Origin of the sequence: Paraburkholderia sp. SG-MS1 (genome assembly GCF_012275575.1) — a bacterium.
In the GTDB taxonomy this organism is placed as follows: Bacteria; Pseudomonadota; Gammaproteobacteria; order Burkholderiales; family Burkholderiaceae; genus Paraburkholderia.
In genome coordinates this window covers 1-40,869 of record NZ_NPIH01000008.1, presented here as the reverse complement: position 1 = coordinate 40,869, position 40,869 = coordinate 1, and the positions used below count along the sequence as shown (strand labels likewise).

General features: G+C 58.3%; 26 protein-coding genes. 10 read left to right on the top strand and 16 right to left on the bottom strand.

Annotation, left to right across the window (positions count from 1 at the left end):
* The 4 genes from CIC12_RS00970 to CIC12_RS00955 all read right to left on the bottom strand — a co-directional run.
* On the bottom strand, positions 1-4,011 hold a 4,011-nt coding region (locus tag CIC12_RS00970; RefSeq protein ID WP_168661311.1), incomplete at its 3' end, for a type I polyketide synthase.
* On the bottom strand, positions 4,008-5,537 hold the full coding sequence (locus tag CIC12_RS00965; RefSeq protein ID WP_168661309.1) for a sulfatase-like hydrolase/transferase: 1,530 nt from the start codon (positions 5,535-5,537) through the stop codon (positions 4,008-4,010). The genes CIC12_RS00965 and CIC12_RS00970, both read right to left, overlap by 4 nt.
* A gap of 15 nt (positions 5,538-5,552) precedes the next feature.
* Positions 5,553-6,338, bottom strand: a complete 786-nt coding sequence (locus CIC12_RS00960; protein ID WP_168661307.1) for an SDR family NAD(P)-dependent oxidoreductase — start codon at positions 6,336-6,338, stop codon at positions 5,553-5,555.
* Positions 6,331-7,539 carry a capsule biosynthesis protein gene (locus CIC12_RS00955; RefSeq protein WP_168661305.1) on the bottom strand — a complete coding sequence of 403 codons (1,209 nt, stop codon included), beginning with the start codon at positions 7,537-7,539 and terminating at the stop codon, positions 6,331-6,333. Before CIC12_RS00955 ends, CIC12_RS00960 begins: the two co-directional genes overlap by 8 nt.
* A 474-nt stretch (positions 7,540-8,013) precedes the next feature.
* On the opposite strand from CIC12_RS00955, the gene CIC12_RS00950 reads away from it, so the two are divergent.
* The 4 genes from CIC12_RS00950 to CIC12_RS00935 are packed head-to-tail and all read left to right on the top strand — an operon-like array spanning position 8,014 to position 11,936.
* The gene (locus CIC12_RS00950; RefSeq protein ID WP_168661303.1) at positions 8,014-9,165 is read left to right on the top strand and encodes a hypothetical protein; all 1,152 of its coding nucleotides are present in this window, start codon (positions 8,014-8,016) and stop codon (positions 9,163-9,165) included.
* Positions 9,166-9,176: 11 nt separating this feature from the next.
* Positions 9,177-9,968, top strand: a complete 792-nt coding sequence (locus CIC12_RS00945) for an ABC transporter permease (protein ID WP_168661301.1) — start codon at positions 9,177-9,179, stop codon at positions 9,966-9,968.
* Complete coding sequence (locus CIC12_RS00940; RefSeq protein ID WP_168661299.1) at positions 9,965-10,618, top strand: ABC transporter ATP-binding protein; 654 nt, start codon at positions 9,965-9,967, stop codon at positions 10,616-10,618. Before CIC12_RS00945 ends, CIC12_RS00940 begins: the two co-directional genes overlap by 4 nt.
* Before the next feature lie 22 nt (positions 10,619-10,640).
* Positions 10,641-11,936 (top strand): glycosyltransferase family 4 protein, encoded by a 1,296-nt coding sequence (locus CIC12_RS00935; RefSeq protein ID WP_238812280.1) that lies wholly within the window; start codon positions 10,641-10,643, stop codon positions 11,934-11,936.
* A 1-nt stretch (position 11,937) separates the two neighbouring features.
* Here the strand turns inward: CIC12_RS00935 and CIC12_RS00930 are convergent, their stop codons facing one another.
* The 7 genes from CIC12_RS00930 to cysC form a co-directional block, all read right to left on the bottom strand.
* Positions 11,938-13,059, bottom strand: coding sequence for a glycosyltransferase family 4 protein (locus tag CIC12_RS00930; protein ID WP_168661296.1), 1,122 nt, complete (start codon positions 13,057-13,059; stop codon positions 11,938-11,940).
* A gap of 157 nt (positions 13,060-13,216) precedes the next feature.
* Positions 13,217-14,872: a Wzt carbohydrate-binding domain-containing protein gene (locus CIC12_RS00925; protein WP_168661294.1), complete on the bottom strand. Its 1,656-nt coding sequence runs from the start codon at positions 14,870-14,872 to the stop codon at positions 13,217-13,219.
* A 25-nt stretch (positions 14,873-14,897) separates the two neighbouring features.
* Entirely contained in the window at positions 14,898-15,932 is a 1,035-nt protein-coding gene (gene gmd, locus CIC12_RS00920) for a GDP-mannose 4,6-dehydratase (RefSeq protein WP_168661292.1), read from the bottom strand.
* Between the two features lie 222 nt (positions 15,933-16,154).
* Positions 16,155-19,889: a glycosyltransferase gene (locus CIC12_RS00915; RefSeq protein WP_168661290.1), complete on the bottom strand. Its 3,735-nt coding sequence runs from the start codon at positions 19,887-19,889 to the stop codon at positions 16,155-16,157.
* Between the two features lie 26 nt (positions 19,890-19,915).
* Entirely contained in the window at positions 19,916-22,477 is a 2,562-nt protein-coding gene (locus CIC12_RS00910; protein ID WP_168661288.1) for an FkbM family methyltransferase, read from the bottom strand.
* Positions 22,478-22,926: 449 nt separating this feature from the next.
* A complete protein-coding gene (locus CIC12_RS00905; RefSeq protein WP_168661286.1) occupies positions 22,927-24,093 on the bottom strand; it encodes a polysaccharide biosynthesis/export family protein in 1,167 nt (388 codons plus the stop codon).
* A gap of 448 nt (positions 24,094-24,541) precedes the next feature.
* Positions 24,542-25,180: an adenylyl-sulfate kinase gene (gene cysC / locus CIC12_RS00900; protein WP_168661284.1), complete on the bottom strand. Its 639-nt coding sequence runs from the start codon at positions 25,178-25,180 to the stop codon at positions 24,542-24,544.
* 320 nt (positions 25,181-25,500) lie between these two features.
* Here cysC and CIC12_RS00895 point away from each other — a divergent pair, with 320 nt between their 5' ends.
* The 3 genes from CIC12_RS00895 to CIC12_RS00885 all read left to right on the top strand — a co-directional run bounded on the left by CIC12_RS00895 (position 25,501) and on the right by CIC12_RS00885 (position 29,541).
* On the top strand, positions 25,501-26,649 hold the full coding sequence (locus tag CIC12_RS00895; protein ID WP_168661282.1) for a glycosyltransferase: 1,149 nt from the start codon (positions 25,501-25,503) through the stop codon (positions 26,647-26,649).
* The gene (locus tag CIC12_RS00890) at positions 26,650-28,692 is read left to right on the top strand and encodes a capsular polysaccharide export protein, LipB/KpsS family (RefSeq protein ID WP_168661280.1); all 2,043 of its coding nucleotides are present in this window, start codon (positions 26,650-26,652) and stop codon (positions 28,690-28,692) included.
* 384 nt (positions 28,693-29,076) lie between these two features.
* Positions 29,077-29,541, top strand: coding sequence for a hypothetical protein (locus CIC12_RS00885; protein WP_168661278.1), 465 nt, complete (start codon positions 29,077-29,079; stop codon positions 29,539-29,541).
* A 113-nt stretch (positions 29,542-29,654) separates the two neighbouring features.
* Here CIC12_RS00885 and cyoD read toward each other — a convergent pair whose 3' ends face one another.
* The 5 genes from cyoD to CIC12_RS00860 all read right to left on the bottom strand — a co-directional run bounded on the left by cyoD (position 29,655) and on the right by CIC12_RS00860 (position 35,420).
* Entirely contained in the window at positions 29,655-29,996 is a 342-nt protein-coding gene (gene cyoD / locus CIC12_RS00880) for a cytochrome o ubiquinol oxidase subunit IV (RefSeq protein ID WP_042325866.1), read from the bottom strand.
* Positions 29,997-30,614 carry a cytochrome o ubiquinol oxidase subunit III gene (gene cyoC / locus CIC12_RS00875; RefSeq protein ID WP_168661276.1) on the bottom strand — a complete coding sequence of 206 codons (618 nt, stop codon included), beginning with the start codon at positions 30,612-30,614 and terminating at the stop codon, positions 29,997-29,999. It lies immediately after the preceding gene.
* Positions 30,614-32,599 carry a cytochrome o ubiquinol oxidase subunit I gene (cyoB, locus tag CIC12_RS00870; RefSeq protein ID WP_168661274.1) on the bottom strand — a complete coding sequence of 662 codons (1,986 nt, stop codon included), beginning with the start codon at positions 32,597-32,599 and terminating at the stop codon, positions 30,614-30,616. The genes cyoC and cyoB overlap by 1 nt, the downstream gene beginning before the upstream one ends.
* Before the next feature lie 2 nt (positions 32,600-32,601).
* Complete coding sequence (cyoA, locus tag CIC12_RS00865; protein WP_168661272.1) at positions 32,602-33,495, bottom strand: ubiquinol oxidase subunit II; 894 nt, start codon at positions 33,493-33,495, stop codon at positions 32,602-32,604.
* Between the two features lie 368 nt (positions 33,496-33,863).
* Positions 33,864-35,420, bottom strand: a complete 1,557-nt coding sequence (locus CIC12_RS00860) for an NADH-quinone oxidoreductase subunit M (RefSeq protein WP_168661270.1) — start codon at positions 35,418-35,420, stop codon at positions 33,864-33,866.
* A 685-nt stretch (positions 35,421-36,105) separates the two neighbouring features.
* Between CIC12_RS00860 and CIC12_RS00855 the strand changes: the two genes are divergently transcribed.
* The 3 genes from CIC12_RS00855 (at position 36,106) to CIC12_RS00845 (ending at position 40,800) form a co-directional block, all read left to right on the top strand.
* The gene (locus tag CIC12_RS00855; protein WP_238812284.1) at positions 36,106-36,852 is read left to right on the top strand and encodes an ABC transporter ATP-binding protein; all 747 of its coding nucleotides are present in this window, start codon (positions 36,106-36,108) and stop codon (positions 36,850-36,852) included.
* Positions 36,842-39,412: an FtsX-like permease family protein gene (locus CIC12_RS00850; RefSeq protein WP_168661268.1), complete on the top strand. Its 2,571-nt coding sequence runs from the start codon at positions 36,842-36,844 to the stop codon at positions 39,410-39,412. Before CIC12_RS00855 ends, CIC12_RS00850 begins: the two co-directional genes overlap by 11 nt.
* A gap of 230 nt (positions 39,413-39,642) precedes the next feature.
* Positions 39,643-40,800, top strand: a complete 1,158-nt coding sequence (locus CIC12_RS00845; protein WP_238812282.1) for a lipocalin-like domain-containing protein — start codon at positions 39,643-39,645, stop codon at positions 40,798-40,800.
* Positions 40,801-40,869 lie beyond the last annotated feature (69 nt).

The window sequence follows — 40,869 nt, the reverse complement described above, 5'->3', positions numbered from 1 at the left end:
CAGTTCGGCGACGTGCGCGGGTGATTGCGCGAGCAGATCGCGCCATAGTTCGTCGATACCGGGCAAGCTCGCGCAAGCCTCGGCATCACGTACGAGACGCGTGCCTTCGCGACGCGCGAGACCATCTTCGACGACGATCTGCGCTAGCCGCGCGAGCAGCGCCGGATGCGCGCAATCCGGCAGCGACGCCTGTTCGAAAACGTTCAACGCGTCGAGCGCACGCAACGCGTAGGCGCCGGCGAGCACGTCGATGAGCGGCAGCATTTCGGTCAGATGTGACTGTCGGCGCGACTGGCTTTCGTGCGTGGCCAGCGCGGCAACGGCATCGTCGAGCAATGCGGCGGGATCGGGCAGCGAGCGCGCGTCGGCATCGCCCGCGAGCGGCTTCGCTTCGACGACATACGCATAACGTCCGGGCGCCTGCTGACGACGGCCCATCAGATCGACGCGACGGAAGCGGCATGCGCTGAGCCGCGCGACGATTTCACCTTGCGCGTCGGCGAATTCGAACGACGCCACCACCGAATGCGGGCTGCGCCGCTCGATCCGCGCCAACACGTAGCAGACCGCGTCGCCGCGCAAATAATCGATGCGGCCGAGTTGTACCGGCACATAAGCGGCGTGCTCGATCTGCACCTGATCCGGCGACGCGAGCAATGCGAAGAGCGGATGGAAACCGCTGTCCATCAACGCCGGATGCAATGCATACGCATTGGAAGCCGTGCCGGATTGTGCGAGCACCACGGGCATTTCCACTTCCGCGAGCGCGATGTCGGCGTGTGTATCGACGTGCACCGAGCGCACCCATCGGAACGCCGGGCCGTAGTTCAGGCCGATGGCGCTGGTGTTTTCATACAGCATGTCACCCGACATCGGCGGCCGGGCCAGCAGGTCGATCAGTGTCGTCGCCGGCAGCGTGGCTGCGTCGGCCTCCGCGCCCAGTGCGCAGCCGCTTGCAAGCAAACGGCCGGTGACGTTCAGCGACCACGCTTCGTCGGACATACGGTCGCGCGTTTCGATCGTGAAACCCGCGGTGCGCACATCGACAGTAAAGCGGAACAGCTTCGAATGCTGCGGCTGGAACACGACCGGCAAACGGATTTCGAGGTTCTCGAGCGCGCAGCTCGCCGTGCCGAAATGCACGCGCGCGGCGGCCAGCGCCATCTCGACGTAACCCGCTCCAGGGAAGGCGGCGCCGCCGTCCACCACGTGATCCGCCAGCATCGGCAAGCCCGTGGGATCGAGCTGGTTTTCCCACGCGAGCGCATGTTCGCGCAGGCGATAACCGAGCAGCGGATGTTCGCGGCGGCGATTGACCAAGTTGTAGGCCTCGGGAGTCGGGCCGAGCCAATGACGTTCGTGCTGCCACGGATAGGACGGCAGCGGCACGCGCGCGCCGAGCGGTGCAAAGCAGTCGGCATCGACACGCGCGCCGTTCGCGATCATCGCGTAGAGCGCGTAATCCAGCATGTGTGCGCTGTCGTGATGGCGCTTGAGCGTCGGCAGCGAGCGGCCGGCGACACGCGCGTCGTCTAGCGTTTGCGTCACGTAGGTGCGCAAGATCGAATGGGGGCCGATTTCGAGGAACAGACGCACGCCCATTTGCGCGGCCTGCGCCACCGCGTCGCCGAAACGAACCGGCTCGCGGATATTGCGCCACCAGTAGTGCGCGCCGAGTTCGGTGCCCGCGAGCTCCGCGCCCGTGACCGTCGATACGAAGCTGCATACCGCCGCGTTTGGCGCGAGATCCGCGAGACCTGCCAGCACGGCGGGCTCGATCGGGTCCATCTGGCGGCTGTGAAACGCGTAGTCGAGCTCCAGCAGCTGGAAGAAGCGGCCGCTCTCTTTGACCGCGGCTTCGACCGCCTGCAACGCGCCGAGCGGGCCAGCGAGCGTGACCGCTTGCGGGCTGTTCACGCCTGCGATTTCAACCGCGGTGTCCACACCGAGTTGCGCCAGCAGCGCGCGCATCGCGGCGTCGCCGAGACCGGCGGCGGCCATGCGGCCCGTGCCGCGCGTGCTCGCCTGAGCGCGGCTGCGAATCCTGATCACGTGCACGGCCTGCGCCAACGTCAATGCGCCCGACGCCCACGCCGCCGCGACTTCGCCGACGCTGTGACCCAGGCACACGTCATAGCCGACGCCGCGTGCTTCGAGCACACGCACCACGCCGACCTGGATCGCGAACAGCAACGGCTGCGAGTGCTCGGTTGCCGCGAGGCGCTCGGCGCTCACGCCTTCACGCAGCACATCGACCAGCGACGGGCTGCCGTCGGCACACCAGAACGCGTCGAGTTCGTCGAGCGCGGCGCGAAACACCGGCTCCTGTTCGAGCAACAGCTTGCCCATGCCGGCCCACTGCGAGCCGTTGCCGGAGAACACCAGCGCGAGACGCGAGTCGTCGCCGGGGGCGTCGCCTTGGACGAGGGCTGCTTCCGTCTGATCTGGCGTCGGCGCGGCCAGCGCGCCGAGTGCCGCGTGGGCCTCCGCGAGCGTGGACGGCGCGACGATTGCGCGATGCTTGAGCCATTGCCGCCGATGCGCCGCGTTGGCAGCCAGCGCGTTCCACGACGCGCCTTTATCGAGCGCGGACAGATAGCGTGCCGCGAGTTGCGGCAGCGCGGCGGCGGCGCGGGCCGACAGGATGAGTGGCGACAGCGGCGCCGTTGCGCTGTCGGCTTGCGTGAGCGCGGTGCTGCTTGTATCGGCTGCGATCGACGGTGCTTCACGCAGCACGATGTGCGCATTCGTGCCGCCAAAACCGAACGAGTTGACGCCGATCACGAGTGGCTCCACGCCGTTATTTAGCGGCGTCAGACGATCCACGACACGCAACCGGCCGCCGACGAAATCGATCGCCGGATTGGGTGTTTCGAAATGCAACGTCTTCGGCACGGCGCGGTGCTTCAGGCACAGGATCGCCTTCATCAAACCCGCCATGCCCGACGCGGTTTCGAGGTGGCCGACGTTAGTCTTCACCGAACCGATCAGCAACGGCTGGTCGACCGGCCTTCCCGCCGAGGCGACTTCCATCAGCGCGCGCGCTTCGATCGGGTCGCCGACCGCGGTGCCGGTGCCATGCGCCTCGACATAAGCGAGCGAGCGCGGATCGACGCCCGCGCGGTCGTAGACCGTGCGTAGCAGTGCCGCTTGCGTGGCCGCGCCCGGCACGCTGATGCCGCCTTGCGAATAGCCGTCCGAATTGACGCCCGAACCGGCGATCACCGCGTGGATCGTATCGCCGTCGGCCAGCGCGCGCTCCAGCGTCTTCAGCATCACCAGCGCGCCGCCTTCCGAGCGGACATAGCCGTCGCCACTCGCGTCGAACGCGCGGCAACGGCCGCGCGGCGAGAGCATCGACGCCTTCGAAAACGTCACGAAACCGAACGGATGCAGCAGCAGATTGACGCCGCCCGCGAGCGCCATCTCGGCGTCGCCCGATTGAAGAGCCTGACACGCCTGATGCAACGCGACGAGCGACGATGAACAGGCCGTATCGACCGACACGCTCGGCCCGCGAAGATCGAACAGATATGACAAGCGGTTCGATGCGATGCTCAGCGTGTTGCCGGTTGCCGAGTACGGGTCGACTGCGTTCAGGTCGTCGACGAAACGATTGCCGTAGTCAGGGCTCGCCACGCCGATATAGACCGCGCAATTGCTGCCTTCCATATCGCGCGGACGCACACCCGCGTCCTCGAAGGTTTCCCATGCGAGTTCGAGCAGCAAACGCTGCTGCGGATCCATCTGCTGCGCTTCGCGCGGTGAAATGCCGAAGAAGGCCGCGTCGAAGCCGGCGACGTCGTCGAGCACGCCAGCCGAGAACGTATAGCTCTTGCCCGCTTCCCGTTTCGACGGATGCTGATAGAACTCCGTGCCGAAGCGGTCAGCCGGGATCTGGGTTACTGCATCCTTTTCGTCGCGCAGCAACGCCCAAAAGTCTTCGGGTCCCTGGACATGGCCGGGGAAGCGGCAAGCCATCCCCACAATAGCAATCTGTTTGGTCATCATTCTGTTGTTGGGTGCAGCGTACGCGCCGGCGTTCCGCGCGGCGTGGCCGATTCGAGAGTCCGAACGAGGGCGACGCCGAGTTGTTCGGCGCTCAGATCTTTTGGGGTAGCGGGCGCGTCACCGTAGTTGCGCCAGATGAAATAGTCGCTGCGGGCTGGCTTGCAGCCAAGGCCCGCATAAACATGAGACAGCGCCGGAACGTGGTCGCCGTAAAAACACAGCACCGTATCACGGCGGCGCGCGCGCAGCTCGGCGAGCAGTTGGCCGAGCATCGCGTCGGCATTCGCGAGATGCCGCAGATACGCGGTGAGGTCGCGCCAGCGCGGATCGTCGCCGAGCGAATGGAAAGCGGCGCCCTCGCCCGCTTCAACCTGTTCGAGATGCAGCGGGCCGTGATTTTCCATCGTCATCGAAAAGATGAACGCGGGCTTGTCGCGAGGTTCGTCAAGCACCTTGATAATCCAGTCCGCGACTGCCTGATCGGAAACATACGGGCCTGCGCGCGGCGCGTCGGCGAACGCCTTGATATCGACGAAACGGTCGATCTGTAAATGTTTGAACGCCCGTTCGCGGCCGAAGAAATCCGCGTAGTACGGGTGGATCGCCAGCGTTTTGTAGCCGGCGTATTTGAACCATGAGGCGAGCGACCTGCACGCTTGACGCACAAACGCGTACGGATAGAAACGTGCGTAGCCGAGCTGAGTCTGGTCGATGCCCGTCAGCACCGCGAACTCGGTCCGCATCGTGTTGGCGCCCCATGCGGGCACCGTCAACTCGCCGTACTGGACCGACTCCCGGCGCGCGGTGTCGAAGTGAGTCAGGATGGCCGGATCGATCGGTTCTGCTAGACGCCGCGCGTCGAAAAACGATTCGCTCTGGATCAGAATGACGTCGGGAGTGGATTGCGGAGTGCCGCTCGTGAATGGGCCTGCGGCCAATGCTTCGCGCAGTTGGTCCGCGGTGGCGCGACGCATTCCGTTCAGCAGGTAGGCAACGAATACGGCGAAGAAGCCGTGACGCTTCTGGTCGTCGACGGCATTCAGTTTGAGCGGCAGGCGGGCAGCGAATACATATGCCGCGACAAGGCAGGCGCACGCGGTAATCAGAAGCTCGCCCACCGGGCGATGCACGAGCGGCCTCTCAGCCATGAAGCCCGCCACCACCACCACGATACCGACTACGATCGCCACTACCGTCCCGAGGCCGAGGAACGGCAGGTATAGACGTGGGTGCGCGAAAAGCTGGCTGAAGAGACTCAGATCGGTGAAAACGAACGGCTCTTTGAGCGATGCATATTTGGCGTTGCTCACGCCCGCCAGCAGCGCGACCAGCGCGACTGCGACGAACGCGGAAAACTTCACGCGTCCGGTGATCAGCAGCATGCACGCGAATAGAAAACCAATAACGGTAACATGCACCGCAAACGAAACCGGCGAGCGGCGCAACGACGCGCGCGGCGTCGCGATCGCTTCAGGCAGAAGCGCAACGACGGCCGCGGCCGCGAAGCTGATTGCCAACGTTGTCACCGGCGTTGCCTCCACTCAGCGCTTCTCCTGAGGCAGATACGACAGACCGCCGAGAATCGCATCGGCCATCACAGCAGGCAATAGCGGCAAAAGGCGCATGCCGAAGGCGAGCAAGCCGGGGAAAGCGATTTCCGCGCGGCCGGAGTTCAGCTTGCGCTTGATGTGCTGGGCCGCTTTATCCGCGGACCAGAGGAACGGTTTGCCGCCGGGGAACACGTCGCTCATGGCCGTCTTCACGAAACCCGGCAAAACGATTGACATGCGGATGCCTTCCCGCGCCAGGATTGGGCGAACCGAATCGCCGTACGCTTTAATCGCGGATTTGCTTGCACAATAAGCCGGCGAAATCGCCATGCCTCGCAGTGCGGCGAGCGAGCTGACCAACGCGATCTGGCCTTGTCTGCGCGCGCGCATGCGCGAAATGACTGGCAGAACCGCGTGCATTGCGCCGTAGAAATTGGTGTCGACAATCGCCGCAGTGCGCTCGAGTTCTTCCCAGTCGTTCGCGGATGCGAGCGTGCTGGCCGCTCCGGCGTTGGCGATGAGTAGATCGATGGGGTGGGCGTCGTCGAATTGATGCAGCCAGGCTTGCATGGCTTGCGCGTCGCGTACGTCGATCAGGCCGGTTTGTACCTTTGCGCCTTTTGCGCGGCAGGCTTGGGCTGCGGCTTCCAGGCGTTCAGCGTCGCGGCCGATCAGGCCAAGCCCCGTATCTGGCGCTGCGTAGGCCTGCGCGAGCGCGCGACCGAGCCCCGCGCTCGCGCCGGTGATGACGATGTGGCGCGGGGCGTTGTTAGACATGCTCCGCGGCCTCAAGACGTTGCACTGCGCCGGCGACCGCCATCGCGATGCCTGTTTTCGTGTAGAAGTCGCCGTTGATCTGAGTATGGTGGACAACGTAGTCGAGGAACGACTGATACAGGTGCATGTCCGGCTGCTCGGCATGCAGCCAGAAGTCGTCAAGGGAGCCTTGCCAGGTGAGTCCCTCCATGCTGTAAATGGCCGTGCCGAGTGCGATTAGCGGACGGCGATGATGCAATGCCGACAACCCGACCGTGCTGTTCACAACCACCGCGCCCTGCGCGTGGTCGAGCAGCGTGGGCAAATGGCCCGCGTCGATGAAGCGCATGCGGTCGGCGATGCCCAGTTCACGGGCGAGTTGTTCCGAATGACGGCGGTAGTCGATCAGGCCCGTGTCGAGCGGATGGTTCTTGATCACCAGCCAGCTGTCGGCCGGTGCGTGCCGCGCGAATGATGTCAGTACTTTAGCGATTGCCTCCCGCACGCTGTCGAATGGCGAATGAACGACGATCTGCGCATCCGAATTCAGTTGAAGCGGAAATATGTAATAAGCATGACCCGCGTTGAGCAGATCCTGCGTGATCCGATCGGAATCGCGATGATGCTGACGTTGACGCAACGCGCGGGCGGCCAATCCGGAGTATTCGAAGAAGCCGTTTCTCGGACGGTGGCTGCGGTAATGCGGAAAACGCGGCGCAAATAGAGTATTGGCGCTCCGGTAACGGATGTCGTGAAACGCGCGTTCGTAGAGGTTGTAGCCGGTGGGTTGACCGACTGGGCTGGCCGGAGTGGCGTGACGTTGTTCGAGATACCACGCAGGATCGCGCGGCAATTTTGAGCGGCCGTTGACGCCGTGGCTTTCCAGCGTTAGCCAATGTGGACGAACATAACCCTCTTCGAATACGTGGACTCGAAGACCGTGGGCCTGCGCGATCGGATGAATCGGGCGATGAATTTCGCGGCAGTCACCGAACATTATTACGTCGGTAAAATTACCTGCCTTCATCTTATTGACGTACCAATCCGATAGCTCACTGGATTGCAGGGAGAAATTCCACGCATCGCCAATACCGGCGTATGCGAGGTCGCCACCGCAGAAATTAACTCGGCGTACAGCATGATCATGCTCGCGCAACGCAGTGGCAAGTCGGCTAAAGAACGGAGAAGCCGTGCCTTGCAGGGCAAGAAAGGAGCGGTGCATGTGAATACGTCGAAAGCGCCCCAAGCCTCACCGACAGAACGCATAAGACACGCCCTTCCCCCGGAGACTTCGGAATCGTTTGAATAGTGGATGCTGGCCTTAAGCAAGGATGGAAGGATACAACATCACAAGATAAAAAATTAGAAAGATAGAAAAATTTGAGGAAATTTGTTGGAAGGAGACGGTGGCCGATGGCGCCCGGGATATCGAGTGGCTATAATCGACCGCCCAGGCTGTATCGGCTAAGCTGCATGCATTGTTTGACGCACGATAAAAGTTTGGCGCATGACAAAAACGACCTTCAATTTACGCCTGCACTTTCAGTCAAATTTGCCGTAAACGTGCTTGCATTGCTCACAAACGACGCCTGAATGGATTCTGGCCGTGTAAATCGCGGTCGCAGCCTCTCTTCCCTTCGATTTGCCCACCGGGCACTTGGGGAATTGAAAGCACTAATCAAAGTTGGATAAGACGTTGGAAACAGTATCTAGCAACACTGCGCTGCCGCCCTCGGGGAAGAAAAAAGGGCTGATCGAACGGATCAAGGGAGTCAATCGCCTATTCACGCTGACTGTCGTCGTGCCGACGGCCATCGCCGTCGTGTACTTCGGGCTAGTTGCGTCGGACATCTACATCTCCGAGTCGCGGTTCGTCGTGCGAAGCCCCCAACGACAAAGTCAGACGAGCGTGGTCGGCGCACTCTTGCAAGGCACGGGCTTCTCGCGTTCGCAGGACGACACCTATCCCGTGATCGACTACATTGAGTCGCGCGATGCGCTCAAAGAATTAAACCAGAACAATTACATTGCGGACGCATATGGAAATCATGGCGACTTCCTGAGCCACTTTCCGCGAAGCCTGGATGGCAGCTTCGAAGCATTGTGGAAATACTACAGCAAGCAAATCGTAAACGTGGAGCTCGATTCGACTTCCTCAATTACGACGCTGAAGGTTCGTAGCTATACGGCTGAAGACTCGGCCAAAATCAACGAGAAACTGCTTGAGTTAAGCGAGCGACTGATCAACCGGATGAACGCAAGGGCTGCCACAGACACGGTCCAGTTTGCACAAATCCAGGTCGACATCGCCGCGACCAAGGCCAAAGATGCCGCCGCCGCATTGGCAACCTATCGTAACTCATACACCGTTTTCGACCCAGAACGCCAGTCTGCACTTCAGTTGCAGCAGGTCACTGCGCTGCAAACCCAGTTGTTCGCAGCACAGACCGAGTTGATTCAACTACAATCAATCGCTCCGCAAAATCCGCAAATCCCTGTTCTCAGAACTAGCATCTCGACGCTTCAGAAACAGATCGAAACGGCAACTGGCGGGGTGACAGGCGGTAAGAATTCGCTGTCGAACAAAGCGGCTGCCTACGCTCGCCTGCAATTGGACTCGCAGTTCGCAGACAAACAATTGGCTTCGGCAATGAGCGCTCTCGAAAACGCGCGCGCTGAAGCTCAGCGCAAGCAGCTATACCTCGAAAGGCTTGTTCAACCGAACACACCTGACATCGCGATTGAGCCGAAACGACTCAAGTCCATTTTTGAAGTGTTCGCGCTAGGCATGATCGTTTGGGGCGTGTTGAGTCTGCTACTTGCGGGCGTGCGTGAACACCACGACTAGGATCGGAAACTGTGCACCACGACACTCCCTTCCTAAGATCACTGCAAATTCAAACGCGCGTCGTCGGCGCGCTTTTGATGCGCGAGATTCTGACTCGATACGGGCGACATAACGTCGGGTTCTTATGGATCTTTTTTGAGCCGATGATGTTTACGTTGGGGGTCCTCGCGTTATGGACCGCCACAAAAGCAACGCATGGCTCGACTCTTCCGATTACATCATTCGCCGTGACGGGTTACTCATCCGTTCTGCTTTGGCGTAATTGCGCCAACCGTTGCGCCTTGGCGATTCTGCCTAATCAGGCGCTGCTTTATCACCGCAATGTGCGTGTGATCGACTTGTTCATGGCACGGGTACTGTTGGAAATCGCTGGGGCAACGATGTCCTTCGTGTTTTTGACCGTGGTTTTCGTTACTGTCGGACTAATGAAACCTCCGCAGGACATCACACTCGTGATTGCTGCGTGGATTTACCTTGCAATTTTCGGCAGTTCTCTCGGATTTGCTATTGGTGCGCTAAGCGAACGAAGCGAAACCGTTGAACGTGTCTGGCACACTATCGCCTATCTGCTCTTCCCGCTCTCCGGCGCCCTTTTTATGGTCGACTGGCTGCCCGAAAAGTTCCAACCGATCGTCCTACTTCTGCCAATGGTCCACGGCACGGAGATGCTTCGGGGTGGCTACTTCGGTTCATTGGTCAGGCCGCACTACGACATCGGCTACATGATCGCGTGCGACCTCATTTTGATGTTTATCGGTTTATTTCTCGTCAAAGACGCTAGCAAGCGAGTCGAACCGGAATGATCGAGCTCCAGAAAGTTTGCAAGGAATATCAAACCCGTCAAGGCCGGCGCAGGGTGTTGGATGAAGTCAATCTACGAGTCAACTCCGGCGAAAAAATCGGTATCCTTGGGCGTAACGGCGCCGGTAAATCGACAATGATCCGCATGATCAGCGGCGCAGAATTACCGACCTCAGGAAAGATCCGCCGCAACATGAGCGTGTCGTGGCCGCTCGCTTTCGGCGGCGCGTTCCAGGGCAGCCTGACCGGCATGGATAATCTTCGCTTTATTTGCCGCGTGTACGGTGCTGACGCAAAAGCCGCCGAACCTTTTGTTCAGGAGTTTTCCGAGCTCGGCTATTACCTGCGTGAACCGGTTAAAACTTATTCAGCCGGGATGCGTGCACGTTTGGCTTTTGCCATCTCGATGGCGATCGAATTCGACTGCTTCCTGATTGATGAAATTGTAGCGGTTGGTGACAGTCGTTTTCACGCCAAATGCCACCATGAGCTGTTTGAACGCCGCCGGGACAGGTCGCTGATCATTGTCAGTCACGACCCTGGCTATATCCGAGAACATTGCGACCGCGCCGCAGTGCTGGTCCAAGGCAAGCTGCACACGTTCGATCAGGTCCAGGATGCCTACACGTTCTACCAGGAAAGCGTGAATTGATGGTGCCCACTCTGCAAATCAATTGATCCAGCCAATCAAGACGCTTTGGGCAGGAGCGCTTCAGTTCGCCGCGATCTGGTGGCTGCCCCCACTCATAAAGAGCGCCCGGCGTACGGTCATGCGGGTGCGCCCCGCTGCTGCTCGATGCCCACGCCCCACTCGGCAACTGCTTGTCGATGTTTCGATTATCGCCTCACATGATGCCGGCACTGGTATCCAGCGCGTCGTCCGCTCGTTACTGCTGCAACTTCTGGAAGCTCCTCCGCCCGGGTTTGAAATTCGTCCCGTGCGAGGAACGAGAAACATCCCGTATCGTTACGCCGATCGCTACCTCGCATCGTTGACCTCATCCGCACCGACCGAGGAAGACGAAAGCGTTCAAGTATTCAATGGCGACATTTTCCTCGGACTCGATCTAACCAGCAGAATTGTACCCAGACGCCAATGCGATCTTTTCAAGTGGCGCGCGAAAGGCGTGCGCTGCGCATTCGTCGTGTACGACCTGCTCCCTTTACTGCATCAACACTGGTTTACACCGCGTGCGGCTCGTTCGTTTCGACACTGGCTATCCACGTTGGCCATACACGCCGATGCGCTGCTGTGTATATCGAGCTCCGTGTCCGAGCAGATGCAACACTGCCTGACACAACGCTTCCGCCTGACTGATGAGCGACCTGCCACCGGATGGTTTCACCTGGGTGCCGACCTTCCTATCGCATCCGCCGGCACGGTAACAAATACATTGCTTCGGACCAACCCGCATTCAGACGCTAGCGCGAGCCCCCAACTGGTGCTCATGGTCGGTACCATCGAACCGCGTAAAGGTCACGCGCAAGTGCTCGACGCATTCGAAATATTGTGGCAAAACGGGGCAGAAGACACGCTGATCATTGCCGGGCGACAAGGTTGGCAAGTGGAATCGCTCGTCGAACGCTTGACCCGCCACCCTGAGGCTGGCAAACGTCTGCGTTGGTTTTCCGATACCAGCGATTCACAACTCGCCCAGCTATATTCCGAATTAAATGGGCTTGTGATGGCTTCTGAAGCAGAAGGGTTCGGCCTTCCCCTAGTCGAGGCCGCCCAGTACGGGATGCCATTGTTTGCGCGCGACCTTGCAGTGTTTCGTGAGGTGGCAAGCGAGCACGCGACCTATTTCACCGCGAACAATGGCGAAGACCTTGCCCCTCAATTGGCTCATTGGTTAGAGCAGCTACGCAGCGGCACAGCACCGTTCAGTCACGCCATGAAGTCGTTGACATGGTCGGCAAGCGCCGAACAATTAAAGGTTCTGATCGCGGATCTTGACCGGGCCAACTAACTTAGGCAAAGCGGCGGTATAACTGGAGCGTTTGCTCTGCGCAACGCTTCCAGGTCAATTTCCGAGCAACTTGCAAGCCTTGCGACACTGCAGCCTGACGCCATGCATCGTCGCAAAGAACCTGCTCAATGCCATCGCGCAGCAATTCATGATTGTCGGGCTCTACAAGCCAAGCAGAACCGCGCGCAACCTCTGGCAGCGAAGATGAATTTGAGGTCAAGGTCGGCACACCGCTCGCCATCGCTTCTAGCACTGGAAGGCCGAATCCCTCATAGACCGACGGATAAAGAAATGCTCTAGCGCCTGAGTAAAGCGTAGGCAGAAACGACTCGTCAACAAAACCCATGTATCGAAGCCAGCCTTCCCGCTCACCTTGCGCAATCTGCTCGCGCAATCGGTCGTTCAACCAACCCGCACTGCCCGCCAGAACCAGTGGGAAACGGACGCGCACCGGCGCAGGCAAATCAAGGTAGGCGGCAAGCAGCCGATCGATTCGCTTGCGCGGCTCGAGTGTGGAAACGCACAACGAGTAGCCACCATAAACAAGACCATGCTGGTTAAGCGCAGTTGAAATCTCAGACGCTTCTCGGTGACAGAATTTCGCCTGGACGCCTAAGGCAATCGCAGTGATACGTTCGGGTGACCAACCAAAATAGTCGATAACTTCCCGGCGCGTCGCTTCAGAATCAGTAATTACATGATCAGCTCGCTCTAACGTCGACGAAAAGCCACTTTCGAAGTGTTTAATTCGAGCGACAGGGTGCGTCTCAGGGTACTTGAATACCGAAAGATCGTGCACAGTCACAATTCCGCTTTCCACCGACTGTGGCAAGAAGTAGTTGGGAGAATGGAACAGGTGCCCGCGCATTTCTCGCCGCAGGCGCCATTGCTGCCAGCGTTTCGGCGCGCGAAACACCCGGCGCTTCCGCTTTTTGCCAGGACCTCCTGAGCCTACTGGTTGTAAAAGCTCAGCAGGATCGTCCACCCATCGATCGGCGCAGAAAAAACGCATCGCGTCAAATTCATGCCGCGTATGCTGATAGTGAGTCGCCAACTCCAAGGCGTAACGACCAATGCCGGTGAGCGGAGGAACAAGCGCGTCTACCGCCAAGACTAATTTCATACAGGACTATCCGACATTTGACGCGCTTCTCCAGAGGAGAACACGAAAGAAACACGGGGATCGTATGCCGCGGACGTTACGCATTCGTCCGCGGAACACGGTGAATGCACCGCTGCATCGACATTAAGCGCACCAATACATTTATCTAGTGAGCGAGTCACACGTTTTGCGGTAGCTGATGTGCCTCAGCGAAACCCAATGGTTCAATCTGGATCGCTGAAATCCGTAGATCGCTTTTGCCGGTGACCCACACTCGAATCTCAAGGTCTGTACATGGCGCGTCGAGGGAAATGGGCAGCATGATCAGGGTACCGCTCTCATCGCAGTCGGGAAGTACACTCTCAGCGACCAGACCGTCGCCTTTATTGACTACCACGTCCACACGCGCACCAGCCGTACCCGCAAACCCAACACCTCCGCTAATCGTTATCTGGTAACGCCCCGCGGCTAAAGACGCATAGGGTCCAAAAACCAGACATCCTGCCTGGCAGGTGGAAACAATATCCTCTTCTACTCGCATACCAACCTGCGTAAGAAGTCGACGATCGCTGCCAGTATATGACTGAATATTCGAAGATCTACCGCCTTCTCTATACGCCTGTCCGACGATCGGCGTGAGGCTGATCCCTGACGGAAGATAAGAGTAGCCGGCAAAGGGCTGAGTAACCTGGTGGGAAACTTGAAACTCACACATCGAGTCTCGCCACGCTAGCTCTTCCAGCTTCTCCGGAAACTTCTCGGCAAACGCAAACCCCGCGGTGAACCTGCCGGCAGGCAGTTCAGCGACGACATGGTAGCTTACCCGATACTTGCCAATCAGTAGCGGCTGGTACGTCTCTCCCAACAACGTACTGTTAATACCAAACGCCCATTGCCGATCACCATCGAATATATGAATACCCATCTCGATCTGGCTAACTTCTCGGGAAATGGAGAATTCAACATCGAACGTCATCAACTGGCCATGACGGATCTCCGCGCCCTCGCGAAGCGAAGCCGAAAGAATAGTGAGCGCCGGGGTCGTTACCGAACGCTCCCGCACCGGGTCATACCTTTGCCAGACAGATACAGCGGGTAGTTTCTCTTCCGCTTCCTCATTCCGTGCGACGGAAGAGGCCTTCCACTTCGAAATTTCCGAATAGAACTGTAAGTCCAACTGATTCAATTCAACGATACGATTGCGCAGCGCCGACGTTATCTGCTCGACGGCGGGTCGCTTTTGCGTGACGTTAACGCGGGAGAGGCCCGTTGGCGCGGCCAAGCCAATCAACTTAGCCACGTCTCGCAGAAACAATGGCATGTCTTCATAAATTCCTATCACGTCATACTGCCGGATCGCGGCGAGAGCACGCTCGACCCTCCCATCGCCACAGTTCTCGCTGATTCCACCCATACGGCAAAAATGCTCTACATAGGCATTCGAAATTGAACCGGCGAGAGTGTCAGACAGTTCAATCCCGTCGCTTTCAAGAAAGCGCTTCGCCGCTGGGAACAGCTCGGGGAGCTGCGATTCATCGTGGTTATTCACCAAAAAATATAGCCACGAAACAATCCGATCCACGGGCTCCCGGAGCAGAGTCATGTACTGATAACGCGGGTCCAGACTCTCTCCGTCGCCGAAGTGCACGTGCGCGCTTATGACCGAATATAAGCCGCCATGCTTCCGAATCAGGTCCTGATGGTTCCCGATCAAATTTGGCGTCACGCATCCAGCGCCAAGCGCCTTCACCAACCAGTCATTGATAGCCTGACCTGCAGTTTTTGCCAGATGGTCAAAAATCACACGGCCGGGAAAGACGTTTTTTAAATTCATAAACGCGCAGCACTCTCGCCAATCTTTAGAACGATGAATTCGTCTGGTTACGTCGGATATCTGCAGCCACCATCATCGAGCACAGTTCTTCCAGCGTGGTTTTCGGTTCCCAGCCGAGTTCTCTCTTTGCTTTCTCCGGGTTGCCGATCAACAACTCGACCTCAGCAGGCCGGTAAAACTTCTTGTTCACGCGAACCAGCGTCTTTTTGCTTTCTCGATCGATTGCAATCTCGTTTTCCGCCGTGCCCTCCCAGAGCAGATCAAAGCCGGCTGCCTTTGCCGCCATGCTGACGAAGTCGCGTACAGTTTCAGTGCGGTTTGTCGCCAGCACATATGTATCCGGCTTGTCCGCCTGGAGCATCCGCCACATACCTTCAACGTATTCCTTGGCGAACCCCCAATCGCGCTTGGCGTCCATATTCCCCAGTTCAAGCACATCCAGTTGACCCACGCGAATCTTTGCCATGCTGTCAGTGATCTTTCGGGTGACGAATTCTCGACCACGCAACGGCGACTCGTGATTGAACAGAATCCCGCTACTCGCGAAGATATCGTAGCTTTCACGATAGTTGATCGTCATCCAGTGTGCGTACAACTTGGCGACGCCATACGGGCTACGCGGATAGAAAGGCGTCGATTCGACTTGCGGAATCGCTTGGACTTTTCCGAACATCTCCGACGTACTGGCCTGGTAAAAGCGAATCGACGGATTGACGATTCGAATTGCCTCAAGCAGATTCACTGCACCAACGCCCGTAATCTCAGCAGTCGTAACCGGCTGGTCGAACGACACGCCAACAAAGCTCTGTGCCGCGAGGTTGTAAACCTCATCGGCGCCCGTGCTCTGCAAGAGTCGAATACTCGCGCCCAAATCCGTGAGGTCGTATTCAACAAGGTGCAGGTCAGGATGCTTATCAATACCCAACTCACCAATTCGCCAGAAGTTGACCGAACTCGTCCGACGGTAGGTACCGTATACGACATAGCCTTTCACCAAGAGGAGTTCGGCGAGATAAGCACCATCTTGCCCCGTAATGCCCGTAATAATCGCTTTTTTCATGATTTCTTCACTCTAAGACAAATGTATAACCTGGCGCGAAGATGCTGCCCGAGGATGAGAACACCCGACTACCGGACAGCCGACACCATTAATGACCTTTCCCGAGGTACTCTACATAGGCGCAAAGCCGAACGATATTGAAGCGCATCTAGTACAAGAAAAAGTCAGTTCCCATGCTATATCACATCTCACACTGGCCAAGATGTCCAATGAACCTCAAGGCTACTCTTTAATATCTTCTTCCGACAGGATCACCAATTTCCGAACAGACATTTCGGACTCGCTGGACACCCAAACACGGATTTCCACTTGAGACGGTTCATCCAGGAACACGTCCATTGACGCAAGCTGTGCATCGTCCCTCGCTTCGGAAAGCATCTGCATAGCCAACTGCTTGGCACCCGAATTAATGATCGCCTCCACGAAGGCAGTCGGTGTACCCGCATTCGCGATCTGACCGTAGAGATCCACCCGATATTTACCCGCAGGTAGATCGACGTACGGTCCGTGCAAGAGGAAGCCAGTGGTTCCAGTCGACTTCATCTGTCTTCCGTCGCGCTTTCCGCATTGGGTAAGCAAGCGAGGATGAGAACCCACATAAGACGAAGAATGGCTCTTTCGGCTTACTTTGATCACCTTCTTCCGTGCGCGTTGGACGGTAGTATTTATACCGTTACCTCTCGCCAACACACTTGCATATAGCTTTATCGAGTTGATCGCCGACTTTCTTGAACTGAAGTTACGAATTTGTCTTTCTGCACCAGCGGAAAGTCGATTCCGCAGATCAAGATCGAGAAGCAGACGAGTCACGCACTTCGCCAACGCTGACGGATCCTCTCCCTCAAACAACAACCCACACTCATTGTCCGCAACAACTTCGGGCACAGCGCCGGCATTCGCTGCGATGACTGGTGCTCCGTGAACAAAAGCTTCCAGCGGCACGAGTCCAAACGATTCGTAGCGCGATGGAAAAACAACGCAATAAGCCGCATGAAGCAACTTGTCCCGAGTGGCGTCATCAACTTCGCCAACGAAATGGACTCGTTTAGCGATTCTTTCGGCGAGACCAGATTTAGACGGCGTCGACCAACCCTCTCCATCTTTACCGGCAAGGATTAGATGCGCATCTGGATCCGCGACCAGGAATTCATTTGCAGCGGCAAGGAGAACATCACAGCCCTTCCGCCTCTCAAGTCTGCCGACAAATAGAACAAGCTTTGCGTCCTTCGGGAAAGTCAAGGACTGGCCGTTGATCTGCTTTAACTCTGAGTATTCGCTCCAGACATCAAAGGACGGCCAATACGCAATGCCGCAGTAAGACTTTTCCCAACGGATATCCCGCTTTAAATTATGCTCTGCCTCGATAGTGCGGGCGATGGATTCACTAATTGGCACTACCGCATCAGCATTTTCGATGAGCTTTCTTTCCGATGCCTCGAAGAACCGGCTTTCCTGCTCCGGCATCGACCAACCATTAATTCGGGAGGCCACTGGAAATGGCGTCACCAACCTCAGAACCAAAGGCGGACGCTGCTTACGCGGCAACAGTGATAACGCTAGAGCCTCACTGTCCCAAAGCGCCGAGTCGACGATGTCAATTGGACTTTCAGCATGAATCTTCGAAATTGCATGAAGAGCACTGACCGACCAGTTTGCATTATTGGTAAAGCCTGAAGCGCCAACTGAGTTAGCGACTGCAGCATGGACCGGCTCGTAATGGACCGAAAATCGCCCCTGACGATAGGTCGATTTAAAATCGCCGGGCACCACCACGGTGACGTGATGCCCCATCAAAAGAAGCTCACTTGCCAGATGGTAGTACAACGTACCGATACCACCGCCCGGTACAAAAGGCGGGAACTCCTTGGTAACGATACAGATGTGCAGCGAAGCAATGTCACGACCAACCACAGGATAGCGAGGTGCGCTTGCGTAAACACGGAACGATCCTGGCGCCGCGGCCAATTCGCGAGTCTTGGGGAATGCCTCGGCATCAATCAGACCTTGCCGAGTCCCCTCGTGTATAGCCTTGATAAACTCATCACACTCCGCTCGCGAAAGCTCGCCAACCTTGCAGCCCATTTCGAGCGCAGCAATGCGCTCCTCCTGCATCCGGCGATTCACGTACTCGGTCAACGCCTGCCCGGTCAGGCCGGAGTAGGCTGAGATGAAATACGCCGTATTCTTGCAAATGGAAAACCAGTTGAACTTATATTTTCCCCCACGATTGTCGCTTTTTGCGAATTCGTGACGCAGGTAGAGATCAGGCGCATAGCCCACGATATGACCTTGGACTTGCAGCCTGAAACTGATTTCCGATTCGTCCAGAAAATAGTCGAATTGCTCGTCGAAGCCCCGCACCTTGCGAACAATATCCGCGCGGAAACACGTGTTCGTGCCGAGCATCGAGCGCTCCCAGCCGTCCCTGCCGATGTCCTCCGAGTCGATATTGACTCTGGCGATAGCGAGTCGATTGATCCCGATATCTTCCGCCTGAAACTTAAGCGTTCCCGAATAGTAGGCAGGGCCGCCGATAGCAGCATGAGTCAACGGCCGCTCGTTAAATTCGCGAAGGAGCGTGTCGATCCAGTCATCAAAGGGAATAGCGTCATCGTCAATGAAGGCGATCAGGTCGCCATCAGACAACTCAATCCCCATGTTCCGGGAGATAGAAAGATTTCTTGCCGGATTATTGGCGAATTTGATTCGCCCTTTGTAGTTGTCAATAACGGCTTGGGTGTCGTCCGTCGAAGGACCGTTGATGACGACAACTTCAAAATTCTGGTTGCTCTGACAATTTAGATAGTCGAGACAACGTTCGAGCAGGTCGCTTCGGTTATAGGTGCAGATGACAACCGACACTGTCGAGAAACGGAATCGGTCCGGCAAAACCTGGCGCAGTGCGTCGGCCAGTAACTTGTTGACCGCGTCACTTGAAAAACGCTTTGCGTTGCGCTGCTGCTCAACGATCGCATTCTTATAGTAATCTTCATTGCACAACAGCTGCTCAATCAGGGGCACCATCTCCGCCGGAGAGTCAGCGAGGAGCGGACCTTCACCCAAGGTTTCGCCGACGGCGCTACTACGCAGCGCTACGACCGGAAGACTATAATGAGCCGCCTCGATCAGAGGCACGCCAAAGCCTTCGTGCTCGCTCATCGACACATAGACCGAAGCGCGCGCAAGATATGCTTCCACTTCGGAGTCGGACAACTTTCCCGTCAACACGACAAAATCAGAAAGATCAAGCTTCTTGATAAGCCGCTGCAGCTCCCGATAATACGGATCGGCCGGGTTGTGGTTTCCGACGATATAAAGCCTGCTCGCGCAGCGTTTGTCCTTCGCACGAGCTTTCGCGAATAGTTTGACAAGATTGAGGTGGCCTTTATTGGCCGCAATTCGCCCGAGAAATAGCCATGAGCCGAGTTCCCGATGTGCGTAGCCTCGTTGTACCGTATCGGCAGGCTGCTTTCCCACAATGATTGGCACGAGAGAACAATTCTCGGGATTTGCACCCAGTTCGATCAGTTCTTCGAGGTTATAAGTACTATCGCCCCAGAAATAGTGGAAATCACGGACCACTTCGTGCAACTGCTCCCGCCCTTTCAGGCAGAAGTTATACAAGTCTGTTTCGGGTTGAAAGAAAGTGTGTGGAGTTATGTTGTGGTACACACAGATCTTCGTGCAACGCAAATCCTGGACGTAAGGGAGCATGTGATCCGAATAACCCGCATAATGCAGGATAACAATATCCTCATCAGTCGGATTCAGCTCGCTTAAATCCTGCCGGAAACTGGCAACATCCTGGTGATGCCATTGGGAATATATCGACGTGTCTATCCCCATCTCCTTGAGCATATTACCCAAGGCGATCACCTGATTCGAAACAGCATCACCGTAATCTAGCGCCTCAACCGTCTGAAAAACTCGGCCCCGGAAATTTGTATTAAGCAACATATATATAGATTCTTGAGTATTTAACTTCAGCAACTCTCAGCAAGCTGCTGCGCTTCTTGTGAGTTAGCAAGCGCGAGAGCCAATTGTCCAATCACGTCATCAGGCGTGCCGGCCCTAAGGACAATGGCTTCCGTCAATATTGAATGCGCTTGCGGCCTCACTTCAGCAACAGCCTCCACTTGCGATACGACAGCCGAAGGCAAATGCTGTACCGGCGTTGGAAGACTGGCTCGCATTCCAGCCTCAATCGCCTTTTTAATCTCATCCATACTCCGATCCAGTTGCGAAAAACGCAACTCGGACTGTTGGCCAAGCACGAATATTTGCTGCTCCACTGATCGCAGTCTGTTTTCAAACTGGGTATTACGCTCGACTGATGCAAAGATTCTGACAAAGCTGCCCAATACTGGCAGTTGAGCGAGCTTCTGCCATTTCAATGCTCGACGCAACCCTGGGAGTTGAACACCCATCATGCGAGCTTCCTCGGAGGCACACAGCTGACCGAGAATCTGAATTTTCGGCACCCCAGCGCGAAGTCGGCCCAGATAATAGCTTCCCCCTTCAGAGTCGGGCTTCCGCTTCAGGAGCGTCAGGTATGCAGACTCTACAAATTGGTAATCTTGACATTGCAGCAATGCATTGAAGTTCTCGAATGCGTTTGATCGGAGCAACGGAGTCGTTACGGTGAGGTGGTCGCTTTTCATGCTGAATGCTTCACGATTGGAACTACTCAAGGTGTCAGCCTGCGGACTAGCCTCGGAAAGGCTAGTCGATGCAGAGGATGCAAACTCAACTATCTGCTTGTGCGCCGTCTCACTTTTAGAACCGGCGCCGGAATCGGATGGCTTACCGAACCAATGCGCAACTGCTCGCAACGGAGCCGTGATTCGCCAGGATATTGCATTACGCATGGCAGCTAGTTCAATTTCGAGTGACGCCATGGCATCACGGAGTTGTCGGCTTGCCTCGAGCTCTGCATTCAGTTGCTCATCGAACTGACGCCTGACATTCGCGAAGTTCGAAATACTGTCTTGGATCGATTGCTGCGCAGCTTGCAACTGCTGATTATGCGCCTCGGCCTGCTGAAGATGCTCACGCTGCAGCATCTTCACTTCTTCATTATGGCGGCTGGCCTGCTCCGCCTTATCCAGAGCTGCGTCCTGTTGAAAATGAAGAAGTTGAGCAATCGCTTCCTTCTCACGGTTCAACTGGCGCCGCAGTTCGGTTTCCAATTCCTGTCGAGATTGACTGATTTCGTCAACATGTTCTCGCTCACGCTGAGACTGTCCTTTCTGCAGGCAGTGCAAGTCAGCCTTCACTGCATCCAGGCGATCTGTGAGGGAACTCTCCCGCTCTGCTTGACGGCGCTCCAGCAAACGAACCTGCATCTCATGCTCGCACGCCTGCTCGGTCATCTCTCGCAATGCCTTTTGCTGAGTTGCCAACAGTTGTGCGCCAATCTCTCGCTCACGCATTGCCAGATTTTGCAGCAGATCTTCTACCCGGCTGGCGTGCTCTGCCTTTTCTCCTACTGCCTGCTCGTGCATGGCCAATAGTTGTGCAGCAAACTCCTGCTCACGCTGCGCAAACGTGCGCAACATGGTTTCCACCTGTTGACGGGCCATGCCAGTTTGTTCGTTCAGCACCCTTTCCCGCTTAACCGCTTCTCCGAGCAAAGTCCGAACCTCTCCTTGCTCAGCAAGCAACTGTTGATTGACGGCCTGCTCGCGCTGAATTAGCTTGCGCTCGCTCTCGGCGTGCGATTTCCCTGCCGAAGCGATATTCGCTGTAAGAAGCTCAATCTCGCGAGATGTGGCGGCTTTTACCTGTTCAATCTGCGCAAGTACCGCACTGACTTTCTCGTTGCAACGATCTTCAATACGGTCATGAAAGGTCGCGCTAGCGGTGCCATTAAGTACGAATCGATCGAAAATATTCGGAGGGATCTGGAAAGCCGACTTAAGTTCAGGATGCGAATCCGAAACGTAAAAGCGATTTACCCCATCAAAATAAGTCAGCGAATATCCATAGGAGAGGAGTTGCGCCTCCCATTTTTCGTGCGTTTCGATTCGGGAAAGCGGCAGGATACTTTCAACAACCACGATCCATGGGCGCACAGTTGACGCCCCCCAACCGGACAACACCTGAGCCTCGAGTCCTTCTACGTCTATCTTTAGCCAATGTACCTCGGCGTCCCCGACCATATCAAATACCGATGACAACGGGATGCAAGGCACAGTAATTTCACGCCCTTCGAAGCCTCGATCGCGATGTTGCGCGGCTATCGTAGCGTCGGCAGTTGATATCCCCGTTCCCGGAATTTCAAAGAACTGGAGGACGGCTTGCTCGCTTCCAACAGCTGCCTGAATAACGGTGTCGCCTGGCCGCTGTTGCCTCAGAAGTTCAGCGTAGTGGGGAGTCGGCTCAACGTGAACGCCTCGCCAGCCGTGCTCATGAAATGCGAGGCTTACAGAATCCACGATCGGATCCTGCGCCCCGATATCGATGTATAAACCACGCTCGATACCAGCCAGCGCACGCCACAACATGACATCTTCGAAATTCTGAGCGTACGAAATGATACTCACGTTATAACCTCCGCCTCAGAAATGAACACACTTGTCCGCGTAGCAATTGCAAAAAAATGAGGTGCAACCCTCCGCGACTAATCAGAAAGTCATTCGTATTGCACTGCGCCGGCTGTCCAGGGGAACTGCACTGTCGCTGTGAAATAGGACTGTCGATTGACGGAAATTCCATAAACGGTTAAATGCCATTCGCAATATTGGATAGGGTCGACGGACTTTTAACACCACAAGGGAAAGATGAGATCTGACGGCTCCCCCTGAAGCGAGGACCAAGAGAAATGACTTCTTCAAGGTCGCTGCGACCGGAATGTTACGACCGGCGAATTGAAAGGCCACCACAATACAGACGCGACTACATGCTTGGGATCAACCAGGAAACCATTGCCGAGCCTTAAGCCACGCTTTTGCGGGCGCAACATCGTGCACCCGCAGCACCTCAAACAATGCGCCTACCTAAACGTCTGAACCCCCGTAATAACCGGATACGCGACCGAGAACACCACATTCAGAAACTTCTGCACCTCTGCGATCGGCGCATTCGACACATAGAGCAAATCCTTGTTATCCATCATAAAGCTCTGCGCAACAAAGAATGAGTTCGGGTCACGCAAATTCACCCGATAGACCACCGGTATTTTCCCGTCCGCTGTCGTGCGAACAGGAGATGATGGCCACGGCAAAGCCTTCGCGTCTTCGAGACGGAAAATGAACACGCCTTGTGCATCCGAGCGGGAATCCTGAAGACCGCCCGCACGCGCTAGTGCTTGTGCGAGCGTAATGCCCTGCGCCTCGAAATTGATCTCTTCGTTTTTGCCAGTCGCGCCCAGAGACATAAAACTGAACGGCTGGAAGAGCGCCGTTACAACGTCACCGGCATGCAATGGAACGTTCTGGTGTGGATCTCGAATGACTGTTTCAAGAGGAAGCGAAGCCACCGTGTCGCCACGCGTGACCTGAATTGTTATCTTATCTACAGGTTGTTTGACGCCACCAGCAGCGGCCAACGCATCCAGAAGGCGCTCTCCGCGAGCAGTCAACGGCATCCGGTTGCTGCTTGCCACATCACCTACAACTGTTACGTACGAGGTCGCGTTGCGCGAGAGCTTCACCAGAACTTGCGGATCGTGTGCGATGTTCTTGAGGCGGGCGGTTATATCCCGCTGCAACTCAATCGGCGTACGCCCCGCCGCTTTCAGTTCACCCGCGAACGGCACATTGATGTTGCCGGTCCCATCGATCGTCTGATCAGGCAGCACCGTCACGCGCGCATTGCTAGTGCCCCCCTTCGAATCCAGTTGCGCAGCACCAAACAAGGTAGCCGGGGGCGCCTCCCAAATCGAAACTTCGATTGTGTCGCCCACGCCGAGCTGTTGCTGAAATGAGGTGCCGTTACCCAGCGTGCTGGCAAAGTTACCAATGCTGCGCTCGGCAAAAAGCTTGCGCGCAACATCATCGGTTACATCCACAATCTGGATGCCTTGGGGATTTGCGGGAGCGGCGGCATTGCTCACCTGAGCACTGCTGGGCCCAGAAGTAGGAATACTCGAACAAGCGCCAAGCGAGAGAACGCCCAAGGCAACAGCGCTTAAAACAAGACGACGAGACAGACGCGACATTTATTGCAAGACTCGGTAAGTAATAAGAGTTTGGCGCGAATTGTCTCACGCTGACGGAGACAAATGGCGGCAACTGACAAAAAATCCACGCTTCCAATTGTAGAAATTTGCCTTGAACACAATCATTGTGTGTGCCGCCTCAAGAGAAACGGGCGTTGCTCCTCGTCAATGACAGGTGGTGATTCTGCAAACCTCACAAGATCCAATAGCCGGAAATGCGATCCAGCAAGAAACACTGGTTACTGCAGGCTCGCGCTCCTCGGCAATTCTTACCCAACCAGACTCGCCTTCTGCGAGCACGCTGAAAGCACGTCCTGCAGTCAAAGAAGATACGCAATTAACCACCCAGAAATCAGCATGGATGCCACGAAATACTTACGGCAGCAAACGCTGCCGCACTAGCGCCGCCAACAACGGGCAATGCTCTTTTACCGTTCGTTTTCGGCCTCTACGCGCAGAGTCGAGGTGCAATTTCCTCAGTCGCATCGACCCTCAACGACCCGATCGCCAAAAAAATGCGCTGCAGTGTTTCGCCGGGCTCGAGCTCAGCAGTGTTCAAATACAACTCCGGATCTACCGGCGCCTCGTAAGGCGAATCAATCCCCGTAAACTTCATTAACAAGCCTTCGCGCGCCTTCTTATAAAGCCCTTTCGTATCGCGCGCCTCCACAACCTCAAGGGGCGCATCCACATGGATCTCGAAGAACTGCCCACTCCCGAACAGCGCTCTGGCCGCATCCCGGTCAGTACGGAACGGGGAAATGAACGACGCGATCACGATTAGCCCGGCATCGACCATCAGCCGTGCAACTTCCGCGGCACGTCGGATACTTTCGCGGCGACTTGCATCGGAGAAGTCCAGGTCGTTGTTCAATCCGAGGCGCAAGTTATCACCGTCGAGTAGCACGGTATGCAGACCACAGATATGCAATTCTCTATCGAGCATGCGTGCAAGCGTTGACTTTCCTGCCCCCGACATGCCCGTAAACCAGATGACCAAAGGGCGCTGCGACTTTATCGACGCACGGCTCGACGCCGAAATCAAGGCTGCGCTAGGAACCACAGGGCCGGGATAACTTGTTTCCATCACTCTCAAATTCGTTTAGCAGCAGCCATCTACAACGCATATTCGAGGACACTCGCCTGTTCGACACGGGTGTCAACGAGACTTAAGCATCACGGAAAAATGCAGACCGAACACGCGACTAAAAACCGAAAAACGCAATCACTTCACAAACGCGCAAAGCGCCCACCAAGCAGCGAGCGAAGACAGTATTGTTACAAAACGCAACAACGGATTCTCTCACGCACTCGGGTAAAATGGCGCGCTGTAAAAAAAAAGCCACACTTTCAAGACTGAAAACGTCTGTGCGATAACAGACAAAAAAGAACCGCAACACATCACTTGTGCCAACTCTTTTCCTTGACGTCACACGCCTCCTGACGCGCCTTTACGACGGTCTCCTGCCCACGGGCGTCGATCGCGTCGGCCTCGCCTACATTGAAAAGTACGGCTCAAAAGCGCGCGCGGTACTCAGCGAGCGCGGATTTTCCACCGTTTTAACTGAACAAGATTCGCAGCAAACGTTTGCATGGCTTCTTTCATCAACATGCAATAAAAATGCGATCCGCGCTTTAGTCGTCCGTGCTTGCCTTAATCGACTGCGAGAAACAAGACTCAACGGAGTTCTGTTGCACACAAGTCACAACGGCATGGAATTCGGTCGCTACTACAGCGCAATGGCCAAACGCCAGATTCGCCCTGTATTCATGGTCCACGATTTAATTCCGTTGACTCATGCCGAATATTGCCGCCCCAACGTCGACGCAACGCATCGCCTTCGGATGCACACAGCGCTAAAGCAAGCGAGCGGGCTGATCATGAACTCGCAGGCCACGCTCGACTCGCTAGCCGACGAAGCACGGCGCGCCAATCTTCCGCTGCCGCCGACCGTCGTCGCGCGCCTGGCCTCTGGCGTCACGCCGCGCCCTCTCGCCCCACGTCCGCTTCCTGAACCCTATTTCGTCATGCTCGGCACCATCGAGCCGCGCAAGAACCACTGGTTCATCCTGCATGTATGGCGGCGTCTGGTAGAACAACTGGGAACGGCTGCACCGAAACTCGTGGTAATCGGCCGACGCGGCTGGGAATGCGAAAACGTCATCGACATGCTGGAGCGTTGCGAATCGCTAAAAGGCGTCGTCATCGAAGAAGCACACTGCTCCGACGAGCAACTCCATGCGTATTTACAGCACGCTCAAGCACTGCTGTTTCCGTCGTTCGTCGAAGGCTACGGCATGCCGCTCGCCGAAGCGCTCGCGCTGAAAGTGCCCGTGCTCGCAAGCGATCTCGACGTTTTTCACGAAATCGCCGACGATATTCCCGACTATCTCGATCCGCTTGACGGCCCCGGCTGGCTCGCGCGAATTCAGGCCTACACTCGCGCGGACAGCCCCGAACGCGCCGCTCAAGTGACCCGTATCGAACGGTTTCGTGAACCCACCTGGACGGAGCATTTTGAACACGTCGATGGCTTTCTCGAGACGCTGCGCTAAATGACACAGAACGTTACCGGGCGGCAAGCTCCGACAGGCCTCGCAATCAACCTGCGCAGCATCACACGCGGATCGCGCCTGCTTTGCGGCCTTGCTGGTGGGCGTTCTGAACATCTGTGGATCGATCGCTGGCACGGGCGCATCGCATTGCGCTTCGCGCGCCTGAGCGGCAAGTGCGTCAATGCTGCTTGGCCCGGCCCGGTCTGGTCGCGTGGACCGGCAGGCACGCCATTGCTATCGTGGTTCTCGGTTCCGGTTGCCGATGCTGGTGCGGACGCGTTTGCAACCGCACTCAATTCGGCGCTCATCTCCGCGCAAGAGAACGAGGACAATTCCGGCGCTTCGGCAGAGATCGAGCGCTCGATGCAGCGGTTCGCACAGGGTCGCGCTTCGACGCTACGTCAATCGTCCGCACTTTGCCCGGCTGCATTGCTTGAGCCACGACGCGCGACTCGCGTCATGTTGATCGACGAGCGAGTGCGCTCGCAGGGTATCGGCGCGAGCGCAACACGTCACACGCCGCAAGCCTTCATGCGGATGCTGCAGGCCGCACGTGCAGCCCAGCCACAGGCCGAATTCTGGATCGCCCGATCTGACGACGCCGGCAGCGGGCGCTGGCTCTCAGCATCCATCAACCATGACGCTCTGGCCAACGCGCGTCGCCTCGACAAGCACGAGTCGTTATGCGCGGCCCTGCTTCATGTCGATCACGTCTACACGTTGCGCGCATCGGAAGGCATGCACGCGCTATTGGCGGGCGTGCCTGTGCATGTTTTCGGCACGCCGTATTACGCGGGCTGGGGACTCACGCACGACAACCAGCCCTTCCCCAACCGCACCGCTCGTCCCTCGCTTGCCACGCTATTCGACGTAGTTTTCCTGCGGTTCGCGCGCTATCTGAATCCGGTCACTCACACCCGTGGCACGCTCGACGATCTGCTCGATAGCATCGACTTGCAGTACGCCGTCAGGCAGCGCTTCGCCGATCTGCAAGCCGTGACGGGTATTCGCTTCCAGTGGTGGAAACGCCCTTTTGCGACGCCGTATATCAGCGCAGGCGGCTGCGTGCCCCTGCGTTGGACCCAGCATCCGCAATCAGTACAAGCGGACGAATGCGCAGTATTGTGGGGCGCCCGCAGTTCGGACGGTCTCGCGTCACGTGTGCGCCGCGTCAGAATCGAAGACGGCTTCTTTCATTCAACGGGCCTCGGCTCCGACATGATCGCGCCACGCAGTCAGGTCATCGACCGTCGCGGCCTCTACTTCGACGCGAGCCAACCAAGCGATCTCAGCGTGCTGCTCAACGAAACCGAGTTCAGTCCCGCTGAATTGGCACGCGCGGCGGCGTTGCGCGAGCGGGTCGTCACTCTCGGCGTCACCAAGTACAACCTCGGCCGCCGACGCCCCACGTGGACTGCGCCGGCCGGCAAGCAAGTGGTGCTGGTTCCGGGCCAGGTCGCCGACGACGCCTCCATTCGCCTTGGCACCCGCGCGATCGGAACGGCGGACGCGTTGCTACGTGAAGTGCGCAGGCTGCGACCGGATGCCTTCGTCGTCTACAAGCCGCATCCCGATGTGCTGTCTGGCAATCGCAATGGCCTGGTCGACGCGCAGCAACTTGCAGACGTGGTCGATACGGAAGCGGACTTGCTGTCCCTCGTCGACGCATCGGACGAAGTTCACACGCTGTCGTCGCTGGCAGGTTTTGATGCGTTGTTACGCGGCAAGAACGTCTTTACGTATGGCCTGCCGTTCTACGCAGGCTGGGGACTGACGAATGACGCGCTCGCCCCAGTACCGTGGCGGCATCGCACATTGACGCTGGACATGTTGTGCGCGGGCGCGCTGCTGCGCTATCCGCTCTATTGGGACTGGAAAACGCGCCTCTTCACGACGCCGGAAGCCGTGGTGGAGCAACTCGCACCGCAAGCCGCACGTCCGCTTGAAAAGGTCCGCGGGAATCGGATGCGGCCTCTGTTGAAGGCTTTTCGCTGGAGCCGCAACGCGGTTCGTCACTTGATCTGGCAGTACCGTCAGCCATAAACATCGCTCGACGAGCCTGCGCTTTTGGTCTCATTGACCACCCAATGACACTTCCGCCCCACTTACCCTTATCCATTCGGCCAATCTCAGCATTTAGCCCGAGACTAAATTCGAGATAGCTCCACTCCCTTATAATTACCAAGTCGTCGGGAAACACCCAGCGACCAGGTTTGACAGCCTGACGTTCCAACCGCACACCCGCCCAGGCGGGTCGTGCGTCTATCGCTGCACGTCTATATTTCAATGGGCGGGCTGTGGTGGGGGAGCCGCAAGGCTCGCCGGGATGTTGGAACGCCGGTCTGTCAACCCCGCCATGTGCCCGCTCACCCCTTCCCCCAAGGCCAGTGTCCGGGCGATCCAAAGAAGCAACAGGGAGATCGCACCATGTCCAGGTCCGTCAAAAATCAACCGGCTTCGCGTCCGCCAGTCGATGCACTCCAGTACGAAAAGCTTGCCCTATCCGCGTTCGATTTATGCGACCGGCAGTTGGATCAACTGGACACCTTGATCACACTTGCGTCGTCAATAGTCAGATATCCTGCGATTACCCACGACGAAAGAAAGCGTCGTCATACCTTGCTCGAATTGCTGGTGGACACGGCCGAGCAGTATCAGCTGGAACTCGAATGCGACCGCGAGTTGTTTCAGGTCATTGCACTTGACGCGAAGGGCATGCCTCGCAGCCGCATCACGGCGCAGCAAGCAACGAACTTACTGGCCGAAGCGTCGAAGATAGCAAAAGCGCCTCTCGAAGAAGGAAAGGCTGCGCCCCGCAAAAAGTCATCCGCGAAACGCGCGGTCGAGTTGCCCTCCACTACCGTGCAGCCGCTATCCACCGCGCCGCACTAAACGATCCAATCACGCACCACACAACAAGCATCAGCCAGCAGGAAGCACAAATAAAAAACCCCGCAAGACTTTCATCTTGCGGGGTTTTCTTCAGGCTACAAGCTTTCTACGCCTTACCGCGACATCATATTCATACTGACGTTATGCATGACCCACAACGTCCCGCCAATCACAATAACAGCGGTCAACGCAGTAAAAGCGAACGCCGTCACATTCCAGCGCTGCTCCGACGACGTATTCATGTGCAGGAAAAACACCAGGTGCACGACGATCTGCACGAGCGCGAGGGCCGCGATCGCGAACAGCGCGTTCTGGCCCGTCAACGTCCCCGTCATCACGAGGCCGAACGCCGCGACAGTCAGAATGACCGACAGCACGAAGCCCGTCATGTAGCTGCCGAAGCTGCCGTGGCTCCCACCCGAGTGTGCCGAGTGTGCGTTATGGCTATGGTCCATTTAGATCACGCTCGCAAGATAGACAAAGGTGAAGACGCCGATCCACACGACGTCCAGAAAGTGCCAGAAAAGGCTCAGGCACGTCAGACGGATCATGTCGCGTTCGGTCAAGTCGCGGTGACCCAGCACCTGGATGGCAAGCACCACCATCCAGATCAGGCCGAACGTGACGTGCAGACCGTGCGTGCCGACCAGCGTGAAGAACGACGACAGGAACGCGCTGCGGCTCGGACCCGCGCCTTCGGCGATCAGGTGCGAGAATTCGCGCATTTCCAGCACGAGGAACGCGAGGCCCAGCAGGAACGTCACGCCGAGCCAGAAGAGCAATGCGCCCTTGCGGTTCTTGTGCGCACCCAGCATCGCGAAACCGTACGTGATACTGCTCAGCAGCAGCATCGTCGTTTCCAGCGCCACGCCCGGAATCTCGAACAGATCCTTACCGGTCGGGCCGCCGGCGAACTGGTGGCTCATCACCGCGAACACTGCGAACAGCGACGCGAAGATGATGCAGTCGGTCATCAGGTACAGCCAGAAGCCGAATACCGAATGCGACGGCGGGTGATCGGCGTGATGCGCATCGTGGTGATGCGCGTCTGCCGTAAGCGTGTTGTTTGACATCAATCCACCTCCAACGCGACCGGCGCACCGGCACCGGAGCGTTTCTCTTCAATCGCCGCGACCGTGGCGGCCGGGATGTAAAAGCCTTCGTTCTTCTGCCAGCTGTAGACGATCACAGTAGCGATCGAGCCGACCAGACCAACAATGGCGAGCCACCAGATGTGCCACACAGCGGCAAAACCCAGCACCAGCGAGAACACGGCCACGACCAGACCCGCCGACGTGTTCGACGGCATATGAATGTCGCGATACGCCGGCTTCGGCTGATCCTTGCGCAACTTCATTTCAGCGAATGCATCCAGCTCACGCACGTCCGGAATGATCGCGAAGTTGTACGACGCCGGCGGCGAGCTCGTGGCCCATTCCAGCGTGTGACCGTCCCACGGATCGCCCGTGACGTCGCGGTTTTGCGGCAGGTTGCGATCGCGCAGGCTAACCACCAGCTGCACCACCTGGCAAGCGATACCGATGGCGATCAGAACCGCACCGACCCACGCGAACATCAGCCACGGATGCCAATCCGGATTGTCGTAGTGATTCAGACGACGCGTCATGCCCATGAAGCCCAGCACGTACAGCGGCGTGAACGCAACCCAGAAACCGATCTGCCAGAACCAGAACGATGCCTTGCCCCACGCTTCGTTCAGCTTGAAGCCGAATGCCTTCGGGAACCAGTAGTTGAAACCGGCCAGGTAGCCGAACAGCACGCCACCAATAATCACGTTGTGGAAGTGAGCGATCAGGAACAGGCTGTTGTGCAGCACGAAGTCCGCGCCCGGAATCGCCATCATCACGCCGGTCATACCGCCGATCGTGAAGGTGACCATGAAACCGAGGGTCCACAGAATCGGCGTCGTGAATTGCAGACGGCCCTTGTAGATCGTGAACAGCCAGTTGAACACTTTCACGCCGGTCGGAATGGCAATGACCATCGTCGCGATACCGAAGAACGCGTTCACGTCAGCGCCAGAACCCATCGTGAAGAAGTGGTGCAGCCACACGAGGAACGACAGCACCATGATCGCGCAGGTCGCCCACACCATCGTCTTGTAGCCGAACAGCGGCTTCTTCGCGAAGGTCGCCACGACTTCCGAGAAAATACCGAACGCCGGCAGGATCAGGATGTACACCTCAGGGTGACCCCATGCCCAGATCAGGTTCAGGTACATCATCGCGTTGCCGCCGGCATCGTTCGTGAAGAAGTGCATGCCGAGGTAACGGTCCAGACCGAGCAGCGCGAGCGTGACGGTCAGGATCGGGAACGCCGCCATGATCAGCACGTTGGTGCACAGCGCGGTCCACGTGAACACCGGCATCTTCATGAACGTCATGCCCGGCGCGCGCATCTTCACGATCGTCACGAAGAAGTTCACGCCGGTCAGCAATGTACCGATACCGGAGAGCTGCAGACTCCACAGGTAATAATCGACCCCGACACCCGGACTGAACTGCAGTTCGGACAACGGCGGATAAGCAAGCCAGCCCGTTTGCGCGAATTCACCGACCACGAGCGAAATGTTGATCAGAATCGCGCTGATCGCGGTCATCCAGAAGCTCAACGAGTTCAGGAACGGGAACGCAACGTCGCGGGCACCGATCTGCAACGGCACGATGATGTTCATCAGGCCGACCATGAACGCCATCGCCATGAAGAAAATCATGATGACGCCGTGCGCGGTAAAGATCTGGTCGTAATGGTGCGGCGGCAGAACGCCTGGCGAGTTATACGCCAGCGCTAGCTGGGTACGCATCATGATCGCGTCCGCGAAACCGCGGAACAGCATGATGAGTGCAACCACGATGTACATCACGCCCAGCTTCTTGTGGTCGACCGACGTGAGCCATTCGGTCCACAGGTAGCGCCATTTGCCAAAATAGGTGATCAGACCCAGAACCAGCGCACCGCCGATGGCAATGCCGGCAGCCGTCACCATGATGATCGGCTCGTGGTACGGGATCGAGTCTAGTGAGAGTTTTCCGAACATGCTTATCCCTTCGGCCCGCAGTTGGCGTCCTTCATGTTGTCCATGACGTTACCGTTGTTGTATCGGGCAATGATGTTGTGAAAGAGCTTCGGATCGACCGACGAGAAGTAGCGCACCGGATCCTTTTCGCTCGGCGCCGATACCGTGTGGTAGCGGTCCATGCTGAGGTTATCCGATGAAGCGCGCACTTTCGCCACCCATGCGTTGAACTCTTCCGGCGACTTGGCGAGCGTACGGAACTTCATGTCCGAGAAGCCCTTGCCGCTGAAGTTGGCCGCGGTACCGGCGTAGTCGCCGGCTTCGTCCGCGATCAGATGCAGGCGCGTTTGCATGCCGGCCATCGCGTAGATCTGGCCACCGAGTTGCGGGATGAAGAACGAGTTCATCACCGTGTCGGAGGTAATCACGAAGTTCACCGGCGTGCCGACCGGGATCGCGAGCTGGTTCACCGACGCAATGCCGAGGTCGGGATAAATGAACAGCCACTTCCAGTCGAGCGCGACGACTTCGACGTTGATCGGCTTGACCTGCGACTCGAGCGGACGGTACGGATCGAGCTCGTGCGTGCTCTTCCACGTCAACACGGCCAGGAACAGAATGATCAGCGTCGGAATCGTCCAGACAGCGATTTCGATACCTGTTGAGTGAACCCACTTCGGACGGTATTCAGCGCTTCTATTCGACGCGCGATAACGCCACGCGAACAGCAGCGTGAGGAAGATCACCGGCACGACAACAACAAGCATGGCCCAGGTGGACGTGGCAATCAGATCACGTTCCGCCAGTCCCACACTCCCCTTCGGATTCAGGATATCGAGGTTGCTGCAACCCGAGAGCAACAACACGAGGCCGGCGGAAAGGAAACTTAACGACCCTCGTAGAGTCTTTCCTTTCATATTGTGTGCCTCTCTTTTACGACTTCAACGAACGTCATTCGACCGCTCTCCATTAATAAGCGCTCGCATAATAGGGGCACGTCGATCGGCGATAAACCCTCGATTTCGCAACGATCTATTGCGTCGCACCACAGTGCGACACGTTGCCGCACACCTGTGCGCAAGCGGGGGTTGCAATGCTCCACTGCAAAGCACTGAAAAGTTGACGCATCACAAAGACCCCTGAAAAAAAGCCCTAAAAACGTGGCTCGGCCCGAATGGCCGCTCCGCGCGAAAGGTGCACCAGGGATTTCTGCGATGCGTGAAGCTGCGTCTACGAAGCAGCATCCGCGATTACGCATGCTGCAAGCGCACCACACCGCTTGACATCAGCCCGGCGTGCGGACCGTGGTGGCAACCGGCGCCGGGGCTGCGGCTTGCAGATGCTCGCCACCGTCAGGCGCGGCGTCGTCCGCGGGATGAGCCGAGCGCTCCGACTGAGCGAGCAGCGTGCCGACCGACGGATCGATCGCATCGGTAAACGGCTTCGGGTAAAGGCCGATGGCCAGCACCAGCACGGCCATCGCGCCCAGCAGCACGAACTCGCGATTGCCGAGGTCCTTCAGTTTCGCGACGCGCGCGTTGGCAATCGCGCCGAAGATCACGCGCTTGTACATCCACAACGTGTAGGCGGCGCTCAGCACGAGCGTCGATGCGGCGATTGCACCGATCCAGAAGTTGAAGCGGATCGCGCCCATCAGCACCATGAATTCGCCGACGAAACCCGACGTGCCCGGCAAACCGATGTTGGCCATCGAGAACAGCATCACGAACGCGGCAAAGCGCGGCATGGTGTTGGCGACGCCGCCGTATTCGGCGATCGATGCGGTCTTCGTGCGGTCATAGAGCATGCCCGTGCACAGCAGCATCGCGCCGGACACCACGCCGTACGACAGCATCTGCACGATCGCGCCGGCCTGGCCGATGCGGTTGAACACGAACAGGCCGAGCGTCACGAGCCCCATGTGCGCAATCGTCGAATAGGCGAGCAGGCGGCGCATGTCGGTTTGCACGAGCGCCAGCAGGCTCGAGTAGATCACCGCGATCAGGGACAGTGTGATCATCATCGGCGCGAAGAAGTGGCTCGCCTGCGGCGCGATCGGCAGCGCGAAACGCAGCAGGCCATAGCCGCCCAGCTTCAGCATGCCGATCATCACTGCGGCGCCGGTCGGGCCGTCGAGGTGGACGTCGGGCAGCCACGTATGCACCGGCCACATCGGCACCTTCACGCCGAATGCAGCGAGGAAGCCGAGGAAGATCAGCATTTGCGGCACAGTGCCAAGCTGCGTTTCACGCCACAGCGCGAGGTCGAAGCTGTGCGTCTGGCTGTACAGATAGAGCATCGACATCAGCATCATCAGCGAGCCGAGGAACGACACGAAGAAGAACTTCACGGCGGCGTACGAGCGGTTCGAATGCCCCCACGTGCCGATCAGCAGATACAGCGGAATCAGCGTCGCTTCGAACGAGATGAAGAACAGCATGCCGTCCATCGCCGTAAAGACACCCTGCATGAAGCCCGACAGCATCAGGAACGCGCCGAAGTACTGTGCGGTCCGCTCGGTGATCGACTCCCACGACGCAACCACGATGATGATCGTGGTGAGCGCGGTCAGTGCGACGAGCCACAGCGAAATCCCATCCACGCCCACATGCCAGGCGATATCGAACGTCGGCGACCAGCGGGCGTTCTCGACGAACTGCATCGACGTAACGTCGTTGCGGAAATTCGCGACCAGCGGAATCACCGGCAGGAAACCTGCGACCGCGCCAGCGAGCGCGAGCCAACGGGTGCGACTGCGTGCCGCGTCAGATCCGGCACGCAAAACGACGAGTCCGGCGACAATAGGGATCCAGATGAGAAGGCTAAGAAGAGGCAATGGCATGTGCTCTGTCAAAAACTTGAAGTACAAAACGCCGCATCAACGCCTCCAGAACAGAAAGCATTGAAATGGATATGTAAGCTGGATTTCGCTGAAATTGACGTGGAAGCGGTGGCGTCCGCTACACGTTTACCCGCAGTCGAATGACCAAGGGTGGGAGATTACCAAGATAAGAAAACTTTTGCAGCGCAACAACGCTGCAAAGCCCTTCGCAATAGATTATTGCCCCACACCCGCTTGCGAAACGCATAGAAATGTGCGTCTGCACAGGGTCACCCCCACTCCAAGTGACGCGCTGGTTTTATGAACAGAAGCTACAAATTGACAGCAAATTAGGCGCTCTTTGCAAAACCGATTCCGAGAGCGGCTCGGTCGGGAACGGATCATGCTGCCTTCCATCAACCGCGGGACGCCGATTTTGGTCGTTCAGCAAAATTTCTACCATTTACCAGCAAAAAAAATTTTTGCCGGGCACTCCAACTTCGCGCCGACCTCTCCTCTGAAAAAGCACCGGAATCGGGGCGACAGTTTGTACCTGCGCTTTGCCCTGAGCGATGCATTGCGCTTGCGCATGACTTACAGATGCCGAATATACTGCGGCGGTCTGCAGGCTGATCAGCATCCGACGACGCATACGCAGCGCCCTGTCCGGACACCACTCTTCGCCGTCAAACTCTTCGGATCCCGCATGGCGTTTCGTGACGAAGTCGTACCCGCACTCGAATGCCGCGGGCTGAGCAAGCAGTACGGCACGGGCCGCATCGTCCTCGCGCGTCTCGACTTCACACTCGAACCCGGAGAATTCGTTGCGATCATGGGTGACTCCGGGGTTGGAAAATCGACGCTGCTCAATCTGATCGCGGGGCTCGACAGCGCGGATAGCGGCGACGTCATCATCGACGGCACGCCTGTCGCGCGGCTGGACGACAACGCGGCGACCCGTCTACGCCGGCAAAAACTCGGCTTCGTATTCCAGGCTTTTCACGTGCTTCCGCATCTGACGCTCGCGCAGAACGTCGCACTACCACTGCTGCTCAACGAGCTTCCTGCTGCCGGCGCGCCCGACATGCTCGCGGCGGTCGGCCTGGACGGCCGCGGCGACGATTTTCCGCGGCAGCTCTCTGGCGGCGAGCTGCAGCGCGTGGCGATTGCGCGGGCACTCGTCCATCGTCCGAAGCTGATTCTTGCCGATGAACCGACGGGCAATCTCGACCCCGATACCGCGCGCGAGGTGCTCGGCCTGTTCCGCGCGCAAAGCAAGGCGACCGGCGCGGCCGCGATCATGGTGACGCACTCGGAAGCCGCGGCGGCGGTGGCCGACCGCATCCTGATTCTGAGCGACGGCGGCCTGCACGCGCCCTCGGCCGGGCACGCGCTTTTCGGCCACGCTTTCTCGCAAGAAGCCCCCGCGCGTTCCGCCGACGATGCGCGCTGATTTCCACCCTCCGCTGCGCGCGCGGGGACACCGCGTTCTCGCACGCTGGCTGCTGGGCGCCGAATGGCGCAGTCATCGCGGACGCGCACTGGTTGCCGTCGCGACGATCGCGCTCGGTGTCGCGCTGGGTTACGCGGTGCAACTGATCAACAGTGCGGCTTTCAACGAATTCTCGGCGGCGGCCCGCAGCCTTTCGGGCGAAGCGGATCTGCAAGTGCGTGGCGCGCAGCCTTTCTTCGATGAGTCGCTCTATCCGCGCCTGTCGAACGAAACCGGAGTCGCGCTAGCGAGCCCGGTGCTCGCCCTCGATGTCAGCGTACCGGGTCAAAGTATGTCGTTGCAGGTGCTCGGCATCGACGTCTTCAAGGCGAGCAGGATCGCGCCCGATCTGACCGGCGTGCCGTCGCCGGACCGGCCGTTCGATACGCTCGCCTCCGATACGGTGTTTCTCTCGTCGGCCGCTCAGCAATGGCTGCACGTCAAAACCGGCGACGACGTGGCGCTGCAAAGTGGCACGTCGATCGTGCATTTTCGCGTCGCGGGCGGCCTCGTGAGGACCCGCCCGGGTCAGCGGATCGCGGTGATGGACATCGCCGCCGCGCAGTGGAAGTTCGGCAAGGTGGGCAAGCTGTCGCGCATCGACGTGCAACTCGAGCGCGGCGTCGATCGGCAACGCTTCAGGCGTGATGTGCAGGCACGGCTTGGGAACCGGTGGGTGGTCGCCGAAGCCCGCGACGCCGAAAGCCGCACCGATCGCCTGTCGCGCGCCTACCGGATCAACATGAATGTGCTCGCGCTGGTGGCGCTCTTCACCGGCGCTTTCCTCGTATTTTCGACGCAGGCGCTGGGCGTCGTGCGGCGTCGCACGCAGTTCGCCATGCTGCGCGTGCTCGGACTGACGCGCGCTCAACTGTTGCGGCAGATCCTGCTGGAAGGCGCGCTGCTGGGACTGCTGGGTTCGCTATCGGGACTCGCGCTGGGTTATGCGATGGCACGCGGCGCGCTGCATTTTTTCGGCAGTGATCTCGGTGGCGGCTACTTTCCCGGCGTGCAGCCGCAGGTCGGCTTCGAACCGTTGGCGAGCGCGTTGTTTCTGATCCTCGGCATCGCGGTGTCGGTATTGGGTAGCCTCGCGCCCGCGCTGGAGGCGGCGCACGCTCGGCCGGCGGCGGCGCTCAAGGCCGGCGCCGAGGAAGGCGCGTTGGCCCGGCTCGCCACGCCATGGCCTGCGCTGCTCTGCCTCGCGGCCGCTGCGTGTCTGACGCAATTTCCGCCATGGTTCGATGCGCCGATTGCCGGCTACGTCGCCGTCGCGCTGCTGCTGGTCGGCGGGATCGCGCTGATGCCGCGCGTCACCGGGCTGATATTCGGCGCGGCGACCCGCGCGTACGCGGGACGCCGCCGCGCAGGCGCCGCGAGCACGCTCGCGCTGGCGCGTCTCGCGAATGCGCCGGGCCACGCGTCGATCGCAATGGGCGGCGTGTTGTCGAGCTTCGCGCTGATCGTCGCGATGGCGATCATGGTGGCGAGCTTTCGCGTGTCCGTCGACGACTGGCTGGTTCATCTGCTGTCCGCCGATCTCTACGTGCGAGTGGCGCAGAACGGCGACACCGGCGGGTTAGGCCCTGACGAGCAGACGTTGCTTGCGAACGTGTCCGGCATCAGGAGCGCCGCGTTTGCCCGCACCTCGCGTCTCACACTCGATCCGGCGCGCCCGGACGTCGCCGTACTCGCGCGCGAAATCGACGCCGCGCAGCCTGGCGCGAATTTGCAGATGACCGGGGCCATATTGCCGCCCTCCGGATGGCGCAGCGGTGAAACACCTGTTTGGGTATCCGAAGCAATGGTTGATCTCTATGGATACAGGCTCGGCCAGCGTGTGAAATTGCCGCTTGGCGGCAGCGGCCACGTGTTCGTCATCGCGGGCGTGTGGCGCGACTACGTGCGGCAGAGCGGCGCGATCCAGATACGGCTTGCCGACTACCGGCGTCTCACCGAGGATACGGGCGCGACCGATGTTGCCGTTACCGTTCAACCGGGAGTGCGCGTTGACAGCGTGATGGCCGGACTGCGCGCATTGCCCTTCGGCGCGTCGCTGGAGCTGTCGCAACCGGGCGAGATTCGCGCACGTACACTGGTGATCTTCGACCGGAGTTTCGCGGTCACTTATCTGCTTGAAGCGGTCGCTATCGTGATCGGCCTGTTTGGCGTTGCGGCGACGTTTTCTGCGCAGGCGCTCGCACGGGCCCGTGAATTCGGCATGCTGCGGCATGTCGGCGTGACACGCGCGCAGATTCTCGCGATCCTCGCGCTCGAAAGCGGCATGCTCACAGTTTGCGGCATCGCGATGGGCTTCGTGCTCGGCTTTGCGATCAGCCTGATTCTCGTGTTCGTTGTCAATCCGCAGTCGTTTCATTGGAGCATGTCACTGCATGTGCCGTGGACGGCGCTGGGCACGGTCGCGCTAGTCATGCTGGCTTCGTCATGCTCGACGGCGGTGATCGCGGGACGCAGCGCGGTGTCGGTGGATGCGGTGCGCGCGGTAAAGGAGGATTGGTGATGGGGGAGCTGGCGAGCGATTCAGTGCTGGATTTGGCGCGGGATTTGGCACGGGATTCGGCGTGGGATTCGGCGTGTGGGGCCATGCCGGAGGCGGCAGCCCGCTTTGATGTAGCCGGAGCATCCCGCGTCACTTCGCACAGCGTCGGGTCTCGAATTACGACCTGGATTGCGCTCCGCGCACGAAAGGTGTCCGCATCTCATGTCATTGAGGCGGTCTCGCCATGTGAGATGCCATGCGCAGCGCCGGACGCTTCTCCTTCCGGGAAAAATCCGCCGCGGTTGCGCCCTCGCCTTCGCGGTCTGCTTTGTCTAAGCCTGCTCGCTGCATCGTCCGTGTTCGGCGCACCTGTCGAATTCGCCGCGGTCACGTCCGATCATCCGGTTTCCTTTCCGCAGGACAGCGGCGCTCACCCGGCTTTTCGCACCGAGTGGTGGTACGCGACGGGTTGGCTCACCACGCCCGACAATCAGCCGCTTGGTTTTCAGATCACGTTTTTCCGCTCGGCGACAGATCACGACGCCACCGATCCGAGTACTTTCGCGCCGTCGCAGTTGATCATTGCGCATGCCGCGTTAAGCGATCCAGTACTTGGACACCTGGCGCACGATCAGCGTATCGCGCGTCAAGGCTTCGGGCTCGCCTATGCGCAACCGACCAATACCAACGTCAAGCTCGATGCATGGAAAATCGTTCGCACCGCGGAGGGTCGCTACGACGTCAATGTCGACGCTAACGGATTCTCGCTGCATTTCACACTGACGCCAACGCAAGCTCCATTGATCCAGGGTGATCGCGGATATTCGCGCAAAGGTCCACGACCGGAACAGGCGAGCTATTACTACAGCGAGCCGCAACTGCGCGTGACTGGCAGCGTAGTGCGTCCGAACGGGTCGGCGAGTTCGTCGCGCGGGAATACCGCCGTGACAGGCGTGGCGTGGCTGGATCACGAGTGGTCGAGTACGCTACTCGACGCCAATGCCGTTGGATGGGATTGGCTGGGGGCGAACCTCGCTGATGGTTCGGCCCTGATGGCATTCAGGATACGCGGTCGCAATGGGCACGCGATGTGGGCGCATGCGGCCCTTCGTGACCCTTCCGGTCGGGTGACCACGTTCGGCCCTGACCAGGTCGAATTCACACCGGTTCGCAGCTGGCGCTCTACGCGCACGAACACGCAGTATCCCGTTTCGATGGACGTCAGAACAGGTACGCTGAGGTGGCGACTGGATCCGCTGATGGACGATCAGGAACTCGATTCGCGGCAGTCAACGGGCGCGGTTTACTGGGAAGGGGCGGTAAAGGTGAGTCGCGAAGGCGCCGGGATAGGACGGGGCTATCTTGAACTGACCGGTTACGCGGATGCGCTGCGGATGGGGAAGCGCTGAGGGGCTGGCGCGGGTCCGGAGCGACGCGCGAAGCGCCTGCCCGGGGCCGTTGTCCTCTACGCCGCACGG

Bases quoted from the DNA above. Each gene is read 5' to 3' on its own strand.
- CIC12_RS00915 (WP_168661290.1), bottom strand. From the start codon at position 19,889: ATGTTGCTTAATACAAATTTCCGGGGCCGAGTTTTTCAGACGGTTGAG.
- CIC12_RS00860 (WP_168661270.1), bottom strand. From the start codon at position 35,420: ATGCCATTGCCTCTTCTTAGCCTTCTCATCTGGATCCCTATTGTCGCC.
- CIC12_RS00955 (WP_168661305.1), bottom strand. From the start codon at position 7,539: ATGCACCGCTCCTTTCTTGCCCTGCAAGGCACGGCTTCTCCGTTCTTT.
- cyoA (WP_168661272.1), bottom strand. From the start codon at position 33,495: ATGAAAGGAAAGACTCTACGAGGGTCGTTAAGTTTCCTTTCCGCCGGC.
- CIC12_RS00855 (WP_238812284.1), top strand. From the start codon at position 36,106: ATGGCGTTTCGTGACGAAGTCGTACCCGCACTCGAATGCCGCGGGCTG.
- CIC12_RS00885 (WP_168661278.1), top strand. From the start codon at position 29,077: ATGTCCAGGTCCGTCAAAAATCAACCGGCTTCGCGTCCGCCAGTCGAT.
- CIC12_RS00890 (WP_168661280.1), top strand. From the start codon at position 26,650: ATGACACAGAACGTTACCGGGCGGCAAGCTCCGACAGGCCTCGCAATC.
- cyoB (WP_168661274.1), bottom strand. From the start codon at position 32,599: ATGTTCGGAAAACTCTCACTAGACTCGATCCCGTACCACGAGCCGATC.
- CIC12_RS00845 (WP_238812282.1), top strand. From the start codon at position 39,643: ATGCCATGCGCAGCGCCGGACGCTTCTCCTTCCGGGAAAAATCCGCCG.
- cyoC (WP_168661276.1), bottom strand. From the start codon at position 30,614: ATGTCAAACAACACGCTTACGGCAGACGCGCATCACCACGATGCGCAT.
- cysC (WP_168661284.1), bottom strand. From the start codon at position 25,180: ATGGAAACAAGTTATCCCGGCCCTGTGGTTCCTAGCGCAGCCTTGATT.
- CIC12_RS00960 (WP_168661307.1), bottom strand. From the start codon at position 6,338: ATGTCTAACAACGCCCCGCGCCACATCGTCATCACCGGCGCGAGCGCG.
- CIC12_RS00940 (WP_168661299.1), top strand. From the start codon at position 9,965: ATGATCGAGCTCCAGAAAGTTTGCAAGGAATATCAAACCCGTCAAGGC.
- CIC12_RS00905 (WP_168661286.1), bottom strand. From the start codon at position 24,093: ATGTCGCGTCTGTCTCGTCGTCTTGTTTTAAGCGCTGTTGCCTTGGGC.
- CIC12_RS00925 (WP_168661294.1), bottom strand. From the start codon at position 14,872: ATGAATTTAAAAAACGTCTTTCCCGGCCGTGTGATTTTTGACCATCTG.
- gmd (WP_168661292.1), bottom strand. From the start codon at position 15,932: ATGAAAAAAGCGATTATTACGGGCATTACGGGGCAAGATGGTGCTTAT.
- CIC12_RS00850 (WP_168661268.1), top strand. From the start codon at position 36,842: ATGCGCGCTGATTTCCACCCTCCGCTGCGCGCGCGGGGACACCGCGTT.
- CIC12_RS00930 (WP_168661296.1), bottom strand. From the start codon at position 13,059: ATGAAATTAGTCTTGGCGGTAGACGCGCTTGTTCCTCCGCTCACCGGC.
- cyoD (WP_042325866.1), bottom strand. From the start codon at position 29,996: ATGGACCATAGCCATAACGCACACTCGGCACACTCGGGTGGGAGCCAC.